This is a genomic window from Bordetella genomosp. 8 (assembly GCF_002119685.1).
GTDB lineage: Bacteria > Pseudomonadota > Gammaproteobacteria > Burkholderiales > Burkholderiaceae_B > Bordetella_C.
On record NZ_CP021108.1, the window covers coordinates 457,325 to 514,367 of the forward strand.

Consider the following 57,043-nt stretch of genomic DNA (forward strand, 5'->3'; position numbering starts at 1 on the left):
CGCAACTGCGCCGGCGTCAGCTTGTACTGCTGGGTGGCGTCGTAGATAGGCAGTTCGACGACGCGCGAGCCAGCCTGTCGGGCGAAGTGCATGGGCCAGGCCCAGCTGGGGTCCGTGGTGACGAAGTCCTTGCCCGGCCGGCACACGTGGCGGCATACGCTGTACAGGGCTTGCACGGCGCCATCGGTGACAAAGGCGCAGGCGTCCGGCACGCCCGCGTCCTGCACGATCAGCCTGCGCAGCGTTTCGAATCCGGCCGGCGGCGCGTACGCGTGGTAATCGCCCCGCGTCAGGGCGTCCGTGACCGCCCGCAGCACGGCGGGATGGGGTTCGAAGTGATTGGTGTTCTGCCCCAGCCACATCAGGCCAGGCGTATTGCACAGCCGATCGAAATAGGCGTTTCTCTGTTCGAAACCGCGCATGCCTGTCTTCCTCAGATGATGGAGCGGCGCGACGCGATGCCACCGTCTATGGTCACGATGGTGCCGGTGATGTAGCCGGCGCGTTCCGACGACAGCCAGACGATCAGGTCGCCGACCTCTTCGGCCGACGCTGGCCGCTTGCCCGGATACTTGTCGAAGAGTTCTTCCCAGCGGCTCTCGTCGTCGTACCAATCCAGGGCGCGCCGCTTCATCAGCTTGACCATGCGGTCCGTCGCGACCGGGCCGGGATTGACGCCGACGACACGTATGCCGTCATCCAGGCTGCGGCCACCCAGCGCGCGGGTGAACGCCATCATCGCGGCGTTGCCCGTGGTGCCGACGATGTAGTCGGCATCGGGGTTTTCACCCGAATTGCCGATGTCGTTGACGATCACGCCGCCGCCGCGACGCTTCATGTGCGCATAGAGCTCGCGCGACAGCGTGACGTAGGAAAAGATCTTCATATCCAGGCTGTCCCGCCAGATCTGGTCCGACAGCTTGTGCAAGGGGCCGGCCGCCGAATCGGCGGCGTTGTTCACCAGGATGTCGACCTCGGCGCAGCGCCGCGCCAGTTCCAGGGCGTTCTCATTCGACGCCAGGTCCATGGGGTGGATATGCACGGTCACGTCATAGGCGGCCGTCAGCGCGGCGCGCGCGGCGGCCAGCCCTTCTTCGGAGCGGGCGGCCAGATGCAGGGTCGCGACGCCCTCGCGAGCGAAGCTGTGCGCCGTCGCCAGCCCGATGCCCTTGGAGCCGCCGGTCACCAGCGCCGATTTGCCTTTCAAGCCCAGTTCCATCTGTCCTTCCCTTCCTGTACTCGTGGAGTGTTGGTGATGCTGGCTTGCATACATTGATGGGGGCCAGCCTTGCCTATGCGGTGTTGGCGGTCCGAGCTTTGTCCGTCCGCCTCTAGCCTAGGCAATGCAACATCCATGCCAGTTTTTCTGCGTGCTCATAGGGAAACGGCGTGGCCGGCATGCTTCAAACCAGTGCACAACATGGCCCATGAACGCCACGAAGTCGTGCATACAAAGTTGTGTTTGTTGTATGCAAGAGAAGTTATAATTCCAGTCGGCGAGTTCGCGATGGCCGGCTTCAGCCCGGCCGCCGGCGGATTCGCCGCCCCGGCCACCACAGCGAAGGATTCCAGTGAACGCAGCACTCCCGGACCAGGAAGCAGTCCAGGCCGCCGACGATGGCGCGCCGGCGCCGGCCAGCCGGTCGGTGCGCATACAGCAGATCCTGGAAAGCGAGATCTTTTCCGGCCACCTGGCCCCCGGGGCCAGGCTGGACGAGGTCGAGCTCGCCGCCCGCTTCCGCGTGTCGCGCACGCCGGTACGCGAGGCCTTGCGACATCTGGCCTCGGCCGGGTTGATCCGGATACGGCCGCGCCAGCCCGCCGTCGTCGTGGAATTGCCCGCGTCGCGCCTGATCGAGATGTTCCAGGTCATGGCCGAACTGGAGTCCCTCTGCGCGCGCATGGCGGCGCGCCGTATCTCAGCGTCGCAGCTGGCAACGCTGAGCGCGCTGCATGATGAATTGATCGAGTTGTCCAAGACCGACCGCGTCGCGGATTTCTATGAAGTGAATCGCCGCTTCCACGAGACCATCTACGAGGCCTCGCAGAACGAGTTTCTCGCCGAGCAGACCCGGGCGCTGCGTAACCGCATCGGTGCGTATCGCCGTCTCGTCACCCAGAAGCCGAGCCGGCGCGCGGCCACGCTGACCGAGCACGACGACGTGCTGCGCGCCATCGCCACCGGCAATGAAGAAGCCGCCGCGGATGCCATGCGCGGACACGTGAATCTGCTCGGCGAAAAGCTGCTGGACTTCATCGCGCTCTTTCCCAAGAGCGGACGCTAGGCGCGCGGCCTGACGCGCAAGCTTGACGCGCGCGTCTGTGCCTTTTTCTCCACAAAGCTGTCGTTTCCCTGCCACGACTGTTACGGGAGGCCGATTTTCGGCCGTCCGTTCGTAGCCGTCGGCGTGCAGCATTTTGGCCGGAGATGTGTGATTTAGCGGCAGATAGGGATCCATCAGCAATAAAGGCCATATTTAGGCCCGAAATTACCGCTTGCTCTTACAACTTAAGGTTCGTTTAAGAATTAAGATTAAATTACCTTAGTTGTTACCAAACCATACGGAAGAGCAGTGGGACACACTAAATCGGGTCGAGCGGGACGGCGTGGGGAATGCAATCAGCGGGTCGCCAACAAGGGCCGTCGTGCCCCGCGTCAGCGTGGCGCCGTCGCAGTGCTGGCATCGTTGGGCATGCTCGCGGGCGCGCCCGCCGGCGCGGACCCGGCGGTCAACATCGTCCGCCATGGCGAAGACGGCCGGGATGGCGAAACGGCGTTCGGCTGGACCGACGCCACGCCCGGGAAGAACGCCGATCCGGTTTCCTGGACCCAGCCCGGCCCCATCCAGGGCGTGAGCGCGCCGGCGCTGGAGATCGGTTCGGTCGGGGGCGCCGGCGGTTCGGTGTACAGCAAGGGCGTCTTCCACAATCTGCCCGGCAAGACCGGCGGCTACGGCGGCTCCGTCTGGGTGACCGCGCCGCAAGGATCCGATGTCTCCGGCACGCTCGGTGCCTCGGCCCAAGCGAAGCCGCTGATCAACGTCTATTCGATCGGCGGCACGGGCGGGATCGGCTACACCTCATGGACCGAAAGCGAAGGCGGCATCGCGCGCGGCGGCGATGGCGGGCCCGTGACGCTGCAGATCGGTTCGCGCGTCACCGCTTCCAGCGACGCCACGCCGCGCACGAGCGCGCTGCCGGCCATCCGGGTGTTTTCGCAAGGCGGCGCGGCCGGCGTCAGCAAGTTTGGAACGCCTTCTTCCGACGGCACGTACGACTATCGGGTCGACACAGACCGCGGCGGCTCGGGCGGCGCGGTCTCGGTGGTCTTCGACGGTAGCGCGGACGTCCGCGTGAGCGGTTCGCTGGCGCCCGCGGTATCCGCCAGTTCGCTGGGCGGAAATGGCGGCAGGGCGATCAATAGCGGCGGCTACCCGTCCAACGCCGGGCCCGGCGGCAACGTGACGTTCACCAACTGGGGGTCGATCTCCGCCGACGGCAGCAACTCCGCCGCGGTGATCCTGCAAAGCGTGGGCGGCGCGGGCGGCAATGGGGCCAACGGCGCCTTCACGTCCGGCACGCCTGGTAGCAAAGGCGGCGCTGGCGGCGTGGTCACCGCCGTCAATTATGGGTCCATCAATGCGCGCGGCGATTATGGCTTCGGCATCATGGCGCAGTCCGTGGGCGGTGTCGGCGGCAGCGGCGGGGGTGCCGCTTTCGTCTCCGGCGGCGACGGCGGCGGCGCGGGCCTCGGCCGCCTGGTCTCCGTCACCAACTACGGGACCATCAGGACCTCGGGCACCGGCGCGACCGGCATCATGGCGCAAAGCATAGGCGGCGGCAGCGCGCTGGACGCCTTCTACGCGACCCGGCCGGCCATCAGCAAGGGCGGCGGTTCGGGCGGCAATAGCGGCATCCTGCCGTTCACCAGTGGCGGCACGGGTGGCCAGGGGGGCGTCGGCGGCGATGTGAAAGTCGAGCATCGCGGCGTCCTCGTGACGGCCGGCGACTACGCCTATGGCGCGCTGTTGCAAAGCGTGGGCGGCGGTGGCGGGACGGGTGGCGCGGCGTCCAGCTCCACGGCCTTCCTGGCGGTGGCGCTCGGCGGCGCCGGCGGTGGAGGCGGCAACGGTGGCACCGTCTCCTTCGAAAGCTTCATGGGCAGCATCGAGACCTCGGGCGACCATGCCACGGCGGTGCTGGCCCAGTCCATCGGCGGCGGCGGTGGCGCGGGTGGCTATGCGACATCGCGCTCGGTCAGTCCCGGCTTGTCGGCGTCGTCCGCCACGGGCGGGTCGGGCGGCAAGGGCGGCTCTGGCGGCCAGGCCAGCATCCGCAACAACTCGGCGATCCGCACGGGCGGCGAAGCGGCGTTCGGGCTGCAGGCGTCCAGCATAGGCGGAGGCGGCGGCACGGGCGGCGGCGCCAGCGCGTTCGCGGTCGCCTTGCCCGCGGTCACGCCGTCGGGCGAGCCCCTGCCTTCAATCACCCTGACCAACGCCATCGGCGGTTCGGGCGGCGACGGCGGGCAGGGCGCGTACGCCCGCGCGGAAAACATCAACGCGGGCATAGAAACCCTGGGCGTCGGCGCGACGGGCATCCTGGCGCAGAGCATAGGCGGTGGTGGCGGCAACGCGGGCAATGCGTACGCTTACGGCCTGGCGATCGCCGCGCCGGGCGCCACGGCATTCAACGTGACGAACACCATAGGCGGCAGCGGTGGCGGTGGCGGTTCGGGCGGGGAAGCGCGCGCGTACAACGACGGCAGCGTCTCCACGCATGGCGAGAGCGCCATCGGCATGCACGTCCAGAGCATCGGTGGCGGTGGTGGCAACGCGGGCGCGGCGTCCGCGGCGGCCGACGCGCTCAGCCTCTACAGGACGATCACCTTCGGGCAGACCATAGGCGGCACCAACAGCAAGGGCGGCGGCAAGGGCGGCACGGTGACGGCCGAGAACCGCGGCACGATCGAGACGCGCGGCACGAGCGCCACCGGCATCCTGCTGCAAAGCGTGGGTGGTGGCGGCGGTAACGGCGGCGCGGTCAATGCTTCGGCGTCGTCCGGCTTGTCGTTCGACAAGACGCTGGACAGCCTGGTGCAGAAGCTGCCGCTGGCCGATTCGGTGGCCATTGTCGATGCCATCGGCGGCAATGGCGGAAACGGCGGCGACGGCGGCCTGGTCAAGGCCGAGCTGGCGTCCACGAGCCTGTTGCGCACCCGGGGCGCACAGGCCGACGGCGTGCTTGCCCAAAGCATAGGCGGCGGTGGCGGGACGGGCGGCGGCGGTTCGGCCGCGGCCAGCGGCACGTTCTCGGTCAACCTGTCGTTCGGCGGCAAGGGCGGCGCCGGCGGTTCGGGCGGCAAGGTCGAGGTCACCAACGGCGGCGCGATCGAGACCTACGGCAATGTTTCGCATGGCGTGCTCGCGCAGTCCATCGGCGGCGGCGGCGGCAACGGCGGCAATCTCGCCGCGCCCGACGACGCGCCGGACACGGTCGGCGAAATCTACGCCACGCTGAAGAAAGCGATCGGCGTGGAGGCCTACCAGAAATGGGCGGGCGACAAGAAGAACGCCGAGACCAAGGAAAACCTGGATGCCCTCATCAAGGACATCCAGAATACCGACACCTACAAGTCGCTCAACGATGCCTTCAAGAACTCCGAGTTCTACAAGGAGATGCAGGCGTCCGGCAAGAAGATCAACGAGTACCTGGACCAGCAGTCCAAGGGTTCGGTCAAGCGGCCGAACGTCTCCCTGACGCTGTCCATGGGCGGCGACGGCGGCAGCGGCAACCGCGGCGGCCAAGTCAACCTGACCAACCAGGGCAGCATCCTGACCACCGGCGACATCTCGTACGGCGTGCTCGGGCAGTCCATCGGCGGCGGTGGCGGCCAGGGCGGCGTCGCGTACTCGTCCGGCACCAACAAGACGAACCTGGGCGGTACGCTGGGCGGCAAGGGCGGCTCCGGCAACGTCGGCGGCGAAGTCGTCGTGAAGAACCTGGGCACCATCCAGACCTACGGCGGTGCGTCGTATGGCGTGTTCGCCGAATCGGTGGGCGGCGGCGGGGGCATAGGCGTCGGCGCCCTGAGCAGCGACAACAAGAACCTCGTCATCAACTTCACCGCGGGCGGCGCCGGCGGCAAGGGCGCCGATGGCGGCGCCGTCACGGTACAGAACACGGGTACCATCCAGACCCGCGGCGACGAGGCGCATGCGATCGTCGCGCAAAGCGTGGGCGGTGGCGGTGGCGCCTTCATGATGACCCCGCCCGCAAGCGACGCCAACGCCCCCGCGGCCACCGACGAGAAGGCCGCTTCGGCCGGCTCGCTCAAGGAACTGCTGAAGGCTGTCGGTATCGAGAAGATCCCCGCGGCGTCGACGGACGCCGCCAAGAAACCTTCGTCGAAATCGGGCAGCTTCACGCTCGGCGGTTCCGGCGGCATGTCAGGCGGGGGCGGCGCGGTCACGGTTACCAATAGCGGTTCCGTCACGACGTCGGGACTGGCCGCATTCGGCATCTTTGCGCAGTCCGTCGGTGGCGGCGGCGGCATCTCGAACGCCGCGGGCAGCCCCGGTGGCGTCAAGTATGCGGCGTCCTATGGCGGCAAGGGCGGCTCTTCCGGCAACGGCGGCGTCGTCAAGGTGGAGCTGGGCAACAATGCCTCCATCCGCACCGCCGGCGACTACTCCACCGCCGTGTACGCGCAGTCCATCGGCGGCGGTGGCGGCTACGGCGGCGCATCGGTGCTGCAAGGCTATACGCTGCCGGTGTTCGGCAACAGCGGCGGCACCAGCGGCGACGGCGGCTACATCGAAGTCCGCACGATCGAAGGCACCACCGCCATCCAGACGCAAGGCGCCAAGGCGCACGGCGTCGTCGCGCAATCGCTGGGCGGTGGTGGCGGCACGGTCAGCGAGCTGCTCAAGACCGACACCACCGCGCGCGCCGCGCTGGAGAAAACCGCTTCGGCACTGACTGCCGTCATCAAAAAGGTGGGCGGCACCGGGACCTTGCTGGACAACATCGACCAGGTGCCTGAAGATCTGCAAGGCGTGGCGCGGTTGTTCGGCAATGACAAGGACACGGTCAACAACGTCCTGAACGCCCTGACGACCAGCCTGAACCAGCGCAGCGCGTCCCAGGGCACCGGCGGCGAGATCTGGGTGAAGCTGAATGGCGACATCAAGACCAACGGCGCCGATTCGTACGGCATCTTCGCGCAGAGCGGCTTCCAGCAAAGCACCGGCGCGCTCGACCCCACCCGTGCCGGCGGCAAGATCAGCGTCGACTACACGGGCGTGCTGCAGGGCGGTTCAGGCGACGGCGCGGCCATTGCCATCGACGGCGGCAAATCCAACGTCATCACCATCGGGGCCGGTTCGTACGTCAGCGCGCTTTCGGGCCACGCCATCGTATCGACCTTCGGCCAGGAATCCGTGCGCAACTATGGCACGGTGGTGGGCGACATCAACCTGGCCCGCAACAACACCACGGAGTGGAACGAGTTCCGCAACGAGGCCGGGGGCACCTATGTGTCCGGCGGCAGCGGCATGGTCAACGTCAGCAATGGCGCGGGCTGGTTCTACAACGCCGGCAACTTCGACGTGGGCGGCGTGGACACGATCGCCACCGCGACGGTCAACAAGGTGGACCTGCTCCTGGGCGGCGCCCTGCTGGTGGACGTCAACAGCCTGGCTGCGCCCGGTACGCCCAACGCCGACGTGCTGAAGGGCGCCAGGATCTTCGTGGACGGCGTGGCGATCCAGCCGCACGCCGTGGAGGGCCTGCTGCCAGGCACCTTCCAGGTGTTGACGGCGGATTCCCTGGTGGTCAGGCAGCCGGCCACGGCCGGGGCCAACGCCGCCAGCCCGATTTCCTGGTCGGCGACGCAGAGCGGCAACACCGTCTCGATCTCGCCGTCGGCGGATTTCGCGGGCAAGGCGCCCAGCGATCTCACCAACACCGAACGCTCTCTGGTCAGCAGCCTGCAAAGCGCCTGGGACGCCAGCAACCCCGGCGTGGCCGGCTTCTTCGCGGCCATGGCGAACGTCGACTCGCCTGACAAGTATGCCAGCGCGCTCAACAGCCTGACGGCCACCGAGGACCTGGCCCAGGTGGCCACGCGCCAGACGCTGGCCGGTCGCAAGTCCCTGAACGCCGCCTTGAGCTGCCCGGTCTTTGACGGCGACGGCGTCACCCTGCGTGAAACGCAATGCGTGTGGTCGCGCATCACCGGCTCGCGCACGACCCAGAGCAGCAGTTCGGCAGGCGACGGCTTCTGGCAGAACGGCATCAGCTATCGCCTGGGCGGGCAATGGGAGATCCGCCCCGACTGGTTCTTCGGGGTCACGGGCGCCTACAACACCAACTCCATGCACACCAACGATCGCATGACGTCGGTACGTGGACAAGGCGGCGACGTGTCGGTTTCGCTGAAGCACCAGAGCGGTCCGTGGCTGCTGGCGGGCGCATTGCACGCCGGCTACGGCAGCTACGACTCCGACTCCCTGTTCGTCATCGGCGACGACATGTGGAAAGCGGAAGCCCGCAACGATGTCTGGACCGCCGGCATGAGGCTGCGCGCGGCCTATGAGGTGGTGGCCGACAACTGGTATGTGCGGCCCTATGCGGACCTGGACGTGCTGCACAGCTACATGCCCGGCTACACGCTGAGCGGCGACGGCGCGACGCTGAAGACCAGCTCGCTCAGGCAATGGACCTTCGCGATCTCGCCGATGATCGAAGTCGGTACACGCGTCGATGCCGGCCGCTTCGGTTGGCTGCGTCCTTTCGTGTCCGTTGGCGGCACCTTCCTGAACAACAGTGGCTCGCGCAGCAAGGTGTCGTTCTCCGAAGGCGAAGGCGACGGCATCACGTTCACATCGAAGTCGTCCCTGCCCGATCGCATGTTGAACCTGGGCGCGGGTGTCCAACTCTATGCCAAGGACAAGTATGAGCTGCGCATGGAGTACCAGGCGCAACTGGCCTCGCATTTCACCAACCAGGAACTTAGCCTGCGCGGGGCGTATCGGTTCTGAGGCGCTTGGGCCGCGTCTGCGGCTGGAGCGGCGTCGGCCGCTCCATGCCGGCCCGCGTCATTCCACCTTCAACAGCCCCGAAGCGATCAGCGCGCGATACGTTTCGACCTGGCGATCCAGGAACTGGTCGAACTTCGCGCCGCTCATCTTGACCGGCACGCCGCCGATGTCCTCGATGCGCTTGCGGACCGCGGGATCGTCCAGCGCGGCATTGCTGGCGTCGACCAGGCGCGCAATTGCCTCGGGCGGTGTGTCCTTCGGGGCCATGGTGGCCGTGAACGGCGCGATATCCACTTCCGGCTGCTTCAGTTCCGCCATGGTGGGAACCTCAGGCAAGGACTCCACGCGCTGGGGGAAGACCACGGACACGGCGCGCAACTGGCCTGCCTTGATCAGCTGCAATGCCGAAGGCAGGTCCGTCGCCACGGCGTCCAGCTGGCCGCCCAACAGATCCTGCACCGCCGGTCCCGCGCCCCTGTAGGCCGCGATCACGAACTGCTGGGACAGCGCCTTCTGCATCTGCAGGATGTTGACGTGACCCGCCGTGCCATTGCCCGGATGGCCGAACTTCAGCGCGCCGGAATGGGCCTTCGCATACGCCACCAGGTCCGCATAGGACTTTATCGACGAGCCGGCCTTGGTCACGATCACGTCGGGCACCTGCGTCAGCAGGGCCACCGGCTTCATATCCTGCAGGCTGTAGCTGGCGGTCTTGCCGGCCAGCTGCCAGCTCGATACGATGGGGCCGGTGGTGCCGATCATGATCGTATAGCCGTCAGGCGTGGCTCGGACCATCTGGGTCGCGCCTATCATGCCGCCCGCGCCGCCCTTGTTTTCCACGATGAACGACTGGCCCAGCTGCTTGCCGTACGCCTCGGCGAAAATGCGCGCGCTGCTGTCGGCATTGCCGCCCGGCACGAAGGGCACGATCACCCTCACGGCGCGGTCGGGATAGTTGGACTTCTGCGCCCAGCCGGCCAGCGGATGCGCGAGCAGGCCGGCGGCGAGGGCCGCGGCGACAAAGCCGCGGCGGTGAGTTTGAAGGTTCATGGCGAGTCTCCCGTTTGATGAGTTTTGAAAGTGGTTGCCTGCATGCCTCGCGCTAGGTTGCGACGAGGTGATCCGTACTGAGTTGGTCGAGATTGCCGACCCCGAGCAAAGCCATGTCGCGATGGATCTCGTCGCGCAGTAGCGTGATGGCATGGGCCACGCCTGCCTGGCCGCCGACCGCGGCGGCATAGGCCATGGGCCGTCCCACGAAGACATGGTCCGCGCCCTGCGCCAACGCCTTCAGCACATCCGTGCCGCGCCGGATCCCGCTATCCAGCATCAGGGCCATGCGGCCCTTGGCCTTGACCGCTTCGGGCAGCACCAGCATCGGCGGCGCGGTGCCGTCGAGCTGGCGGCCGCCGTGGTTGGACAGGATCACCCCATCCGCGCCCGCCTGCTCCGCGCGCATGACGTCGGTGGCGGAGATCAGTCCCTTCACCACCAGCTTGCCGCGCCATTGCCGGCGCACCAGCGCCAGGTGTTCCCAGTTCAGGTGGTCGCGCAGGCCGAACTGGCGCACCACGCTGCGCGAGATGATGGGCACGCCTCTTCCCGCGCCGGCATTCTCGAAATGCGGCATGCCATGGCTGGCCAGCGTGCGCCCCAGTGTGCCCAGCAGCCAACGCGGACGAAGCAGGCCGTCCCAGGCCAGTCGCAGCCCGGGCCGCAAAGGCGTGGTGAAGCCCACCCGCACATTGTTCTCGCGATTCGCCAGCGTCGCCGTGTCCACGGTAATGACCAGGGTCTTGAAGCCGGCCTTCTCGACGCGCTGGATCAAGCCTTCGATATGCGCCTGCTCGCCCGGGATATAAGCCTGGAACCAGCCGCAGGTCGGCGCCGCCTGGGCGACCCTTTCCATGCGGGTCAGCGACGCGCCGCTCAGCACATAGGGGATCCCCGCGGCTTCGGCCGCGCGCGCCATGACGACGTCGCCGTCGAAGGCGAACATCGCGCAAAGCCCCATGGGCGCGATCCCGAACGGCGCCCGGTATGCCTGCCCCATCAGGGTCCGCCCCTGGTCTCGGGCGGACACGTCGACCAGCACATTGGTGCGGAACATCCACTTCCGGAACGCCGCGACGTTGGCCTGCAAGGTGACGTTGTCCTCGACCCCGCCCTGCAGATAGCCGAAGATCGGCCGCGGCAGCACCCGCTTGGCCGCCTCTTCCAGATCGCCCAGGGAAAGAATGCCGCGCAGCCGGGGGGGAATATGGCGCCGGGCGTTGGGCGCGGGCCCGAGCTGTTGGCGCGGTGGGGTCGTCGTCATGGGCGTTCCGTGTGACCTCTGCATAGCCTGCAGAAAGGCCGCATTGGAAATCACGCCGGCCCATGCCGGCAATCCGTTACGCGCTGCGTAACATCACGGGTGCCACGTCGCCCGCAGCGCGGTGGCGGGAACGGCGCCCAAGGCCACGCCCAGCCGCCTGGCGGCGTCCACCGTGGCGGGCGCCAGCTTGCGCAGGACGGCGGGCGTCAACCGCTCCACCGGACCGGAAGTGCTGATGGCGCCGAGCACCGTGCCGTGCGCGCCCCGCACCGCCGCCGCCACCGCGGCCGCGCCGGTGGAGCGCTCGGCGCGCGCCCAGTGATAGCCCTGGCGCCGGATGCGTTCGTAGAGATCGCCCGGCTCGCCCAGCGCGGCGAGGATGGTCCGCCCGGGCGCCCCGAGATCCAGCGGCAGGAGCTCGCCCGATCGGGGATGATCGGGGCGCGCATTCGGGCCGTCGCAGCGCATCAGGCAACTGCGCAGATTACCTTCGTGCACGTAGAACGAGGCGCTCTCGCCCGTCTCCAGGGAGAGCTTGCGCAGGATGGGTTCGATGACCGAGCCGACGTCGAATTGCGCCTGGTAGCGGGAGCCTATCCAGCCGGCGGCCGGCCCGAGCCGCCACGCACCGTCCTCGCGCTGCACCATGAATCGGGACAGCGCCAGGGTGCGAGCCAGCCGCAGCGCGGTAGGCTTGTGCATGCCCGTGCGGCGGGCAAGTTCGGTCAGCGAAAGGAACACCTCGTCGCCGCCGTCGAAGGCCTTGAGCAGGGACATGGCGCGGACGACGGCGTGCACATGTTCCTGGCCGGCGACCGGCGCGATGTCGTCGGGTCCCTTGAGCATCTCGGGCCTGGGCGGCCGCGCCGGCGCCGTGGGTGCGCGCGATTTCGCCATACGGTTTTCCATCCGCGTATCGGTTGTCTCCAAGGCGCGATGTTACGCCAGCCGTAACGCGTTGCGTTGGCGTCCGCGGCTGATCATCATGCGATGCCTGATCGATAACAACAGACCGGAGACGATGCGATGAGCACCCAGGTGAACCATGGCCGACGTCGCCTGCTCGGCGCGGCCGCCATCATTCCCTTCGCCGCCATTGCACAGGAGCGCTACCCGAGCAAGCCCATCCGCATGGTCATCCCCTTCGCGGTGGGCGGGGCGACGGACGTCCTTGGACGGGAACTTGCCCAGGCGATGGGCGCCACGCTGCGGCAATCCTTCGTTGCCGAGAACATGGGCGGCGGCGCTGGCGTCCCGGCGCTGAATACCGTGGCACGCGCCGCCCCCGATGGCTATACCATCCTGTTTTGCGCATCCGGCAACATTACGTCCCAGCCGTTGCTCAGCAAGAATCGCGTGGACATCCTGACCGAGGTGACGCCCGTCGCCATGGTCGACTCGGCGCCGCATGTGCTGGTGGTGAGCGCGAAGACGCCGATCAAGTCCGTGGCTGAACTGATCGCCTACGCCAAGGCCAACCCTGGCGCGTTGAACTTCGCATCCGCCGGCGTCGGTGGCCTCGCCCACCTGGGCACGGAGCTGTTCGCGCGGACCGCCGGCATCGAGGTGACGCACATCCCGTACAAGGGCGCCGGCCAGGTCATGACCGACCTGGCGGCGGGCCGGGTGCAGGCCATCTTCGGCACCATGCCGTCGTTCACGGCGATGATCGGGAGCCGGTCCATACGCGCGCTTGGCATCACGGCACCGAGCAACGCGAGCCCCCTGAAAGGCCTGCCTTTGATCTCCGAGACCGTGCCCGGATTCACCTACAGTTCCTGGAACGCCTTGTTCGCACCCGCGCGTACGCCCGCGCCGGTCATCGACAGGCTGTACGAAGCGGCCGGGCAGGCGCTGCGCGATCCCGGCCTGGCCCGGCATTTCGACGAACAGGGCGTGGACCTGGTGCTGAAGAATGGCGACCAGTTGGCCGAGATAGTCCGCAAGGAAACGGCCGTCTGGGACCGTATCATCAAGGACGCGGGTATCCAGTTGAACTGATCGGGGAACATGCATGGGCCAGGAACATCTCGTCGGCCATGGCTCGGAAACGGGCGCGGTCCTGTTGGCATCCATAGGCCGCCGCCTGGTCCGCTATCGCCTGGGTGACGACGGGTTCGTCGAGCGGGACCGCCTGGAGCTGCCGCTCGCCGTTCAATACGCCTGCTTCCATCCGGCCAGGCCGATCGCCTACGTCGCCTGCAGCAATGGCGGCGTCGCCAGTGCGGGAGACCGTCACTGCCTGGTCCAGGTGTCCCTGGACGATACCGGTATGCAAATGGCGGCGGAACCGGTCGCGCTGCCATACCGCCCGCTGCACGCGTCGGTGAATACCGAAGGCAAGCGCCTCACGCTTGCCTACAACCGTCCGGCGGCGGTGACCCTGCATGATCTCGACGACGATGGCCGCGTGGCGCCGCGGCGTCGGCTGCTGGCGGAAGGTACCGCACTGGTCGGGTACTTCCCGCATCAGGTGATATCGATGCCCGGCAGCCGGGACCTGCTCCTGACCTGTCGTGGCGATGACGCAGGCCAGGCCGGCGAGGAGAACCCAGGGTCCTTGCGAGTACTGCGAGACGAAGGCCAGACGCTTGCATGCGCACAGACGGTCGCGCCGGATGGCGGCTTCGGTTTCGGCCCGCGCAACTGCGCTTTCCACCCGCGGGGGCATATGCTGTATGCGGTGCTGGAACGCCAGAATCGCCTGGCGGCCTTCCCTTATCGGGAAGGCGTCATCGCGCCCCAACCAAGCTGGGATGTGGAGCTGCTGGAGAACGCCGGCAACGTAAGGCGGCCGCAACTGGGCGGCGCCATCGCGATCCACCCCACCGGCCGATACGCCTACGTCGTCAACCGCGCGCACCCGGTCGCGGACGGCTCCGGGCCGTTGCCGGCCAAGGCGATGACTTGCGGAGAGAACAGCGTCGTGGTCTTCGAGCTCGACGCCCAGACCGGCGAGCCGCGGGAAATGCAGCGCCTGGCGCTGGACGGCCTGCACGCCCGCTGTCTTGCGCTGACCGCCGACGGCAAGGTGCTCGTCGCCGCCCCGCGCCAGGCTGGCCGCTTCATGCGCGACGACGGTCGCATCGTCGAATGCACGGCGGGTTTCGCGACTTTTCACGTCGCCGACACGGGTCGGCTGACGTTCATCCGTCAGGACGTCGTCGATGTCGGCAACGATCAGTTGTTCTGGACCGATTTCGCGCCGGTCTGAGCGCGCTGGCCCCCGCGTCGCTTTCAGGCGCTCAACTCCAGCCCATGACGTTTCATCACCGACTTCAGCATGTCGATATCCGGCGGACCGCCGGCGCCCAGCACACCGGCCACTTCACGGAAGTAATCGGGACCGATGTTGGCGGGCGAGAACACCACCAGCGCTCGGGCGGGAACATCGCCGGGATTGGAGAAATGATGGACGCTGCCGCGTGGCGAGAAGCAATGGTCGCCCACGTTCAAGACCTGGACGCGGTCATCGACGCGGTAGGTCAATGATCCTTCCAGGATGTGGATGGTTTCGTCGACATCGACGTGTCGATGCGGCGGCGGGACCTTGGCCTGAGGTTGCACGATCATTTCCGCCATCGCCATATGGCCCGTGGTGTCTCGACCATCGACCAGGAAGCGCATCGATAAAGAGCCTATGGTGATCAGTTCGCGTTGCGCGGTATCCATGTCGGTCGTCCTCTGTGGTAAAGTCACTTTACCGATATGGCTGCCAACCGTCAATCCCCCTCTGCCCGGCGCTTCGCTGGCGATCCTGATCCCGATGACCCGCTCATCGGCGCGCGGTTGCGCTATTGCCTGACCCTGGTGGAGCAGCGGCTGAGCAGCGCGCTGGCCGAATCGGGCTACGCCGATATACAGATTGCGCACTTCAAAGTGTTCCGCTTTCCGCCGCCCGAGAACACCCGTCCGATAGACCTCGCGCAACGCGCGGGCATGTCCAAGCAGGCGATGAACTACCTGCTGCAGCAACTGGAAGAAATGGGCTACGTCCGTCGGATCAACGTAGCGGGGGCGCCGTCGCGCGTCGTTTCCCTGACCGAGAAGGGCTGGAAGGTTGCGGAAATCCAGCGCGCCACCGTGCACGCGATCGAAGACGAATGGGCGCGACGCATCGGCAAGCAGCGCTTCCAGGGGTTTTATGACGTGCTGAAGGAACTGAGCGACGCCTTGTAAGGGCGCCGCCGGCTCAGGCTGATCTGTCCGATGCGTTAATGTACCGGGAAGAGCCCTACATCCATCCCAGCCAGCGCCAGTACGTCATCCCGAACCCCAGCATCAGCACGTATCCGATGACGGTGATGGCGATACCCACCTTGGCGAATTGCCTGGCGGTGAATGTTTCCGTACCCAGGCACACCATATTCTGCGGCGCGTTGATCGGCAGGATGAAACCGTAGCTGACGACGAAGCCGAGCAGCATCGTCATTCCCAGCCGATTGAAGTCGCCTGGCAAGGTCGCCAGGACGGAAATCAAGATCGGCAGCATGGCCGAAGTCAGCGCGGTGGCGCTGGCGAAGCCCAGGTGGATGACGATAAGGAAAGCGGCCAGGATCGCGAAAATCCCCAGCGGGCCGACGTCCGCAAGGCCCGTATGCGCCACCACCAGCGCCCCCAGCCATTGGCCGGCACGCGTCGTCAGCAGCGCGGTCCCCAGGCTGATGCCGACTCCGAACACGATGACCGTGCCCCATGGGATGCGTGATTGGACGTCTTTCCATGTCATCACCCCGATGCGGGGCAACAGCAGCAGCACCAGGCCGAAATAGGTGGTGGACGTGGTGTCGAAGCTGTGGAGCCTGCCTTCCGTGGCCCAGGACAGCAGCAGCAGGACGGAGACGGTCAGCAGGCGCTTCTGGGGCCCGGTCATCGGGCCCAGTTCCCGCAGCGATTCTTCGACCGCTTCCTTGCCGCCGGCAATATCGTCGCGTTCCGGGGGCAACATCTTCAGCACCAGGAAGATCAATATCGCGGACATGATGATGGCCCACGGCGCGCCCGCGATCAGCCAGTCGGACCAGGCCACCCGCGCATGCAGCATCTTCTCCATAAAGCCTATCGTCAACAGGTTCTGGGCCGCCGCGGTCTGGATACCGACGTTCCAGATGCTGGTCGCCTGCGCCACGATGATCATGATGCCGGCGGCGATATTGGAGCGCTTGTCGACGCCGAATGCCGCGATCACGCCCATCATGATCGGCACGACCGCCGCGCTGCGGGCCGTGGCGCTCGGCACGACGAGGCTAAGGACGATGGTGACCGCGATGCTGCCGACCAGGATGCGCCGCGTGCTGGTGCCGACCTTCGACAGTGTCACCAGCGCGATCCGCCGGTCGAGGCCGGTGTAGGTCATGGCGGCGGCGATGAAGAGCGCGCCGGCCACCAGGGCCAACGCCGAATTGGCGAAGCCGGTCAACGCCATGCTGATCGCCGCCGACGTGCCGTAATGCGCGGTGGGATTGCCGACGACGGGCGCCGTACCCAGGAGAAAGGCCATCAGGGTGGTGATCATGATGGCGCTGGCCTCATAGGAAACGGCTTCCGTCACCCAGACCACCACCGCGAATACCAGAATGGCCAGCATGCGATGGCCCGCCACCGGCAAATCAGCCGGCAGGGGCAGCAGCAGCACGACCACCAGCGCCGCGAATCCCGCCATCAGCCCCATGGGCAGTTTGTTTTTCGGCGCGGGCGCGGACGGTTCCGTGGCGCCTGTAGAGGTCATCTCGTACTCCGGTAGGCTGGACTGCCTCGGTTTTAAACCGGGTACGGATGACATTTCAATCGGAACCGAAGGCTTCGATGATATCGATCAAGAAAATTGCGTGCCCAGACCTAGCAGGCTTTGCGTAAGTACCGTCCTGAACTGGCCGACGACCATTCCGTACCAATCGTCTTCCGCGACAAAGAAGCTCCGCTTGAGTTCGTCGCGCACCTTATTGCGCAGGGCGGAATTCTCCGGCTCCTGGCTCATGTAGCACCAGTGGTCCGCCCGTATCGCCTCCAGCATGCGCATCAACGGCACCGTACCGAACTCCAGCGCGATCGTCGCACCTTTTGCGCGGGGACATTCCTCGTTCAATGCCCGCAGCATCGGCCCGTCGATTTCGAACATGACCGAGTCGTTGCGAACCGGCGATATGACGTCCGCTCCCCACCACGCGCTCGCGAACGGGAACTCCTCATTTCGGCCGATGAACACCTTTTCGCAGTTTCCTCTCGGTCCGAGTCCCGTATGAAGGTCGATCCAGGCAACCTGCCGCGCCACGCCCGCGCGCCTGCGAAGGAACTCGCGGATGACCGAATTCGACCAGCTCGCGGAAGTGCCGCCAAAGAAAAGGCCCTTCGGATCATCGTATTGGCCCCTGAAGAGAATCTGGCCGTAGCCATCTTCCCCGAGCGCGGCAATGCGGCCTGCCAGGCGAGCGGCGTGCTCTTCATCCGCCGGCCAGGTTGGCGGAAGCAGGACGTCGGCGAGCGCCCGATAATCCTTGTTCTCCGGCAGCCCGCCATCGAATCGCAGGAAGTTTCGATTCAGGTCGATATTGTCTTCATTGACCCGACGGCCATATGAAAAACCATGCGGATTCACGGCATGGATGATGGCAATCGCGACGCCGAGCTCCTGCGCGCGAGCCAGTAACGCGTCATCCTGCAACAAGGCGATCTGGCACCCGGATCCGCAGTAGCCTTCGACCCCGTGTATGCCGGATGTCACGATCAGCAGCTTAGCTGCGTCTTCGGGGCCCGCCCAGACGATGTCGGTGGCCAGCGTCTCGCCGTGCAGGCCTTTTTTCGCCGGCAAGACATGTTCGGTATGGGCCAGGCCGTGTTGACGTACGGCGTTCAGGAATTTTTCTCTTGCCTCCTGATAGCTGGCCGAAAAACAGTTCGGGATATTCACGTCGGCCATCAGGCTCTCCCCAGCGCGTCGTTGCCGGGCAAGCCGCCCGTGGAATGGCTGGACTCAGCCTCGTCGAGCTTGCCGCCGGTGCGGTCGTCGATCCAGAACATGACGAGCGACGAGATCAGCGTGATCGCCAGCAGATACCAGGCCGGGGCGAACATGTTGCCCGACGCATGGACGAGCCAGGTGAGGACAAAGGGCGAGAACCCACTGAAGACGGCGACGACGGTGCTGTAGACCACCGACAGGCCGGTCGCGCGGACATGGCGGGGAAACATCTCGGTCAACATGACCAGCAGCGCTGGAAATTGCGTGGTCAGGAACACGCTGAGTACGGCGACCGAGACATACAACTTCGTCGCGGACGGCTCGGCGACCAGCCACATGAATGCGGGAAACAGCAGCGCCACCAGGCACAGGCGCGACCATAGGATCATGGGCTTTCTCCCCCATCGATCGGCAAGCCGGCCCGACAGCGGGGCGAAGATGAAATTGACGATGCCGAAGACCACGCCTGCCCAGACTCCCACCTGTACGGGCAGCTTCAATTCCCGGGCCGCGTATGTCGGAAGATAAAAGGCGATGACATAAATGCCGACTGTGCAGGAGACGAACAGCAGGCTGGCCTGGATCAACTCACGCCAATGACTGGCAAACACGATGCGCATCTTGCCGCGTCGTTCGGTCCGGTCGGCCCCGGCGTCGTCTTCCGCATGGGTTTCGTGCAGCTGACGGCGGATGTACATGCCGATCGGCGCGATAGCCATGCCCAACACGAAAGGCACCCGCCAACCCCAGCTATCGAGCGCGTCCGCCGACAGATACGAAATGACCGAGCTGGCGACGATGGCCCCGAACATGACGCCGAGGCCTTGGCTGGCGACCTGCCAACTCGCCATATAGGCCCGGTCATTGCGTCCCGCGTACTCGACGAGGAAAGTGGTGGACGCGCCGACTTCTCCGCCGGCCGAAAAGCCCTGTATCAGCCTGGCCGCGACGATGACGAGCGGCGCGAATACCCCGGCTTGCGCGGGCGTTGGTGAAAACGCCAGCATCGCGCAGCCCAAGGCCATCAGGGTGATCGTCAACCCCATGGCTTTCTTGCGGCCATGCCTGTCCGCATAATTGCCGATCAGGATGCCGCCCAGCGGCCTTGCCACGAATCCCACGCCAAATCCGGCGATGGCGAGCAGGATCTGCGCATAAGGACTCAGCGTCGGAAAGAAAATACGCCCGATGGCGCTCGTCATGAATCCGTAGACCGTGAAATCGTAGAATTCCAGGGCGTTGCCTACGGTTATCGCTGCTATCGCTCGCCGTTTGCCCAGTGGCGTGACTGTCGTCGTCTGGTCCATTTTTTCCCCAAGGAACTTCGTTTTTTGGGCATGCTAGACCTTGATGGGGCAGGCGAGAAGACAAGCACATGTTGGAAGCGATAAGCAACGCCTCTCACCCCTGAAGGCGGTTGGCGTAGTACCGCAGGCAGTCGAGAAAGTTCTGGGCTGCCGGTGTCAGGACGGCGTTTTTTCTCGACACGACGCACACTTCCAGGGGCGCCAACGCTTGCTGGAGAGGCAGTTCGACCAGCCCGTAATGGGAAAACTCGGTCGCCACCATCGTTTTGACAAAAACGCCGATGAGGTCGGAGCGTCCCACCAGTCGCAGGCCCATCGCGGTGGATGTACACGTCACGATGCGACTGGGAGGCTGGATATCGCTGTCGGCGAAGAGCTGATGGAGTATCGTCGGCCCGGTCTCGTTGTCGTACGGCAAGAGCCATTCGGCTGCGCCGAGATCCGCGCCCTCGAAAGACTCGAGGATAGGGTGTCCGACGCGGACCGCGGCAATCATCGACGTTCTGTAGAGAACGCTCACGTCCCAGTCAGGCAATGTGCCGGGCAGCACTTGCGAGACCATGAACTCTATTTCGCCGCTCATGAGCCTGGGCAACGAGAACGGAATCGAGGCTTCGTTCAGCTTCACCTCGACGTGCGGATAGCTGTTCCTGAAAAGCGTGAAGGCCGGGGGAAGTACGTCCAGGGCGGCGGCGGTTGAAATTGCGATGGAAACCACGCCCTTGGAACCGTCGCGTATCTGGTCCAGCTCGCTGCCGGCCCGTTCTATGTCGAAGCAGATAACCCTCGCGCGCTTTTCGAGTGCCTCGCCGAAGATCGTCGGTATGACGCCAGCGACGCCACGTTGAAACAGCGGCACGCCCAGGCTTGTCTCCAGCTCCCTGGTCGCCTGGGTGACGGCAGGTTGGGTCAGATTGAGCGCGCGAGCAGCGCCCCTGACGCTGCGGTGATCGAATACGGCCAGGAAAGCGCGGAGCTGATGGATTTTCACGTTTTGCCTTCACAGTGACGCGCCCGCCCGGTCCCCGGCCTCCAGGCTAGCCTCTGTAGCGTCCCGGCTTGTGCCAGGCGATCAGCATCGCGTTCATCGCGAACGTGCCGAGGGCGGACCAGAGTATCTTGGCCAGGGGAAGATAGGCCGCCGCCACGCAGAACAGGGCCAGGTCGAAGGCCAGTTGGACCTTGCCGGCATTGATACCGGAGCGCCGCTGCACCCACAAGGTCAACGCGCTGGTACCGCCCATGGACGCATTGTGCCGCGCCAGGCAAAGGATGCCCATGCCCAGGAAAGTCCCGCCAGCGATGGCCGCGAAGGCGTTGCTGATGCCGGAAACGTCCAGGGAGCGGCTGATGGCGCTCACGCCCACCCCTATTGCCAGGCTGACCAGGGCGGTCTTGAGCCCGAATGTCCTGCCCATGGCACGGAAGGAGAACAGGATGAAAGGGATGTTGATCAGGGGAACGAGAGGCGCTGGCGCGTAGCCCGTCACGAAGGAGCCCAAAAGGGCCATGCCCGCGATGCCGCCTGTGATCAGGCCGCCCCGGGCGAGCAGCGAGACGCCCATGGCGGCGAACAGGATGCCGATGAAAAGCCCATACGCATCGTCGAAGGCGTTATGCGACGGCGCTGCCTGCGCCTGCAAAGGGTGCTGGTCGGGGTAAGACATGGAAGATTCCCGGAGGGTAAGGGGAAAGGGTTCCCGACGGCGAGCCATGGGCTTTTGACTGAGGCGCACCACCGGAATCAGTCTTATATATTGCCCTGCAGCAATGGCGCAAGCGATTACCCGCGCGGCTTCTGCGCCAGGGGGCCAACGCGATCAAGCCGCGCTGTCATCCAAACGCACGGTTGGCGAGGCGGGCGGGCTGTATGCCCCGCTGGTATATCATCGCCAGAAGCCATTCCCCAATGAGCCCATCGCCGGATTGCCGTTGCCGGCGCTCGTGCTTGCAGCCCGCCCCGCCGGAGCGATATGTCCGATTCTCGACGTCTCGACGATCTACTCGCGGATTGCGCGCGTGGCAGTGAAACGGCCCTGGCCGAACTGTATCGCCTGACATCTCCGCATCTGTTCGCGTTCGCCTCGCGTATATTGCGCAGGAAGGATTGGGCCGAGGAGGTGCTGCAGGAGTGCTACCTGGCCATCTGGCAGAACGCCGCCCGCTTCTCGGCCGAACATAGCCATGCCATGACGTGGATGACGCGGATCGTGCGCAACCGCTGCATCGACCAACTGCGCCGGCCTGGGCTGGAGCGCCCCGATCCGGATGGCGAGCTTGTCGACGCCTGGGCCGACGATGCCGCCGGACCGCTGGGCCGGCTGCAGGACGCGCAGGACAGCCGGCGACTTGCCGAATGCATGAAGCAGCTGGATGCCAAGCAGCGCATGGCCATTGCAATGTCGTTCTTCGACGATCTTAGCCACGGCGAGATCGCGAAGCGCCTGGAGTCGCCGCTGGGAACCATCAAGAGCTGGGTGCGCCGCGGCATGGAGCGCCTGAAGAGGTGCCTGTCATGAATTATCAGGGTGAGGAAATACGCCATCGGCTGGCCGCGGACTATGTGTCCGGCGGCATGCGCGGCGGCGCGCGCCGCCGCTTCGAGGCGCTGGTCGCCGCCGACGCCGGCTGGCGCCGCATCCTGCGGGATTGGGAAAACGAGATCTATCCCCTGGCCTGGTCGCTCAAGCCCGTGGTGCCGCCCGCACGGGTATGGCGGGCCATCCGGACGCGGATCCGGGGCCGTCAGCCGGCGAGTTCATGGGGGTGGAGCGGTTTGTACTCGTGGCGTCTATTAAGCGCCGCGCTGGCGCTCGTCCTGGTCGCGGGCGTCGCCCTGTATCCCCTGCAGGTGAACCGGTCGGCGCGCGCGCAGCTGCTTGCGGTACTGCAGTCGCCGCAGACGCAGGCCATGCTTGTGGTGCGTGCCGATCCCTCGGGCGTGCTGCACGTGCGGACGTTGGGCGATCTGCGGGCGCTTGCGGGCGACAGGGTGCTTGAGCTGTGGGCCCTGCCGCCGGGCGGCCAGCCGCAATCGCTCGGTCTGGTGGCCCCCGGGGGCCTGACCTCGCTGCCGGCGCCAGGGGGGCTGCGGAATGTGCCCAAGCTGGCCGTGTCGCTGGAGCCGCCCGGAGGCGCGCCCAACGGCCAGCCGACCGGCCCCATCATCATGACGGGCGACGTCGTTCCCATCTGATTTCGCCATCCGACCGGCCCTGGGCTCCGCGCCGCCGTCCGTTCACGCGCGATGCGGTGCTCATCCTTAATTTTTTTCGCGTCCGGCGCATCCAGCGCCGCGCCGCGTCCGTATCTCAGTAGGCATGGCTTGCCGCGGGAGCGTGCTGCCGCCCGCAATCCACCGGTTCCGCCCCTCTGTATCGCATGCAGGGCGGAGGCTGCTGGAACGCGACACGGGCAGCTGAACCGTGGCCGAGCCTGCCCGCCTGTCGTGGTTTGCATGGAGAGGGTGGATGTCGCACTGCGGCCAGTATTGGCGTGGTTATGTTCGAAGATTGAGGACCGTGCTGGCCTGGCCCGCGCTTTTCGCGCTGGCGGCATGCTCACCCTTGAAGACACTGAACGCCTTCGTGCCGGAGGATGACGGCGTTCGCGTGTTTGCCGACGTGCAATACGGGACGGACCCGCGCCAGGCCATGGATGTGTATGTGCCTCGGGACGTTGCGGCGCCACCCGTGGTTGTCTTCTTCTACGGCGGAAGCTGGTCCGGCGGATCGCGCGCCCAGTACAGGTTCGTCGGCGACGCCCTGGCCACGCGCGGCATGCTTGCAGTGGTGGCCGACTACCGCGTCTATCCCCAGGTCACCTATCCAGCCTTTGTGGAAGACGCGGCTGCCGCGGTCGCATGGACCCTGCGCAACATCTCCACCTACGGCGGCGACCCGCGCCGTGTATTCCTGGCGGGACACAGCGCGGGCGCCTACAACGCAGCCATGGTGGCGTTGGATCCGCGCTGGCTGGGCAAGGCAGGAGCGACGCCCGCCATGCTGGCCGGCTGGATAGGCATTGCCGGGCCATACGACTTCCTGCCCATCGTCGACGAGGACATCAAGCCGATTTTCGATTTTCCGCATACGCCCCCGGATTCGCAGCCGCTGGCGCACGTATCGCCGTCGGCGCCCCCCACGCTACTGGTCGCGGGGACGTCGGATCGTGTGGTGGACCCGGTCCGCAATAGCGATCGGCTGGCGGACGCCCTGCGGGCGGCGCACGTGCCTGTGGTGCTGAAACGCTACACGCGGGCGGGACACGGATTGGCGGTCGGCGCCTTCGCGTGGTCTCTGCGCTGGACGGCGCCCGTGCTGGAGGACGTCACGGATTTCGTGAAGAGTACGCCGGCCAGCCAAAGGGCTGGTTCCTGACACGCCTCACACAGCGGCGTTCGAAGACCCGCCGGCCGTGCCGCCGGGACCGCAATAATCCTTGATCCAGCCGGACACCTCGGCGGCGATCTCGTCGCTATTGTCGTCCATCATCATCATGTGGGAGTTGCCGCGCACGCCCCGTTCCGCCAGCAGCCAACGGCTGACCTTCCCGCCGTGGCTGGCGAGCCGATCGCCATAGGCGTTACCCGCGGCCACCAGGTCGCGCCATAGCGGGGTTGCATCCAGGAAGTCCCCGTAGACGAACAGGAAAGGCTTGCCGTCCACGGCGACCGCGTCGACCTGCTCCGAAAAGCCGGACGGCTCGATGCCGATCACCGCGTGTACGTGCTGGGGACAACGCTGCAAGGCCCGCCAGGCCACCTCGCCGCCGTGGCTGTGCGCCACCACGATGCACGGTCCGACCCGCTCCAGCACCGCGCAGAAGGCGTCCAGCGCGATGTCGTTGTTGCCCAGCCAGCGTGGCACGGCATGCTGGATGAACGTTTCCATCGCCTGCGTCGGAAAGCGTTGCCCCGGGAACGGCTTGCGCTGCGCATAGTCGGCCGCGGCACCGAAGCGGAACAGGGACCACGATTCCTCCGCATTGCGGATGATCGGCGCCTCCGGCCATACGCTGGCGAACGGCACCCAGCCCGCGCGTCCCCGCTCGACGTTGTCGACCACGTAGACCGCATGTCCCACCCGCAGCAAAGCCTGCAGCCAGCCGGTGCGGCCGTCCGGCGTCTGTTCCCACATCGTGCCCGTCATGCCGCCGCCATGCAGCAGCACCAGCGGCAAGGGTTGGCTCAGTTGCGCGGGAATGAAGTACTGCACGTACGCATGTTCGATGTGATAGTGGCCATTGGGGTCGTAGGAGAGCGATGCGGTGCGTGTAAAAGCGATCGAGCGCACCGGCTCGCCCGTGACTTGCAGCGGCCGGCCGCCGGCATAAAAGCTGCCGAAGTCGCTCAGCGCGATCGTGGGTTTCCCGGTCGCCGCCATCACTTGCGAACCAGCGGACACTGGCTGTCGGCAAGCGGCCATGCCAGCGAGTCGCCGGGAATCCGCCGCACGACGTTGTAGAAGTCCCAGGGCTGCGTGGACTGGGCGGGGGGCTTGACCTGGGCCAGCAGCATGTCGCGCACGACAAGGCCGTCGTCCCGGATATGCGCGTTCATGCTGAAAGCGTCATCGATGGGCAGCTCCTTCATCTTGCGCATCACGGCGTCCGAATCGGTCGTGCCGGCAGCCTTGACGGCTTGCAGGTAGTGCCGGACCGAGCCATAGACGCCCGCCTGCAGGAAAGTCGGGGGATGTCCCACCCGCGCCTGGAACTTGGTGCTGAAGGCGCGCGTGCCGTCGTTCTGGTTCCAGTAGAACGGCATGGTCAGGTACGTTCCCTGCGCGGCCGGCAGGCCCAGGCTGTTGACGTCCGTGTCGAGCAGCAGCATGGCCGCCAGCTTCTGGCCGCCTTGCACGATGCCGAACTCCGCTGCCTGCTTGATCGCGCTGATGGTGTCTCCACCGGCGTTGGCCAATGCGACGACCTGCGCCCGCGATGATTGCGCCTGCAACAGGAACGAAGCGAAATCCGCAGCATTCAGCGGATGGTAGACGGTACCGACCACCTTGCCGCCATTGGCATTCACCACGCTGGCGGTATCGGCCGCCAGCTGTTTCCCGAAGGCGTAGTCGGACGCCAGGATGAACCAGCTCTTCAGGCCTTCCTGCACCACTGCGCTCGCGGTGCCGCGCGCCAGGGCGTAGGTCGTGTAGGTCCACTGCACCGTGTAGGGAGAACACTGGGCCTGGGTGACCGCCGTCGTGCCGGCGCTGGAAATCAGCAAGAGCTTTTTCTTCTGGGCCGCCAGCGCCTGGACGGCCAGCGCCACGGCGGAATTGGGCACGTCCACGATGACGTCCACACCCTGCGTGTCGTACCAGGTGCGGGCAATACTGCTGCCCACGTCCGGCTTGTGCTGATGGTCGGCGTAGACCAGGGCGACGGGTTTGCCGAGCAGCGTGCCGCCGGCTTCCTCGATGGCCATGCGCGCGGCCTCGACCGAGCCCTTGCCGGTGGCGTCGGCCGTGACGCCAGCCATATCCGTGAGCACGCCGATCTTGACGCCCTGGCTGTCATCCGCGCTGGCGGTGCCGACGCACAGCGTCGCGGCGGCCAGCGCGAGCGCGAGCGCGTGCCACAGTTTGCCGGGTTGTCCTTGTTTTCTCCCGATCTTCACGTTTGAGTCTCCTCCTGGTTATTTTCTAGAACGCGCTCCTGACGACGCCGCCATCGACGCGAAGCGCGGCGCCTGTCGTTGCCGATGCGGCAGGCGAGCAGACGTAGGCCACCATGTTCGCGACTTCCTCCGGGGTGATGAAGCGCTTCAACAGGGAACTGGGGCGCGCCTGTTCGAAGAATGTCTTCTGGAAGGATTCGAACGATGCACCGCCGGACAGTTTCTCGACGAACTCGCTGACGCCCTCCGATTTCGTGGGACCAGGCAGCACGGAATTGACGGTGACGCCGGTTCCGGCGCAAGACTCCGCCAAGCCGCGCGAAATCGCAAGTTGGGCCGTCTTGGTCATGCCGTAGTGGATCATCTCGACCGGGATCTGGATGCCGCTCTCGCTGCTGATGAAAACGATACGGCCCCAATCGCGCTGCTTCATGCCGGGAAGGTAGGCGCGACACAGACGAACGCCGGACATGACGTTCACGTCGTAGAAGCGTTGCCAGTCAGCGTCGGGGATCTCTTCAAACGGCTTGGGGTCGAAGATGCCCAGGTTATTCACCAGGATATCGACGTCGGGATGGTTGCTTACCAGTCGCGCGATGTCATCGGGATTGGAGAGGTCGCCGGCGAAGCCGGTGAGCTGGGCCGAGGGCGCATCCGCTTTCAGCCGGCCGATGGCGTCGGCCACCGAAGCCTCGGTGCGGCCATTGACGATGACGTGCGCGCCCTCGCGCGCCAGGGCCGTCGCGATCGCAAAACCAATACCCTTGGTCGACCCGCTGACCAGGGCACGTTTGTCGTTGAGTTGATAGTCCATGTCTGACCTCGGAAGAGTGTCGGCCTGGCTGGGCCGGGAAGTAGCGGCGACGTCATACGCTCGGGGATAGCCCAAGAATATCCGGCACCTTGGGCAGGGAGTGGAGCGAGTTCGGGCTATCCGTAGCGGCCAACCGCAAATTCAGATGGTAGCCGGACATGCAATATTTGCGGTCCGATCTTCAGTACAGAAGGCCGGAGACGCGGCGAGGCTGGGGGCATTGATAGTTCTGTGGAACTTCTGATAGTGCCCGAGACTGGTATCAAACCCACACGCGTTGCGGCACGTATCTACAGATCAGGATCTAGTCAGTTTTAAAAAGCGACCAGTACCAGCCTCTGTGTCTGCTCTGAACCGAATCTATATCTTGTCAGCGCAGCATTTTTTAGCCCATCTACAAAGGACGGCGCTATGCCCCGCCTCGTCGAAGGCTTCAGCGAGTGGGGCGGAGAGCTTTCCGCCTTCCGCTTAGTTGGATGCCTTCATTGGCCCCCACGCTCGGTCATGGACTTTTTTGAATATATAAATAAGCTTTTGATATTTTCGCTCGTCTTCGGCGCTTGTGTGGGAGTGCAAACTGCATTAATAGGAGTACGGACCAGGGGGGCGATTTATGTCGAGTTCAAGTTTTTGAATAATTACATCGAAGCGATGCAAGAATAATTCTTATTATCCAACAGCCTCTTTACTACTGCGCCGAAAGACCGAGGTTGCGGAGTTTTGGGGAATACCCCTGGGGATCCACACGAGTGCAATTAGATTGCTAAAGGTGACGAGGATACGTAGAATTTACATTGGGTTAAGCAAATAAAACGAAGTCAAAGAGGGATGCCAAATGAAGAAATTCGCGTTTCTAGTTCCAGTAGCGACTGCTGCTGCAGCACTCGGCGCTGACGTCTCGGCCAGCGTTCCCCCCCAGACTGCCACGCTCGACCAGCATGCGGAAAAGCTCGCACTCGATCGTTCAGCTTCGACCATCAGCGAGCTCACGTACGTCAAGGGCAATGAGCTGCATGCCCTAACAATGCGACGTTCAGAAGCCGGACAACTTTTCGCTCAGCACAGGTCGCATGCATCGCACAGCAGCCACAGCAGCCACCAGAGTCATCGCTCTGGGAGCTGATTAGCGAGAAAGCCAATAGCGCCCCGGCCATCCCGGGGCGTTTCCCTTTCTGGGTCCAATCTGACTCAGCGCTGTCGTGATGCGCTGGTTCTGGAGATAAACCTTGTCTCGTTCAATGAATCTCAAATTCGACAGCAGAGCCTTCTCGCTATTAGCCGTTCAAAAAGCCTGTCATCGATTTTCCAACGTCGCTTCCTTCGAGGTAGCAATCGAGGAGTCCCCCAGCGCCACAACGATTTCCGTCAGTGTCAGTCCATTGGTCGAGAAATCGGCCGAGGGACTGACATATCTTGAGCGACGGCTTCGGAATGAAGTGTTGGATCAGCAACTGCGCGAGCAGATCCGATCTCAAACCGAAGGTGTGCGCAATCTCATTCTGTCGCACGCCTTTTCCAAGACTGGCCTTATCGCCGGCGCGGACACGCCAGCTTCGTTGTGAGGTTATGGCATGAGCCGATTTCAGCCAATAGCGTTTTTCAACAGGCAGCCTACAGGCGCGACGGCCAGTTACGACCTACTACCGTTCCGCTTCACTGAGCTCGATGAAGAGCGGTATGTCGCCACAAACTTGTCTGGCGAGTACATAGTGCTCTCGCGCGATGCACTTCATCGGTTCGCGAACGGCGAGTTCAACGCATACGACCCTCAATACATAGAGCTACGGTCCCGCCACTTTCTTTCGGACTCCCATTCCAAGATGGGCGCCGACCTGTTAGCTATAAAAGTTCGGTCGCGGTATCAACGGCTGGCAGATTGGACGGGCCTTCACATTTTTGTGCTGACGCTGCGTTGTGAGCATGCTTGCCCGTATTGCCAAGTATCTCGGCAGTCTGATGACAAAGACGCGTTCGACATGTCTCACGAGCACGCAGACAAGGCCATTCAGCTCGCTCTTCGGTCGCCGAACAAGGCAATCAAGATTGAGTTCCAAGGAGGGGAATCTTTCCTGAACTTTGAGCTCATGAAACATGTCGTAGTTGCCGCGAAAGTCGCGAACTCTAAACTAGCTGAGCCGAAAGACCTCGCGTTCGTTGCGGCGACAAACCTAGCCGTCATCACCGATGAAATGCTTGCATTCTGTGCCGAGCATGCGATAACGATCTCGACATCGCTGGATGGCCCGGAAGAGCTTCATAACCAGAACCGGCCACGACCCGGCAAAGATTCCCACCAGCGAGTTATTGAAGGAATCGAGAGGGCCAGGAGATGGCTCGGACGAGACAAGGTCAGCGCACTGATGACGACTACTCAGGCCAGCCTTGGTAGCGTTCGAGAAATCGTCGACGAATATCTTGCGATGGAGTTTCAAGGGATATTCCTTCGACCGCTTTCCCCCTACGGCTTTGCCGTAAAGACCAAGCTCTATCGCGCCTACGACGCAAAGCGTTGGCTGCAGTTCTATGACGAGGGGCTAGACTACATCATTGAACTCAATAGGAGAGGAGTTGCCTTCCGCGAATACTATGCTTGCACAATCTTAGCCAAGATGTTCACCAGTGCCGATCCTGGCTACGTCGACCTGATGTCTCCTGCGGGAATCGGGATCGGAGCTGTGGTCTACAACTATGATGGCGCCGTGTACGCGAGCGATGAAGCGCGGATGCTGGCTGAAATGGGTGACGAGACTTTCAAGCTGGGAACCGTTGATGATTCTTTCGACGCTTTGTTCACAAATGAGACGTTGCTTCGCGCTTTGGACGAAAGTTTTGCTTACTCGTCACCTATGTGCCATGACTGCGCTTTCGAGCCATGGTGTGGCTCCGATCCGGTGTTCCATTGGGCACAGCAAGGAGACGTAGTTGGCCGCAAGCCCGAAAGCGAATTCTGCGAGCGGAACATGCACATATTCCGGGGTTTAGTGCGGCGCATGGAGGCCGACCCATTTGTTCGCAGACTCTTTATGAAGTGGGGAGCCTCATGCTAAAGCTTAGAGAAAAGGCCAGAGTGCATAACGCTTCGCTCGAAACCCCCAGATTAGTGTCGGTGACGAGCAGGGAAGATCTTCCCACTTCCATGAGGAGTAGGTATGCGCTCCTGATTCCGATTGATCATCCGCCCTTCGCCGCGCCCGAAGGTTTCGCTTCTATCTTGGTTCTAGGCGGAAGCGAAGCGGGCGAAGAATTGCCAGTGCTGAGTGACTCAAAGAACGTTTTCCTCCTCTCGGAGGACTTCCAGTACTTGGCTGAAGGAGACATTGTCCGACTCAACCCGGAGAGCGGCAATGTGTCGACGGTTTTCCGCAAGAACACACCGAACAACTCCATTTTACTGACCGAGCGCTGCAACCATTTATGCTTGATGTGTAGTCAACCGCCCAAAGATGTCGATGATACATGGCTGTTAGAAGATGCCTTTGCTTTGGTTCGGATGATTCCAACAGATACCCCGAATATCGGCTTCACGGGTGGCGAGCCAACCACATACGGCAACCGTTTTATTGAACTCATTGAAATAACGAAGCGTAACCTGCCTAAAACGTCGGTCGATGTGCTAACCAACGGACGCGCTTTCAAGAGTGAGAGCTATGCGGCCAAGCTCGGGCGCGTAAAGCACCCAGATTTGCAATTGGGAATCCCGATCTACTCGGACGACCCGGTGAGGCACGACTTTATCGTCCAATCCGAGGGCGCGTTCGATGAAACTTTGCACGGGGTCCTCAATCTGAAACGGCATGGGGTGCGTGTCGAGATAAGAGTAGTCATTCATCAACAGTCGCTCCCGCGTCTTGTGCAAACATGTGAATTCATCGTTCGGAATCTCCTATTTGTCGATCACGTCGCACTTATGGGACTTGAGATTACCGGCTTCACGAGGGCCAATTTAGAACAGCTTTGGATCGATCCCTACGAGTATCGCGACACTCTATCCGAGGCAATCGGGGTGCTTAAAGCTTATGGTCTGTCCTGCTCGATATACAACCATCAGCTATGCCTTATCAATGATGATGTGCATGACGTCTGCCGACAATCGATTTCGGACTGGAAGAATGAGTTCCTGCCCGCGTGTGACGGATGCTCAAAAAGGCAGAGTTGCGGCGGATTTTTCTCGAGTCAAGTCGCGTTTAAGCGTAGCGAGCATATTGCTCCCTATGCGGCGTAAGGCGGTGTGCCTCTAAGATATGCGGCGTTACCGTCGGCGTAGTGTTGGTCCTCGGTGACCCAGACCGGCTGCCTGTAGTCGCTGATCGCGGGATGGGTAGGGGCCGAGCGAACATATATAGAAAATGCGATTTCTTATACATGTCGCCTGCGACGCGTATAAAAATCCGGTTTTTCTGTACACGTACGGCGAAGTCCGAGGGGTGCCCGCAGCTGTGCGGCGGGCAGGACGCATATAGTTGGCTCAGGATAGGCCAGTCGGCATATGGAATCTAATGGTGCCCGGGGCCGGAATCGAACCGGCACGCCTTGCGGCGGGGGATTTTGAGTCCCCTGCGTCTACCAATTTCACCACCCGGGCAGGTCGTGCGCGGGCGTCCTTGACGTTCGACGGACTGGGCAGATCCAGCGGAGGGACCTGCCACGGCCGTACAAACAGACGCCGCGTGGCGGAAAGGTCGGCATTATAGCTGACTTGCCGGCCGCTGCTGCCCGAGGCGGCAGGGCACCCGCAAACCAGTGCCCACCGGCGACTTGAAAAAACCTGCCGCGGCCCCATACTCCAGCCGGTCGGCCGCCTGGCGCTGAGCCGACCTATCCCGGCGGCGTCCAGGACGGCCGCCATCCCACCAACGCAGACACGAAGATTTCGACATGAGCGAAACCGCATCCCATTCCGCATCGGAGACCCTGGGCTTCCAGGCTGAGGTCAAGCAGCTGCTGCACCTCATGATCCACTCCCTGTACAGCAACAAGGAAATTTTCCTGCGCGAGCTGGTTTCGAACGCGTCCGATGCCTGCGACAAGCTGCGCTTCGAGGCGATCGACAACCCCGCGCTGATGGAAGGCGATTCCGAGCTTGGCATCCGGGTCGACTACGACAAGGCTGCTCGCACCATCACGATCTCGGACAACGGCATCGGCCTGTCGCGCGAAGAAGCGGTGGCCAACCTGGGCACCATCGCCCGTTCCGGCACCCGCGAGTTTTTCTCAAAACTAACCGGCGACAAGCAGAAGGACGCCCAGCTGATCGGCCAGTTCGGCGTCGGCTTCTATTCTTCCTTCATTGTGGCCGACAAGGTCACCGTGGTGAGCCGCCGCGCCGGTGCGCCAGCCGACCAGGCGATCCGCTGGGAATCGGACGGCCAGGGTGAGTTCACCATCGCCCAGGCCGAAAAGGCCGGCCGCGGCACCGACGTGACGCTGCACCTGCGCGCCGACGAAGACGAACTGCTGAGCAACTGGAAGCTGCGCGAGATCCTGCGCCGGTATTCCGACCATATCTCCCTGCCCATCAGCATGGCCAAGGAAGAATGGGACGCCGACAAGGGCGAACAGGTCCGCAAGGACGAATGGGAGACGGTCAACCAGGCCAACGCGCTGTGGACCCGGTCCAAGAACGACATCACGGAAGAGCAGTACCGCGAGTTCTACAAGCACGTCGCGCACGACTACGACGACCCGCTGGCCTGGACCCACAACCGCGTGGAAGGCCGCAGCGAATATACGCAGCTGCTGTACATCCCCAAGCACGCGCCCATGGATATGTGGGATCGCGATGCCCGCCGCGGCGTCAAGCTGTACGTCAAGCGCGTCTTCATCATGGACGACGCGGAGCAACTGCTGCCGATGTACCTGCGCTTCGTGCGCGGCGTGATCGACTCGGCGGACCTGCCGCTGAACGTGTCACGCGAAATCCTGCAGGAAAGCCGCGACGTGCGCGCCATCCGCGAAGGCTCGTCCAAGCGCGTGCTGTCGCTGCTGGAAGACCTGGCGGAGAACCGCAAGGACGACTACGCGTTGTTCTGGACGGAGTTCGGCACGGTGTTGAAGGAAGGCACCGGCGAAGACGTCTCCAACCAGGAACGCATCGCCAAGCTGCTGCGCTTCGCCTCCACGCATAACGAAGACGCCGCGCAGAACGTGTCCTTCGCCGACTACGTGTCGCGCATGAAGGAGGGCCAGGACAAGATCTATTACGTCACGGCCGACAGCTACGCGGCGGCCAAGAATAGCCCGCACCTGGAAATCTTCCGCAAGAAAGGCATCGAAGTCCTGCTGCTGTCCGACCGCGTCGACGAATGGATGCTGTCCTATCTGCGCGAGTTCGACGGCAAGTCGCTGGTGTCCGTGGCCAAGGGCGGCCTGGACCTGGACGCGCTGGCGGACGAAGAGGAAAAGAAAAAGCAGGCGGAAGTCCAGGAATCGCTGAAGCCGCTGGTCGAACGCCTGAAGACTGCCCTGGGCGACAAGGTCGCCGACGTGCGCGTCACCCTGCGTCTGGTCGATTCCCCAGCCTGCATCGTCGTCGGCCAGAACGACCTAAGCCCGAACCTGCTGCGCATGTTGAAGGCAGCAGGCCAGGAAGCCCCCACGGTCAAGCCGGCGTTGGAAATCAATCCGGAACACGGCCTGGTGGCCCGCCTGCGCGACGCCGCGGACGCCGATTTCGACGATTGGGCGAACCTGCTGCTCGACCAGGCCATGCTGGCGGAAGGCGCGCAGCTGGCCGACCCGGCGGCTTTTGTGAAGCGGATGAACGCGTTGCTGTTGAAGCAGTGACGAGCGCACGCGTTACCTAAAGGGGCGCTGAATTACCGGCCGGTAATTCGGCGCTTCTTTTTGTCCATTTCCACTTCTGATTACCGCTCGGTAATATTCGTCCGCGTCAGCCCTTTTTTGGCCAGTGAAATTACCGTACGGGAATTTCACCGAGCGACAGCAAGCCCACGCTCCACTTGCAAAAGGTGCTCGATCTAGCGGACCTCATCGGTTTGGAAATCGTGGCCCGACCTAAGCGGGGTGGCTTCTGATGCTCGATCGTGTGCTTGAACGGCTGTCGGATCAGAAGGACCAGGCGATCGGTGGCGATGCCTGAATGCCACGCGACCTACATCTCTATCCGCTCCACCTTCCCCACCAACAGGATGTACGACAGCGCTCCCAGCAGCGCCAGCGTAGCCACGTAGACGATGGCCGGGGCGAAGTTGTCCTGCGTGACCAGATACCCGATCACAATGGGCGTGCAGATCGACGACAGATTCCCGACGAAGTTGAACACGCCGCCGGTCAGGCCCAGTAGCCGCACAGGCGCCAGCGCGGAGACCAGCGACCAGGTGATCGACGCCAGGCCGTTGCCGAAGAAGGCCAGTGCAAGGAAGAAGATCACCCAGCCCGTCGAGTCGGTGTAGTTCGCGCCTATCATCGACGTCGAAATCAGCAGGCCCAGGATGATGGGCAGCTTGCGCGCCATGCCGACCGTGGCGCCGCGCCGGATCAGCCAATCGGACAGCACGCCGGAGCACAGCACGCCGATGAACGCCGCCAGGAAGGGCACGGAGGCCAGGAAGCCTGACTTGATGAAATCCATGCCGCGGTACTTCACCAGATAGGTCGGAAACCACGTCAGGAAGAACCATAGCGTCGAGGTCAGGCAGAACTGCCCCAGGTAGACGCCCCACAGCTTGCGGCGCGACATGACCAGCCCCAGGTCGGCCCAGGCGAAGGGCGTCTTCTTTTCGCTGGCGCGGCGTTCCAGGTCCACCACGCCGCCGCCCTGGCGGATCAGTTCGATTTCCGCCTCGTTGGCGCCGCGAAACTGGCGCGGTTCGCGGTAGACCAGGAACCACAGCACGCCCCACACGATGCCGATCAGGCCGGTGCTGACGAACACCATGTGCCAGCCGTAGTGATGCTGCAGCCAAGCCAGTACCGGTGTCAGGAATGCCAGCCCGACGAATTGGCCGGACGTATAGAAACCGATGGCCGTGGCGCGCTCGCGTTCGGGGAACCAGGTCGTGACGACGCGGTTGTTGATCGGATAGGCCGGCGCTTCCAGCGCGCCGACCGCCAGCCGCAGCACGAACAGCGCGACGAAGCTGCCCGCGAAGCCCATGAAAAAGGTTGCCGCCGACCACAGTATCAGCGCGATGGCATACAGCACGCGCGGCGCGACGCGGTCCACCAGCCAGCCGCCGGGGATCTGCATCGCCGCGTAGGTCCAGCCGAAGGCGGAGAGGATCAGGCCTTCGCGTACCGTATCCAGGCCGAACTCGTCGCGCAGCGCCGGCGCCGCGATGGATAGATTGCTGCGGTCCAGGTAGTTGATCACCACGGTGATGAACAGCATCACCATGATCAGATAACGCGTACGGCTAGGCTGCGCGCCGGGCAGGGCGCCGATGTGTGCGGTCTGCACGCTTGTCTCCTTTATCTATCTATTTACCATTCGGCGAAGCTGCCATCCTTGTGGCGCCACACCGGGTTGCGCCAGCGGTGTCCCACCGCGGCGCGTTCCTTGACGTATTCCTCGTTGACCTCGATGCCCAGCCCCGGCCCCTGGGGTATCGCCACCATGCCGTCGCGGTAGTCGAAGACTTCGCGATTGCTGATGTAATCCAGCAGGTCGTTGGCGGCGTTGTAGTGAATGCCCAGGCTCTGTTCCTGGATGAAGGCGTTGTAGCAGCCGGCATCGATCTGCAGGCAGGTGGCCAGCGCGATCGGGCCCAGCGGGCAGTGCAGGGCGAGGGCGACGTCGTAGGCCTCGGCCATCGCCGCGATCTTGCGCGTTTCGGTGATGCCGCCGGCATGCGACGGATCGGGCTGGATGATGTCCACGTAGCCTTCGGACAGGATGCGCTTGAAGTCCCAGCGGGAAAACAGCCGCTCGCCCAGCGCGATCGGCGTGGACGACAGGGGCGCCAGTTCCTTCAGGGCCTCGTAGTGCTCGCTGAGCACAGGCTCTTCGATGAACATCAGCTTGTAGGGCTCCAGCTCCTTGATCAGGACCTTGGCCATCGGCTTGTGCACCCGGCCGTGGAAGTCCACGCCGATACCGACGTCCGGCCCGACCGCATCGCGTACGGCGGCGACGTTTTCCAGGCACTTGCGCACCTTGTCGTGCGTATCGATGTACTGCAGTTCTTCCGTGCCGTTCATCTTGACCGCGGTGAAGCCGCGCTCCACCGCGGCCTTGGCGGCGGCCGCCGTATCGGCGGGCCGGTCGCCGCCTATCCACGAATACACGCGGATGCGATCGCGCACATTGCCGCCCAGCAGCTGGGAGACGGGCACGCCCAGCGCGCGGCCCTTGATGTCCCACAGCGCCTGGTCGATACCGGCCAGCGCGCTCATGTGGATGGCGCCGCCGCGGTAGAAGCCGCCGCGGTACAGCACGGTCCAGTGGTCTTCGATGTTGCGCGGGTCCTTGCCGACCAGATAGTCCGCCAGTTCCTCGACCGCGGCGGCGACGCTGTGGGCGCGGCCTTCCACGACGGGCTCGCCCCAGCCGACGATGCCTTCATCGGTTTCGATCTTCAGGAAGCACCAGCGCGGCGGAACGATGTAGGTGGTGAGCTTGGTGATTTTCATGCTTGCTGTCTCGTGGATGGATAGGCCTGGCGCCAGGCCGCGATGAAGTCGCGCGCGTTGGCGGCGACCTGGTCGGCGGTCATGCCGGGCTTGTACAAGGCGGAGCCCAGGCCGTAGCCCGATGCGCCGGCCCGGGCGAATTCGGCGATGCTGGCGGGCGTGATGCCGCCCACGGGCACCAGCGCCACCTCGGGTGGGATGACCGCGCGCCAGGCCTTGACGACGGCCGGGCCCAGCTGCTCGGCGGGGAACATCTTCAGCAGGTCGGCGCCGGCCGCCAGCGCGGCGAATGCCTCGGTGGGCGTGGCGACGCCGGGGCAGCAGGCCATCAGGGCCGATTTGGCCGCGCGGATGACCTGCGCGTCGCTGTGCGGCATGACGACGATTTCGCCGCCGGCGCGAACGATTTCCGGGCAGATGGCGGGATCCAGCACCGTGCCCGCGCCGATCATGCAATCCAGCGGCAGGGCCTGGCGCAACTGGCGGATGCTTTCCAGCGGCTCGGGCGAGTTCAGCGGCACTTCGATGATGCGAAAGCCCGCTTCGTAAAGGACGGTGCCGACGGCTTCGGCTTCCGTGGGCTTGATCCCGCGCAGGATGGCGATCAGGCCGCACTGCGTCATGGCGGTCTGCAAGGGCGATTGCGCGGTTTTCAGGACGGGAGGCATGGCGATTCCTCGTTGCGGTTCAGGGCTGGCGGATCAGGCCGGCCGATACGGCAAGCCGCCACAATCCGCGTTCGGCGGCTAGTCCGGCCAGGGTGGGAGCGGCCAGGCCGAAATGCGGCAAGGCGCTCGCGTAGCGGCGACACAGGTCCTCGTCGCCGCACAGGACGATGCGCGACGGCATGCCGCGGGCATCCAATAGCGCGCGCAGCGCGGCGGCTTCGTGCCCGATCAGCAGGCCGGACAGGTAATCCGGCTGGGCCTGGGCGGACAACTGTCCCGTCAGGCCCAATGCGCGCGTGCTGAAAATCGTCGACAGCACGCCGCCCTGGCCCAGCGCCGAACCCGCGACTTCCAGGCCGCGCTGGAAGGCGGCATCGTCCGGCGCGGCGGGATCTTTCATCGTCCGGCCCAGGATCGTGTGGCCGCGCAGCGCGGCGTAGACCTCGCCGGTCATGAAGGTGTCGAACTCGACGATGCGCCCGCCGCGCACCCGCACCCATTTGCAGTGGGTGCCGGGCAGGCCGACCAGCAGGTCGTCGTCCACGGTGCCGCCAGCGCCGGCTTCGCTGTCGATGAGGCCGACGACCTGCGTTTCCTCGCCGCGCATCACGTTGGCCAGGCCCTGCCGTTGGAGCAGGCCGGGAATGATGTGCAGCATGGCGCCGCGATGGGTGTCGACCTTCGCCAACTGCGCGCCGATGCCGCGCGGGTCGGCGGGGACGTCCAGGTAAGGCGCCTGCGCCCAGCCCTGCGCGCTGCCCACCATCCCGCAGGCGATCACGGGCAGGCCCGGCTGCGCGCGCAGCCAGTCGCCGCACGCCTGTTCGAAGGCCAACTCGAAACCCACGGCGGCCGAAGCAGGCATCGGGCCGTCGGTCGAAGGCGCCGGCAGCCGCATGATTCCCCACGGCAGATGCCGCGTGTCCAGCACCCGGCCATCTGGGCCCATACGGTAGGCCCGCAACGAAGAGGTGCCCCAGTCCAGTGCGATGAGCACCGCGGAGTGTGTCGCGTCCGGATTCATGAATTCTTCCTTTTTTGTGTGTTGGTCCTTACTTGCCTCCTGGCCGGATTCTAGTACTCGTCGATGATTTGCTCAAAATATAGAATTTCGTCCCATATATAGGGATACAATGCGAATTCAACGTCACAGCCGGGGCGAGAGAGATCTGATCCGCGCCGTTGGGACGCTGGCCGTGCAGCAAAGGCGAGGCAAATCGGAAACAGCTGGGATGGATTCAACGAAACAGGCGGATCCGGCGTCGCAGACGCTGGGAACGCAGACCTTGATGCGCGGCCTTGCCGTCGTCCAGGCGGTCGCCGGGGGCGCGCGCGAGCTGCGCGACATCTGCGCCCGTATCGGGGTCGCGCGCAGCACCACGCACAGGCTCGCGAGCTGCCTGGTGCAGGAACGCTATTTACGTGTGCTGCCGGGTTACGGTTACATGCTGGGGCCGCGCCTAATCGAACTCGGCTTCCAGGCGCGGGAGGAAATTCCCTTGGCCACCCTGGCCCGGCCCTATCTGGACGAGCTGGCGCGGCTCAGCGGCGACACCATCCATCTGGCCGTGCGCGAAGGCTCGGACGCGCTCTACCTGGACAAGATACCGGGCAAGAAAGGGCTGGAGATGCGATCGCGGGTCGGTCACCGCATGCCGCTGGCCGTGACGGGCGTCGGCAAGGCCTTGCTGCTGGACGGCGACGAAGCGGAGTGGGTGACCATGCTGCGCGCCGGTGCGCCGGTGTCTCCCCAGGCGGCCGGCAATGTGCAGCCGGAAGACCGTTTCCTGGCGCGCATGCGCGAATACGCCCTGTCCGGCTATGCCTTCGATCTGGAGGACAACGAGCCTTCGATCCGCTGCGTGGCCGCGCCGGTGCGCGATGCGGCCCGAAAGATCGTCGCGGCCGTCAGCGTGTCCAGCACCATTCCCTACATGCCGATGGAGCGCATGCGCGAGATGGTGCCGGCCGTGCAATCGGCCGCGCACGGTATTTCCAGTGAATTGGGATGGCGGCCGCCGGAGACGGCGCGGGCCGCCTGATGGACGTGGCCCGCGCGCCGGCGCGGGTGTGACGCCTCGTGCTCCAGCCGGCCTCAAGCCTCAAGGCTTGAGGTTCAATCCTTGGCCCCGGGCAGCGCCCGCCTGGGGAAGCCGCACAGGTGGCCGAAGCGCGTCCATTCGAAGGCGGGACCGGGGTCCGTCTTGCGTACGGGCGCGATATCCGAATGGCCGCGCACCGCGCGCAGCGGATGGCGCACCGCGAGCGCGGGCGCCAGGCGCGCCAGGGCCGCGTACTGCGCATCGGTATAGGGCAGTACGTCCGTGCCCTCCAGTTCGATGCCGATGGAAAAATCGTTGCAGCGCTCGCGGCCGTCGAACCACGAGACGCCGGCGTGCCAGGCGCGCGCGTCCGTGCTGACGAACTGCACGACGTCGCCGTCGCGCCTGACGAAGAAATGCGCCGACACGCGCAGGCCGCGCAGCCGCTCCAGCCAGGGATGGGCGCCATAGTCCAGCGTGTTCAGGAACAGCCCGTGTACATGCGGGCCGCCGAATTCGCCCGGCGGCAGGCTGATGTTGTGGATCACCAGCAGCGATATCGTCGTCCCGTCCGGCCTCGCGTCATGATTGGGCGAAGGCGCGTGCGTCACGCCGCGCGCGGGTTTCAACCATCCATGCCGATCGAGTTGCAGCGCCATGCCGTACCGTGGTCCTTTTCCTGCGTTGCCGTAGTGGGTTGCGTTGGCCTGGGTTGCCGCGGTTCGGGCTGCCCTAGTATTTGGCCTCCAGCCTGGCGTGCTCCTGGCACCACGTGCGCCCATCGACCAGGGCGGCGTCCGAGCGGGGCAGGTGGATGCCGCAATGCGCGCAGCGCACCATCTGTTCGGCCGGCACGGCCCGGCGCGCGGCGCCCGATCGGCCCCGCGCGCGCTGCGCCCCGTTGCCGGCGGTGCTGTTCCTCGTGCCGCCAGCAGCATCGCGCGCCGCGTTGCGGGCGTTGGCGCGGGCGGCGATGCGCGCGATGGTTAGTGCCACCAGCACGACGATGATCCAGAAAAGTACCTTGCCCACTTCAACCCCGATGCAATAGAACTTCCAGCACGAACCGGCTGCCGGTGTACGCCAGCAGCAGCAAGGCAAACCCCGACAGGGTCCAGCGCAATGCCACGCGGCCGCGCCAGCCCTTGCGGTAACGCCCGAGCAGCAGCACGCCGAAGGTCAACCACGACAGCAGCGTAAAGACCGTCTTGTGGTCGAACGGAAGCAGGCGCTGCGTCAGCATATACGAGGCCACCGATCCCGTGATGACGGTCAGCGTCAGCACGGCGAAACCGATGGAGATGATGCGGAACAGCAAGCGCTCCTGCATCAGCAGCGGCGGCTGTACGTCCAGCACCTTGCCCATCAGGCTGGCGCCTTCGGCCTGTTCGAGCGGGCGATGCAGGTGGCGGTCCAGCAGGGCCATCAACATGGCTTGGACCGCGGCCACCGTCATCAGGCCGTAGGCCATCAACGCGATCACCAGATGGACGCGCAGCCAGGAATTGTTGGCGTGGGGCACGACCTGCCCCTGCGGGAAAGCGGCCGCCAGGGCGCAGACGAAGGCCGCCGCCGGCAACAGCAGCAGCAGCAGGCCATCGATGCGGATGACCAGGCTTTCCAGCCAGAAGATCAACATGCCCAGCCAGATGGCCGCCGACAGGGCCAGGGCCCAGCCGATGAACAGATAGGGACCGCCCAACAGGGACTGGTAGAGCGCCACGCCCTGCAGGAAGAGGGCGCCCATCAGGCAGGTCCTGGCGACCCGCCCCGCGTGCTGGATGCCATCCGTCCCGCCCAGGCGACGCCAAAGGGACGCGCCGAGCACCGCGTACGCCAGCGCGGCGACCGCGTGAAATACAATGCCAAATGACATAGGAACCGTTGTTGTTCTCGATGGGGCCCGCGCGCGGGCAATCCGGCGGGTTTTGCCGGTACCACGTGCGTCGGCGCGATACGCGCCGTGCCGGGCCCCTGCCAGCCGAATAGTTTAAGCGGAAACGCATCTCATGCTCGACAACCTTACTCAACGCCTGTCGCGCGTCGTCAAGACGCTGCGCGGCGAAGCTCGCCTGACCGAAGCCAATACCCAGGAGATGCTGCGCGAAGTTCGCATGGCCCTGCTGGAAGCCGACGTCGCCCTGCCCGTGGTGCGCGAATTCGTCGCCCGCGTGAAGGAAAAAGCCCTCGGCGAAGAAGTCGCCTCCAGCCTCAGCCCCGGCCAGGCGCTGGTCGGCATCGTCCACAAGGAACTCACCGCCTTGATGGGGGGCGACCTGGGGGCGGAAGCCGGCGAACTCTCGCTGGCGGTGCAGCCGCCCGCGGTCATCCTGATGGCCGGCCTCCAGGGCGCGGGTAAAACCACGACCACCGGCAAGCTGGCGCGCTGGTTGTCCGAAGGCAACCACGTTCAGAACGGCCGCAAGACGGGCAAGAAGAAGGTGCTGGTGGTCAGCGCCGACGTCTACCGTCCCGCCGCCATCGAGCAGTTGAAAACCGTGGCCGCCCAGGTGGGCGTCGATTTCCTGCCCTCCGACCCCAGCCAGAAGCCGGAAGACATCGCCCGCAACGCCGTCGACCACGCGCGCCGCTATCACTACGATGTGCTGATCGTCGATACCGCGGGTCGCCTGGGCGTGGACGAGGCCATGATGCGCGAGATCCGCGCCTTGTATGACCTGGTCAATCCCGTCGAAACCCTGTTCGTGGTCGACGCCATGCAGGGCCAGGACGCGGTCAATACCGCGCGGGCGTTCGCCGACGCGCTGCCCTTGACGGGCGTGGTCCTGACCAAGCTGGACGGCGACGCGCGCGGCGGCGCGGCTCTGTCGGTGCGACATGTCACCGGCAAGCCGTTGAAATTCGTCGGCGTATCGGAAAAGCTGGATGGCCTGGAAGCCTTCTATCCTGACCGCATGGCCCAGCGCGTGCTGGGCATGGGCGACATCGTGTCGCTGGTGGAGCAGGCGCAGCGCAACATCGACATCGCGGAAGCGCAGAAGCTGGCGACCAAGCTCAAGTCCGGCAATCGCTTCGACCTGAACGACTTCCGCGAACAGTTGGGCCAGGTCAAGAAAATGGGCGACATGAGCTCATTGCTGGAGAAGCTTCCCGCGCAATTCCAGCAGGCCGCCGGCCAGCTGCAGAGCGGTCAGGCGGACAAGCAGCTGCGCCGCACGGAAGGCATCCTGAATTCCATGACGCCGGCCGAACGTGCCAAGCCCGAGCTCATCAAGGCCGCGCGCAAGCGGCGCATCGCCGCAGGCGCTGGCGTACCGGTGCAGGAGGTCAATCGCCTGCTGGCCCAGTTCGAGCAGATGCAGGGCATGATGAAGCAGATGAAAAAGGGCGGCATGGCCAAGATGATGCGCGCCATGGGCGGGATCAAGGGCCTGGGCCGTTTCGGCGGCATGCGCTGATCGACCAAAAAAAACGGCCAGGATCGCCTGGCCGATGTGCCGGAGCGGGAGGGGAAAAGTCCGCGCCGGTGATCCCATCGAACCCGCTGCGGAAGTTCAATGGCGAGTCCATTATGCGTAAGGCTTAGGCCTTCGACCGTCAATCAGTTGTAACTGGTTGCGAGTCCACTGTGCGGGATTGCGCTGTGCCGTAACAGCGCGCCGCATCAGCCGCCGCCCACTGCCACAACGATCTCCAGCTTGTCGTTTTGTTGCAGACGTGTCTCAGCGTGCTGACTTTTGGGAACAATTTCGCCATTTTTTTCGACGGCGACACGTTTGCCTACATAGCCCAGCAGTTCGAGGAGGCCGAGTACCGTCGTGTCGGGAGCGACCTGCCGGGGCTCGCCATTCAGTTGAATATTCATCATGGTGGTTATGTCGGCGGGGGACGCCTGTTCAGGGACGTCCCGTCGCCGCGTAGCGATTGGTGGCTTCGATCAGATGGGCAAGAATGCCGGGCTCGTCGAACGCGTGGCCGGCATCCGGAACGATGTGCAGCCGGGCTTGCGGCCAGGCGCGGTGCAGGTCCCAGGCCGTGCGTACGGGCGTGCAGGCGTCGTAGCGTCCCTGGACGATCACGCCAGGGACGTCGCGCAGCTTGTGCGCGTCGCGGATCAGCTGGCCTTCGGCCATGAAGCCGTCGTTCACGAAATAATGGTTCTCGATGCGAGCGAAGGCCAGCGCTGCCTGGTCGCCAGCGTGGCTTTGCTGGTGGCGCGCGCTGGGCAGCATGGTGATGGTGCTGTCTTCCCAGCGGCTCCAGGCCTTGGCGGCGGCCAGCTGGGCTTCCGGGTCGTTGCCGGTCAGACGCCGGCGGTAGGCCTGCACCATGTCGTGCCGCTCTTCCGGCGGTATGGGCGCCAGGTACTCTTCCCAGAGATCGGGGAACAACTCCGAGGCGCCGTGCTGGTAATACCACTGCACCTCCGACCGCCGTACCGTGAAAATGCCGCGCAGGATCAGCGCGGCCACATGATCGGTATGCGTCTGGGCATAGGCCAGCGCCAGCGTCGAGCCCCAGGAGCCGCCGAACACCAGCCAGCGGTCCGCGCCCATGATTTCGGTGCGCAGGCGCTCCATGTCGGCGACCAGATGCCAGGTGGTGTTGTTGTCCAGGCCGGCGTGCGGACGCGATCGCCCGCAGCCGCGCTGATCGAACAACAGCACGTTGTACCGGGCCGGATCGAATAATTGCCGATGCACGGGCGAACAACCGCTGCCGGGGCCGCCATGCAGGAAAACAGCCGGCTTGCCGTCGGGATTCCCGCACAGCTCCCAGTACACCTGGTGGCCGTCGCCGGTATCCAGCATGCCGTGACGATAGGGTTCGATGGCGCGAAATAGCATTCAGGCGGCTCGCTTGAACATGAGGTCCCAGACCCCGTGGCCCAGGCGCAGGCCGCGGGTCTCGAACTTGGTCTGCGGACGGAATTCAGGACGTGGCGCGTAGCCGTCCGCGGTATTGCGCAACTGCGGCTCGGCGCCCAGCACTTCGAGCATCTGTTGCGCGTAGTGTTCCCAGTCCGTGGCGCAATGGACGTAACCGCCCGGTTTCACCCGGCTGGCCAGCAAGGCGACGAAGGGCGGCTGGATCAGGCGCCGTTTGTGGTGGCGCTTCTTGGGCCAGGGGTCGGGAAAGTAGATGTGCACGCCGTCCAGCGAGCTGGGCGCGATCATGTCGCGCAGCACTTCCACCGCGTCGTGCTGGACGATGCGCACGTTTTGCAGGCCGGAGGCCTCGATGCGCTTGAGCATGGAGCCGACACCGGCGTTGAAGACCTCCACGCCCAGGAAGTTGTCCCCCGGCCGATCCAGGGCAATGCGTTCGGTGGTCTCACCCATGCCGAAGCCGATTTCCAGGATGGTGGGCGCGGTCCGGCCGAAAACGCTGGCGGGATCCAGGATGCGTGCGGCGTAGGGGATGGACCACTGCGCCAGCAGGCGTTCCAGGGCATCGCGCTGGCCTTGCGTGATGTGGCCGCGGCGATGGACGAAACTGCGGATATGGGTGGCGCCGGGGCTATCGGGCGCATGCTGGCCGGATGCCGGCGCAGCCTCGGTCGCCGACGACAGGGCAGACGGTGAAACAGGAGACGGAGCGGGAGGCTCGCCGTCTTCGGGGATCGTATCGGTATTCATAGCGCGCCATTGTAGTAGGGCGGGGAACCAGCCCGCGGCGGGGTCCAGGATACGGGAGCGATTCGTATCGCGCCATTGAAGCGCGGCCAGGCTCCTGAAGAAGGCTAGCGCTGTTGCTTGAGCTTGGCGGCCTGCTCTTGATTCAGGCGCGCCGCCTCATCCCTGGCGTAATCCGCCTCGCCGGCATCGTAGGAGCCCTCGTACGAGCAGCTGTTCCACCAGTGGCAGGAACTGGCGCGTTTGGGCGCGGCCGGGCCGCAGGCGGACAGCAGTATCAGGAGGGAGGAAGCCAGTATGAAGCGAGTGAGCATATTGCGGAATTACCGGTTTGCGTTGAGTCGAACCGCAAAGATTGTCAGCTATCGCCCCTAGGGTCAACGCGTGCTGCGTCACTGGATCCTGGTCGGCGCCGAGCCTCGATACGCAGGCACGCTACAGGCCCCATGGGCCAGGAAGCGTTCTGAGCGACCACAATCGGCCAATGTATAATCGCGCTTCCTGCTGGCCGGCAAGCTATGCCGGCACGGCACCCGGGCGGGTGTAGTTCAATGGTAGAACGGCGGCTTCCCAAGCCTCAAGCGTGGGTTCGATTCCCATCACCCGCTCCACAGTTTCCATGCCTCAGCGCTGTAGCCCCCACCGCTGTATCGTGACCCGCTCCAAGGCATGGAAGACGCCATTTTCGACCAGCAGGCCGATGATCACGACCAGTATCAATCCCGCGAATACGCGATCCGTATAAAGCTCGTTGCGGTTCTGGAAGATGTACCACCCGAGACCGCCCTTGCCCGACGACGCGCCAAAGACCAATTCCGCGGCAATGAGCGTGCGCCAGGCAAAAGCCCAGCCGATTTTCAGCCCGGACAGGATGGACGGTAACGCGGCCGGGACCAGGATCTGGATCACGTAGCGCAGGCCGCGCAGGCCGTAGTTGCGACCTGCCATGCGCAGCGTATCGGGTACGGCCTGGAAGCCGGCATACGTGTTCAATGCCAACGGCCACAAAACCGAATGGACGAGGACGAAGATCAAGCTGCCAGCGCCCAGGCCGAACCACAGCAAGGCCAGCGGCAGCAGGGCAATCGCCGGCAGCGGATTGAACATCGACGTCAACGTGGTCAGGATGTCGCGGCCCAGTCGGCTCGAGACGGCGACCATCGTCAGGGCAAAGGACAGCACGATGCCCAGTATGTAGCCTTGCAACAGCACCTGCAGCGACAACCACGTCTTCTGCACCAGTTGCCCGTTCAGCAGGCCTTCGGCCAATGCCTGCATGGTCGCGCTGAACGTCGGTAGCAACAGGTCGTTGTTCTGCCAGCGCGCGACAGCTTCCCACAGTGCCGCCAGCACAACCAGGATGCACGTCTTGCGCACCCAGGGACGGTCCCAGACGCGCATGCCCAGGGGTACGTCCTGTGTCAGCTGCGTAGGCGGCAGCGCTGGCAGATCGACTTCGTATTCAGGTCGGACGGGCGGTGCAAGACTGCTCATGGGAAGAAAAATTCAAGCGGCGAGATGCGCCGGGCGTATATGGGCGTCGGCGTGGCCGACGGGCTCTTCGAACAGCATGCCGTGGATCCGTCGGGTGGCCGCCTGGAAGGCTGCGCTGCCCATGCTGTGCAGCCCCCATTCATGGCTGTTCAATTCGGCGCGCACGCGGCCGGGATGCGGCGACAACAGGGCGATCCGGCTGCCGACGACCAAGGCCTCCTCGATCGAATGCGTCACGAACAGCACCGTCATCCGCAGTTCCTTCCACAGCGCCAGCAATTCTTCCTGCATCTTCCGGCGCGTCAACGCGTCCAGTGCGGCGAACGGCTCGTCCATCAACAGTACGCTAGGCTGCATCGCCAGCGCGCGGGCGATCGCGACGCGCTGCTTCATTCCGCCCGACAGCTCGTGCGGATACGAAGAAGCGAACCGCGCCAGCCCGACCGTTTCCAGGCAATGGCGCGCCCGCTCGCGCGCCGTTTTGCGATCCGCGGTGCGTGATGCCAACAGCGGGAACATGACGTTCTGCTCCACTGTCTTCCAAGGCGGCAGTTGATCGAACTCCTGGAACACGACCACACGGTCCGGCGAGGGGCCATGCACGACCTGCCCACGCAGCCGGATCTCGCCGGCCGCCGGCTCGATGAAACCTGCTGCCGCCTTGAGCAGTGTCGACTTGCCACAGCCCGAAGGCCCCAATAAAACGAAGCTGTCGCCTTCATGGATGTCCAGGCTGACTTCGTGCGTGGCACGCACGATTCGCTCGGGCGTCCGATATTCGAGACTGACGCGGTCGAGCTGCAACAGCGGCGCGTTCGCGATCGCCGTTGCCACGGACCCGCGGCGCTTGCCGCGCAAATCAGCTGCCGCTGGAAACTCGTGGGTCATCGAAGAAGTACTCCTTGAGCGAAGCCGGCTGATTCTTGATGGCGCCGATCCGATGCATGAACTGGCCGAGCCCCAGGGTGTTCCGCGGCTCGACCTGGATCGAGACCTCGGGGTCCTTGACGATCCTGATCAGCAGATCGCGATCGGTTTTCGACTTCTCCACCCGGATGTAGGTATCCACCGCCTCTTCGGGATGCGCCTTGATGAACTTGGCGGCATCGTCCAGCGCATCGATGAACGCCTTGTAAGTCTTTGGGTTGTCGTTGCGGAACTTCTCCGTCGCGTACAAAACCGTCGACGACGCCGGTCCACCCTGCACGTCGTAGGAGTTCAGCACGATGTGCGCCGCCGGATTGCCTGCCAGCTCCTGCTGCTGAAACGGCGGATTGCCGAAATGGGCGTTGACCTGGTTCTGGCCCTTGATGATCGCCGCCGTTGCGTCGGGGTGCGGCACCGCCACTGTCAGCGGCTCCAGTTTGTCGAATGACTTGTCGCCCCACTGCTTCGCCGCCGCCATCTGCAGGATGCGCGACTGCACCGACACCGTCGTCGCCGGCACGGCGATCCGGTCCTTGTCCGTGAAGTCGGCGATCGTCTTCACCGCGGGATTGTTGGAAACCAGGGAATAGGGGAAGTTGCCCAGTGAGGCGACGCCCTTCACGTTCTGGCGGCCGCGCGTGCGATCCCAGATGGTGAACAGCGGGCCTACGCCGGCACCCGCGATATCGATGCTGTTGGACAGCAGCGCATCGTTGACCGCCGAGCCGCCGGACAGTTGGACGAAGTCGACCTTGATGTCGACACCGGCTTCCTTGCCGCGTTTCTCGATCAGCTTCTGGTCCTGGACCACGTCCAGCAACAGGTAGACGATGCCGAATTGCTGGGCGATCCGGATCTGCCCTTCGGCATGAACGGCGCCGGCGGACGACAACAAGGCGACGCCGGCGAAGGCGCTGAGGACTTTCTTATGGAGTGATTGCATGGTCAGGAGGGAATGTCGCCTTCGATGGTGGTGCGGTACAGCTTGCGGCGCAGGAAGTCCGGCGTGCCCGCGGCCAGGTGCATGACCGAGCGGTTGTCCCAGAACACCATGTCGCCGGGTTGCCAGTAGTGCGTGTACAGATACTCGGGCCGCACGCTCAGCGCGAACAGCTCGTCGAGCAAGGAGCGGCTCTCGTCCTCGGGCAGGCCGAGGATACGTGTCGTAAAGTGCTCGTTGACGAACAGCGCCTTGCGGCCCGTCTCCGGATGCGTGCGCACCACCGGATGCACCGCGGGCTTCACTTCCTCGATCTGCTTGGCCGTCAATGGCGGCCGCCACGGGCTGCGAGCGCGCAGTTCCTCGTACTTGGCCAGGTAGTTGTGCTCCGCGCGCTTGCCGTCCAGCGCGCGCTTCAGCGCCGCTGGCAGGTCTTCGTATGCCGCATGCTGGTTCGAGAACAGCGTGTCGCCGCCTTGCGGCGGCAGTTCCTGGGCGTGCAGCAGCGACCCCAGGCTGGGTCTGTCCTTGTACGACAGGTCCGAATGCCAGAACGCCCCGGCATCGCCGAGTCCGATCGGCTGGCCGTTCTCCTTGATGTTCGACACCACCAGCACTTCCGGATGCCCCGCCAGCTGGAAGTTGCGCAAGACGTGGATCTGCAACTGTCCGAAGCGCCGGCTGAAGTCGATCTGCTGTTGCGGGGTGATGCGCTGGTCGCGGAACACCAGTACGTGATGATCCAGGTGCGCGCGATGTATACGGCGAAAGTCCTCGTCGTTCAAAGGCCGGGACAAATCCAGCCCCAGCACCTCGGCGCCCAAGGGGCCGGACAGGGGGCGGATGTCGATCGACTGCGAGGGGTAATCGGTGAGAATCGGATTGGCGCTCATGGACGGCGTGGGTGCGTGGGCAACGAACGCACCTTAGCCCTTAGGCATCCAACCCCGAACGATTAATTGCTTGGAAGTTCGTGGCTTCCGGTGTTAAAGACCGGCCGTTATTAATTCATTACCGACGATCATGTGCGAAATGACTGCCTGACGGGACCGCGGAAAAAAATCGGCCCCCTGGGGTACAGGGGGCCGACCTTACTGCGCACCACACCGAGAGGACTGCCACTACAGCATCCCCGCCTCTCGCCGGGGAAACCGTTCATCCGTGCGGGCATGAACGGCCGGACTTCCTGGCGATCCGACCGGCGTCGGTCGGATCACCGATTGGTCTTGGATCAGCCTTCGAAGGGCTGGTTGTCGATGTCGCCGAAAGCGAGGTCGCCATGCACGCCGCCGCCTTGGGCAACCGCCGGGACCGAAGCCACGTCAGCTTGCGCGGTGAAAGGCGCGTTGTCGCTGTCGGCATTGGCGGTCAGGCCGGCGGCGCGCGCTTGTTCCAGTTGCGCGACGACCTGGTCGCGGCTGGTGCTGCTGGCTTGCTGGCCGTAGACGCCTTGGAACGGCGCGTTGTCCGAATCGCCACGGGGGGTCGCGGCTTGCGCGGCGCCGATGGCGGCGAACGAAAGAACAAAAGCGGAAACGATGGTCTTGGCATTCATGGCAGTACTCCTAGTCCTGGTTAAGTGATCCGGGCCGTCCATCGCGATCTGCTGTGAGAACTTCGCGATGTCCGTTGCTGTTCCCGATGAAACGTATTCTGTGCTTCCAAGGCCTAGGGATAAACCCTCGTTCGCGCAAATTACTTTTCCATGCAGCAGGCCAATCTCTTGCGATTGCCGCGTGGTTCAAGCCCGTGGGATCAACGGATATCGGTTTCGGGAATGACGAGCGTCGGCACGGTAATCGTCGCCAGACTCGCGCGCCGGTCTCCCGGTTCGACGCCGTTGACCTTTGCGATATTCGCGGCTGTCATGCCCGGGCGGCCGTAGGTAGCAGCCTTTCCGATAGCGGCAAAAGCCGGGAGTCCCGCACCGCCGCCGTACGATGGCCGAGCCCTGCCAGATAATCCGCGTGGCTGGCGAAGGAGAGGAAGGAGGACACGCTGGCCTGCTGGATCAGCATTGCCAGGTCCCACCGTTCGTCGGTGGGACCGATCAGAAAGGGGCCGCCTTCTCCAAGAAACAGGACATCGCCTCCGCTTGCTCGCAAAAAGGGCAGCGTATGTTCGATGTACCGATCGAAGGCCTGTGCCCCGCTGATCGCTGTGGCAGGCGCCAGTTCGGGGCAGTTCGAATAGTCGGCAACATCCCTGAACCTGAGCAGATTGAGCATGACGATCGCGCCGGCGAAGCCGCGGTGCATGAACATCTTGCCGGCCTCTTGCGTCGGTTCGAGATAGGGCGGGTAATCGGTTGGGCTCATGGTCGTCTCATCGATGGAATGCAGCAATGCCGTCCCTCGTCCGGTCTGAAGGCGAGATACGGCGCATGAACCGCAAGCGCCCAGGCATCAATGTACAAAATAATACCCGGATAAAAATAATTGTCAATTTTTTCCGGGTAAAATTCGTGACTGTGCGCGCGCAGCCCGGGGGCGTCCCACCGGACGCGAAGGTCCCGGCCATTACGCGGATACGGCGTAGCCACGCAGGGTTCGCAGGCCTAGCAGCAGCGCGAACGCGGCCGCGCTCAAGCCAGCCAATAGCGCGAAGGTCGTTGCCGCGCCGAGGCTCTCCATGGAGGTGGCCAATGCTGGCGGCGCCAGCGCATTGATCACGTTCATCGGAAGTGCAATGCTCGCCATGGCGGCCGCATAGTCGGCCTTGTCATAGAAAACCAGCGGCATGGTGGCGCGCGCCACCGCGAACGCGCCGCTGCCCACACCGAACAGCAGCAGGAAAACGCCGACCGGCCACAGCGCGCCGCCGCCCAGCCACAGCGCGGCCAAGCCAAGCGGCATCATCGCGCCGGCCACGACACCGGTGGACAGGCCGTCCCAGCGCGGGCCTCCGGTCAGGTCGAGCATGCGCCCCGCGACCTTGAATATCCCCAGCAGCGAGGCGACCAGGACCGCCCGGCCGAAGCCCACACCCATGGCCTGCAACAGCGGCACGCATACGGCCTGGATCCCGAAGGTGACGAAGCTATTGAGCGCAATCGCGCCGACCAACAGCGCGAACACGCGCCGCGGCCGCCGACGGTAGCCCACAGCCGCCGGCTTGGGTGAGCTGACGGTCGATGGAAGGCCGAACCGCAGCAGAGGGCAGACGAGCAGCATGACCGCCACATAGACCAGGAGCGACGCACGCCAGCCGATCAGGTGTTCGAGCCAAGCCGTGACGGGCAGGAAGATGCTGCCGGCCAGCCCGGTCACGAGCATCAAGGTGCCGATCTGGCTTCGTGCCCGGTCCGGCGCGTACTCCGCGATGTAGGCGTATGCCGCCGTGGTAAGGAAGGTGGCGCCCGCCACGCCGATCAGCGCCCAGGCGGCCCAGTAGGCCAGGATGCCAGGCGCCAGGACCAGTGCGCCGAGCCCCGCGCCAATCCCGGCGGCACCCAGCACCATGGCCGAGCGCGTGCCCAGGTGTCGAAACACACGGATGGCCAGGGGCGTGGCGGCGCCCATTGCCATATACATCACCGAGGTACCCAGGAAGACCGAGGGCAGCGAAGTCCGCAGGTCCAGCGCGATCGGTCTGGCCAAGACCGGCAGCATGCTCACCACGCCCCAGCCGATGATTTGAGTGAGTGCAATGAGCGGCAGGGCCAAGGCCTGGCGGGGCATATTGTTCTTCCGTGTGGAAGTGGTTGCGGTCAGGGTACGCCGGGTCACCGCGCTATGAGTGTACGCCTCACCGTCCGGCGTGTCGGCTGGCGCGCGCCGATGGCGGCAAGGGAAAGATCAAGTACCCTTTAGCCTGACTCCGTGCCGGCATGACAAGTATGCAAGACGATCTTTTCGGAGACGCGGTGATCCCGCCTCCGGCCGATTCCTCGAACGATGGGGCCTCTCGTACGATTCCGGAAATTTCCGCTCTCCGGGGCATGGCCAAGGTGCTGCCGGCTCCTGCCGCGCTGGAATGGAGCTCGCTCGCGCGGCAGCTTCCGCCACAACTGCGCTTTGGGGTCTCTACCTGGTCATACCCGGGCTGGGAGGGGCTGGTCTGGGATGGCGAATACGATTCGAGCACGCTGTCCAAGCATGGCCTTGGCGCCTACCATCAGCATCCTCTTTTGCGCACGGTTTGCGTCGACCGTACTTTCTGGCGCCCGTTGACGGCAAGCCAGTATGGCGCTTATGCCGGGCAGGTCGATGACGACTTCCGTTTCGTCGTCAAATGTCCCGCCAGCATTACCGACGCCCAGGTGCGTGGCGAAGAGGGCAGGACGCGCGAGGCCAACCCGGTTTTTCTCGATCCGTCGCTGGCCGTCCATGACTTTGTGCGACCGGCCCTTGAAGGCCTGGGGGCCAAGCTCGGCGTTCTGGTGTTTCAGCTGAGTCCCCTGCCTTTGGGGTGGCTGAGCCGCCGCGCGGCGCTGTTCGAGAAACTGGGCCGCATGCTGGCCGCTGTCCAGGAGGCCTTGTCCGCGCATGCCGTCGTGATCGTTGCGGTGGAAGTGCGGGACCCTGAACTGCTGGGCCAGGCGCTGGTCGATACGCTCAAGGCGCATGGGGCTACTTTCTGCCTGGGCTTGCATGGCAAGATGCCGCCCATCGAAGCGCAACTGCCGATGCTGCGCGCGCTATGGCCGGGTCCGCTGGTCTGCCGGTGGAATCTGAACCGCATCTTCGGCCCGTATGGTTATGCCGACGCGCAGAAAAAGCACGATCCCTTCAATGCCCTGCCCAGCGAGGATATCCCTACGCGCACGGTGCTGGCACGGACGATCCGCGGGATCACAGGCGCGGGCCAGCCGGCCTACGTGACGGTCAGCAACGACGCCGAGGGCTGCTCGCCGCTGTCCATCCAGAAGCTGGCCCAGGCGATTGCGGCCCCGCCCTGCTAAACCTCGATGTCCGGCCCGGATATCAGATGACGCGCGAAGAATTTCTCCATGGCTTCGTAGAACTCAAGGCTGTTTTCTTCGTTCCGAAAACCATGTCCTTCGTCGTCTTTCACCATGTAGTCGACTTCGACGCCGCGTTTACGCAGCGCCTGTACGACCTGGTCGCTTTCCGCCTTGTTCACGCGCGGGTCCTTGGCGCCCTGGGCGATGAACAATGGCGTCTTGATGCGGTCGACATGCAGCGCGGGCGATGTCCGGACCAGGCGGTCCTTATCCTTTTCGGGGTGGCCCACCATGTCGTACAGCCTTTCGAGCATGGGCTTCCAATAGGGCGGCGTGCTCGCCATGAACGTGAACATATTCGATATGCCGACATAGTCGACCGCCGCCGCATACAGGTCGGGAGTGAAGGTGACGCCGGCCAACGTGGCATATCCGCCGTAGCTGGCGCCATAGATGCCGATGCGCTTAGGATCCGCGATGCCCTGCGCGATCAGCCAGCGCACGCCATCGGTGATGTCGTCCTGCATGGACAGGCCCCATTGGCCGAAGCCGGCTTCCCAGAACTTCCGCCCGTATCCGGTCGAGCCTCGGAAATTGACCTGCAGTACGGCAAAGCCCCGGTTGGCCAGGAACTGCACCTGCGAGTCGTAGCCCCAGCTGTCGCGCGACCACGGGCCGCCGTGTGGGTGGACGATCACCGGCAGGTCCTGCTCCCGCCGTCCCAGGGGCAAGGTCAGGTAACCGTGCAACGCCAGGCCATCCCGGCTTTGGAAGCGGATCGGCCGCATGGGGGCCATATCCGATTCGGGCAAGCCGGGCTTGATGTCCGCGAGCTTCCGCAGTTCGTCAGTCGTGACGTCGTACAGGTAGCGCGTGCCGGGTGTGCGATCGTTGTACGTGCTGACGATGAACTTGGTTTCGTCGCGCGTGTCGCTATGCAGCGCGAGCTGATAGCCATGCAGGCGGTCAGCCAGCCTTCGGTAGAGGTCTTCCGTCTGTGCATCCAGGAACCTGCGCTGCAGTTTGTCCGTCTCATAGGTCACCGATGTGAGGACCCGACGAAGACGTGAATAGCCGACGTTCGACACATCCACCTCGTGCGGATTGAACAGTATTTCTTCCGTGTCGGGATTGGCGGGGTCAATACACACCAGCGCCTTGGTGTCGCGGCCGCGATTGCTGATGGCGTAGAGCTGCCTGTTGTCGAAAGTGAACAGCACGGGTTTGATGCTGGTGCGGTAATCGGTGGCGATGATCGTACGGAAGGGCTGTTCTTCCGCATCGCGATACAGCACGGCACAGTTCAACCCATCGAGCGTGAGGGCCACGCGCAGCTTGCCGGCGTGATCGGTCTGCCAGCTGATGACATTACCCGGGTTCAGCCCCACCAGATGGGATACGCCGCTATGCGGATTGACGCGGTAGATGTCGAAGATTTTCGGGTCGCGATTGTTGTGCGCAAGCAGGATGTGATCAGGGTCATCCGCCAATGGGTCGCTGATGTATGCGCGGCAGTTTTCGTAAGGGGTCAAGTCCACGGTGCTGCCGCTGCGCATGTCCACGGCCAGGATGTGGAAATTTTCATCGCCGCCGAAATCCTTCGCGTACAGGATGGTGCTTGAGCCCTTCCAGACGTAGCTGCTGATGTCGCGTGCGGTTTCGCGGGTGATGCTGCGTGCCTCGCCCATCGGTGCGGCCCCTTCCAGTCGCTGTACGAAGATGTTCATGCGCGGCGGCTGGCCGTCCACGCTGACCGGACGCATGAACGCGAGCCAGCTTCCGTCCTCGGACAGGCTGAAACGCGTCTGGTCGGGATGGCGGAAAAAATCCTTCAAGGGATATTGCGGAGGAATTGTTGCCGGCGCCGCGAGAGCGGGGCGTCGCGGTGCCGCGAGCGGCGGTGTGTGCGTGATGACGGCGTTTGGCGAAACCCGTTTCCTGTCGGTACGGACATGGGCGACCAGCGAGAGCGCGCCGTCGGATAACGTCCGCCGCATGTGGTCGGTGTGGACGCGGTGGCCTTGCGCACGGTTCGCTTCATTCGCCTCGCTCCGGAATGGCAGGCCGCCGCCGAACGCCGGCCCGCATGGCGTCGCCAACGCGGCTGCGATATCCGGAAGGGAGGACGATGAGTAGTTGATGGCCGGCATGAGTCGTGTCTCCGATGGAATCCGCCTCCTTCGATTTCAAGCGCCCTGTAAGGGGAGGGCGTGAGGCGAACGCTGTAGTACCTGACCGGGCCGGCCGGTTCACTCGCGCCTGGGTCACGACGTTCAAATGAAACGGCCCCCTGGAAGGGGGCCGTTCGTACTTCTACCAGCGGTCTTGGCGATCAGCCGCGGCGATCAGCCTTGGAAGGGCTGGTTGTCGATGTCGCCGAAGGCGAGGTCGGCATGCACGCCGCCGCCTTGGGCAACCGCCGGGACCGAAGCCACGTCAGCTTGCGCGGTGAAGGGCGCGTTGTCGCTGTCGGCGTTGGCGGTCAGGCCGGCGGCGCGGGCTTGTTCCAGTTGCGCGACGACCTGGTCGCGGCTCACGCTGCTGGCTTGTTGGCCGTAAACGCCTTGGAACGGCGTGTTGTCCGAATCGCCACGGGGAGTCGCGGCTTGCGCGGCGCCGATGGCGGCGAACGAAAGAACAAAAGCGGAAACGATGGTCTTGGCATTCATGGCAGTACTCCTAGTCCTGGTTAAGTGATCCGGGCCGTGCATCGCGATCTGCTGTGAGAACTTCGCGATGTCCGTTGCTGTTCCCGATGAAACGTATTCTGTGCTTCCAGGGACTAGGGATAAACCCGTATTTGCGGGAATGATTTTTCCACTGAGACGGTAAATAGTGGATCACTCGGGTCCGAACGGATCCGGCGACGGCGGAGAAGGCGGTATAAATACTCGAATAAGCTAAAAAAAGCGGCTTTGAAGTTCATATATGAGCATATGTACGACTCAAGTGGATATTGCATTTGATATATGTTCATATATGAACATATAACCCATTGTGAAAATCATATCTGAGCGCCTAGCTATGGCACCCGCCCGACTACCCACCGCAAGTACGCGTGTTGCCCTGCCGCGCCCCGTAAATCGAGCCTTGCTCAGACTCGGCGAGGAGATCTCCACTGCGCGTCGTCTACGGCGATTGAGCCAGAAAGACCTGGCCGAGCGCATCGGCACCTCGCTCAGCACCGTCAGACGCATGGAAGAGGGCAATCCCGGTACCGCGCTGGGTACCTTTCTGCGTGCTTTGCATGTACTCGGCCGACTTGATGATCTAGTGGAGGCAATGGCGACCACGAATGACGCCACGGGGATGCAGCTGATGCGGGAGCAGTTGCCCCAAAGGGTGCGTTCCGCTCGGATTGGCAGGTCGAGAGTGGCGCGCTCGGATGCTGTTGAAGACAGCAGCCCTGATGAGCCCGATGAGCTGGAGGGCTTCTAATGGCCGCCAAGGCGCTGCGACGGCGGGATCTGGAGGTCCATCTGGGATCGAGCGGCCAGGTGATAGGGCACCTGCATCTGGGAAGTGGCAAACGCAGCGCCTTCAGCTATGACGAGCGCTGGCTGCGGGATCCGAAGTTCTTCACCCTGTCGCCAGACCTGCTGCCCGTCTTGGGTGTTCAGCATCCGCAGCGGGTGTTCTTCGACGCGCTGGCGGATACCGTCCCAGACTCATGGGGCGAACGTGTCATCCGGCGCGCCCATGCAAAGCTTCGGCAGCATGATCGCGACACCCCGCCGCTGGAGCCTGTGGACTTTTTGCTATGGGTCGATGACGAGGCTCGCGTCGGTGCGCTGCGTCTCTTTGACCCTCAGGTCA

General features: G+C 64.3%; 52 protein-coding genes and 2 tRNA genes (2 of these 54 cut by a window edge). 19 read left to right on the plus strand and 35 right to left on the minus strand.

Features of this window, described 5'->3' with window-relative positions; genetic code table 11:
* Positions 1–422, minus strand: partial view of a pyridoxal phosphate-dependent aminotransferase gene (locus CAL12_RS02075; RefSeq protein WP_086062962.1) — the 5' portion only. 712 nt of this gene lie to the left of the window's left edge; the window shows 422 of its 1,134 coding nt (coding positions 1–422); the start codon lies at positions 420–422; its stop codon lies beyond the left edge, outside the window.
* An 11-nt stretch (positions 423–433) separates the two neighbouring features.
* The gene (locus tag CAL12_RS02080; protein WP_086062963.1) at positions 434–1,219 is read right to left on the minus strand and encodes a short-chain dehydrogenase/reductase; all 786 of its coding nucleotides are present in this window, start codon (positions 1,217–1,219) and stop codon (positions 434–436) included.
* Between the two features lie 352 nt (positions 1,220–1,571).
* Here CAL12_RS02080 and CAL12_RS02085 point away from each other — a divergent pair, with 352 nt between their 5' ends.
* Positions 1,572–2,285, plus strand: a complete 714-nt coding sequence (locus CAL12_RS02085) for a GntR family transcriptional regulator (RefSeq protein WP_086062964.1) — start codon at positions 1,572–1,574, stop codon at positions 2,283–2,285.
* A 390-nt stretch (positions 2,286–2,675) separates the two neighbouring features.
* Entirely contained in the window at positions 2,676–9,044 is a 6,369-nt protein-coding gene (locus CAL12_RS02090) for an autotransporter outer membrane beta-barrel domain-containing protein (protein WP_157792858.1), read from the plus strand.
* 57 nt (positions 9,045–9,101) lie between these two features.
* Here CAL12_RS02090 and CAL12_RS02095 read toward each other — a convergent pair whose 3' ends face one another.
* The 3 genes from CAL12_RS02095 to CAL12_RS02105 form a co-directional block, all read right to left on the minus strand.
* Complete coding sequence (locus CAL12_RS02095; protein WP_157792859.1) at positions 9,102–10,094, minus strand: tripartite tricarboxylate transporter substrate binding protein; 993 nt, start codon at positions 10,092–10,094, stop codon at positions 9,102–9,104.
* A 52-nt stretch (positions 10,095–10,146) separates the two neighbouring features.
* Positions 10,147–11,361: an alpha-hydroxy acid oxidase gene (locus tag CAL12_RS02100; RefSeq protein WP_086062967.1), complete on the minus strand. Its 1,215-nt coding sequence runs from the start codon at positions 11,359–11,361 to the stop codon at positions 10,147–10,149.
* 93 nt (positions 11,362–11,454) lie between these two features.
* Positions 11,455–12,258, minus strand: a complete 804-nt coding sequence (locus CAL12_RS02105; RefSeq protein ID WP_332458972.1) for an IclR family transcriptional regulator — start codon at positions 12,256–12,258, stop codon at positions 11,455–11,457.
* A 129-nt stretch (positions 12,259–12,387) separates the two neighbouring features.
* Between CAL12_RS02105 and CAL12_RS02110 the strand changes: the two genes are divergently transcribed.
* Both CAL12_RS02110 and CAL12_RS02115 read left to right on the plus strand, forming a co-directional pair.
* Positions 12,388–13,362 (plus strand): Bug family tripartite tricarboxylate transporter substrate binding protein, encoded by a 975-nt coding sequence (locus CAL12_RS02110; protein WP_086062968.1) that lies wholly within the window; start codon positions 12,388–12,390, stop codon positions 13,360–13,362.
* Between the two features lie 13 nt (positions 13,363–13,375).
* A complete protein-coding gene (locus CAL12_RS02115; protein WP_086062969.1) occupies positions 13,376–14,575 on the plus strand; it encodes a lactonase family protein in 1,200 nt (399 codons plus the stop codon).
* A gap of 23 nt (positions 14,576–14,598) precedes the next feature.
* Here the strand turns inward: CAL12_RS02115 and CAL12_RS02120 are convergent, their stop codons facing one another.
* Positions 14,599–15,033: a cupin domain-containing protein gene (locus tag CAL12_RS02120; protein WP_086062970.1), complete on the minus strand. Its 435-nt coding sequence runs from the start codon at positions 15,031–15,033 to the stop codon at positions 14,599–14,601.
* 36 nt (positions 15,034–15,069) lie between these two features.
* On the opposite strand from CAL12_RS02120, the gene CAL12_RS02125 reads away from it, so the two are divergent.
* The gene (locus tag CAL12_RS02125; protein ID WP_157792860.1) at positions 15,070–15,540 is read left to right on the plus strand and encodes a MarR family winged helix-turn-helix transcriptional regulator; all 471 of its coding nucleotides are present in this window, start codon (positions 15,070–15,072) and stop codon (positions 15,538–15,540) included.
* A gap of 55 nt (positions 15,541–15,595) precedes the next feature.
* Here the strand turns inward: CAL12_RS02125 and CAL12_RS02130 are convergent, their stop codons facing one another.
* The 5 genes from CAL12_RS02130 to CAL12_RS02150 form a co-directional block, all read right to left on the minus strand.
* Entirely contained in the window at positions 15,596–17,089 is a 1,494-nt protein-coding gene (locus tag CAL12_RS02130) for a DASS family sodium-coupled anion symporter (RefSeq protein WP_086062972.1), read from the minus strand.
* Positions 17,090–17,176: 87 nt separating this feature from the next.
* Complete coding sequence (locus CAL12_RS02135; protein ID WP_086062973.1) at positions 17,177–18,277, minus strand: M14 family metallopeptidase; 1,101 nt, start codon at positions 18,275–18,277, stop codon at positions 17,177–17,179.
* Positions 18,277–19,626 (minus strand): MFS transporter, encoded by a 1,350-nt coding sequence (locus tag CAL12_RS02140; RefSeq protein WP_086062974.1) that lies wholly within the window; start codon positions 19,624–19,626, stop codon positions 18,277–18,279. Before CAL12_RS02140 ends, CAL12_RS02135 begins: the two co-directional genes overlap by 1 nt.
* A gap of 94 nt (positions 19,627–19,720) precedes the next feature.
* On the minus strand, positions 19,721–20,617 hold the full coding sequence (locus tag CAL12_RS02145; RefSeq protein ID WP_086062975.1) for a LysR family transcriptional regulator: 897 nt from the start codon (positions 20,615–20,617) through the stop codon (positions 19,721–19,723).
* 46 nt (positions 20,618–20,663) lie between these two features.
* Complete coding sequence (locus CAL12_RS02150) at positions 20,664–21,293, minus strand: YitT family protein (RefSeq protein WP_086062976.1); 630 nt, start codon at positions 21,291–21,293, stop codon at positions 20,664–20,666.
* 306 nt (positions 21,294–21,599) lie between these two features.
* Between CAL12_RS02150 and CAL12_RS02155 the strand changes: the two genes are divergently transcribed.
* The 3 genes from CAL12_RS02155 (at position 21,600) to CAL12_RS02165 (ending at position 24,005) form a co-directional block, all read left to right on the plus strand.
* The gene (locus CAL12_RS02155; protein ID WP_086062977.1) at positions 21,600–22,145 is read left to right on the plus strand and encodes an RNA polymerase sigma factor; all 546 of its coding nucleotides are present in this window, start codon (positions 21,600–21,602) and stop codon (positions 22,143–22,145) included.
* On the plus strand, positions 22,142–22,822 hold the full coding sequence (locus CAL12_RS02160; RefSeq protein ID WP_086062978.1) for an anti-sigma factor: 681 nt from the start codon (positions 22,142–22,144) through the stop codon (positions 22,820–22,822). The genes CAL12_RS02155 and CAL12_RS02160 overlap by 4 nt, the downstream gene beginning before the upstream one ends.
* A gap of 370 nt (positions 22,823–23,192) precedes the next feature.
* The gene (locus CAL12_RS02165) at positions 23,193–24,005 is read left to right on the plus strand and encodes an alpha/beta hydrolase (protein ID WP_232464675.1); all 813 of its coding nucleotides are present in this window, start codon (positions 23,193–23,195) and stop codon (positions 24,003–24,005) included.
* A gap of 6 nt (positions 24,006–24,011) precedes the next feature.
* Here CAL12_RS02165 and CAL12_RS02170 read toward each other — a convergent pair whose 3' ends face one another.
* The 3 genes from CAL12_RS02170 to CAL12_RS02180 are packed head-to-tail and all read right to left on the minus strand — an operon-like array spanning position 24,012 to position 27,062.
* Positions 24,012–25,010 (minus strand): alpha/beta fold hydrolase, encoded by a 999-nt coding sequence (locus CAL12_RS02170; protein WP_086062980.1) that lies wholly within the window; start codon positions 25,008–25,010, stop codon positions 24,012–24,014.
* Positions 25,010–26,248, minus strand: a complete 1,239-nt coding sequence (locus CAL12_RS02175) for an ABC transporter substrate-binding protein (protein ID WP_420042746.1) — start codon at positions 26,246–26,248, stop codon at positions 25,010–25,012. Before CAL12_RS02175 ends, CAL12_RS02170 begins: the two co-directional genes overlap by 1 nt.
* Before the next feature lie 25 nt (positions 26,249–26,273).
* Positions 26,274–27,062 (minus strand): SDR family NAD(P)-dependent oxidoreductase, encoded by a 789-nt coding sequence (locus CAL12_RS02180; protein ID WP_086062981.1) that lies wholly within the window; start codon positions 27,060–27,062, stop codon positions 26,274–26,276.
* An 835-nt stretch (positions 27,063–27,897) separates the two neighbouring features.
* Here CAL12_RS02180 and hxsA2 point away from each other — a divergent pair.
* The 4 genes from hxsA2 (at position 27,898) to hxsC (ending at position 31,284) form a co-directional block, all read left to right on the plus strand.
* Positions 27,898–28,185: a His-Xaa-Ser repeat protein HxsA2 gene (hxsA2, locus tag CAL12_RS28375; protein ID WP_086062982.1), complete on the plus strand. Its 288-nt coding sequence runs from the start codon at positions 27,898–27,900 to the stop codon at positions 28,183–28,185.
* A gap of 103 nt (positions 28,186–28,288) precedes the next feature.
* Complete coding sequence (hxsD, locus tag CAL12_RS02190; RefSeq protein ID WP_157792861.1) at positions 28,289–28,624, plus strand: His-Xaa-Ser system protein HxsD; 336 nt, start codon at positions 28,289–28,291, stop codon at positions 28,622–28,624.
* A gap of 9 nt (positions 28,625–28,633) precedes the next feature.
* Positions 28,634–30,109 (plus strand): His-Xaa-Ser system radical SAM maturase HxsB, encoded by a 1,476-nt coding sequence (gene hxsB / locus CAL12_RS02195; protein ID WP_086062984.1) that lies wholly within the window; start codon positions 28,634–28,636, stop codon positions 30,107–30,109.
* Complete coding sequence (gene hxsC / locus CAL12_RS02200; RefSeq protein WP_086067629.1) at positions 30,103–31,284, plus strand: His-Xaa-Ser system radical SAM maturase HxsC; 1,182 nt, start codon at positions 30,103–30,105, stop codon at positions 31,282–31,284. Before hxsB ends, hxsC begins: the two co-directional genes overlap by 7 nt.
* A 275-nt stretch (positions 31,285–31,559) precedes the next feature.
* On the opposite strand, the gene CAL12_RS02205 is transcribed toward hxsC, so the two are convergent.
* Positions 31,560–31,644 (minus strand) — tRNA-Leu (locus CAL12_RS02205).
* 293 nt (positions 31,645–31,937) lie between these two features.
* Here CAL12_RS02205 and htpG point away from each other — a divergent pair.
* Positions 31,938–33,845 (plus strand): molecular chaperone HtpG, encoded by a 1,908-nt coding sequence (htpG, locus tag CAL12_RS02210; protein ID WP_086062985.1) that lies wholly within the window; start codon positions 31,938–31,940, stop codon positions 33,843–33,845.
* Between the two features lie 328 nt (positions 33,846–34,173).
* Here the strand turns inward: htpG and CAL12_RS02215 are convergent, their stop codons facing one another.
* The 4 genes from CAL12_RS02215 to CAL12_RS02230 are packed head-to-tail and all read right to left on the minus strand — an operon-like array spanning position 34,174 to position 38,345.
* Positions 34,174–35,481, minus strand: coding sequence for an MFS transporter (locus CAL12_RS02215; RefSeq protein WP_086062986.1), 1,308 nt, complete (start codon positions 35,479–35,481; stop codon positions 34,174–34,176).
* A 23-nt stretch (positions 35,482–35,504) separates the two neighbouring features.
* Positions 35,505–36,653 (minus strand): galactonate dehydratase, encoded by a 1,149-nt coding sequence (gene dgoD, locus CAL12_RS02220; RefSeq protein WP_086062987.1) that lies wholly within the window; start codon positions 36,651–36,653, stop codon positions 35,505–35,507.
* Positions 36,650–37,321: a 2-dehydro-3-deoxy-6-phosphogalactonate aldolase gene (locus CAL12_RS02225; protein ID WP_086062988.1), complete on the minus strand. Its 672-nt coding sequence runs from the start codon at positions 37,319–37,321 to the stop codon at positions 36,650–36,652. Before CAL12_RS02225 ends, dgoD begins: the two co-directional genes overlap by 4 nt.
* Before the next feature lie 19 nt (positions 37,322–37,340).
* Entirely contained in the window at positions 37,341–38,345 is a 1,005-nt protein-coding gene (locus CAL12_RS02230) for a 2-dehydro-3-deoxygalactonokinase (protein ID WP_086062989.1), read from the minus strand.
* Positions 38,346–38,490: 145 nt separating this feature from the next.
* Here CAL12_RS02230 and CAL12_RS02235 point away from each other — a divergent pair, with 145 nt between their 5' ends.
* A complete protein-coding gene (locus CAL12_RS02235; protein ID WP_442857329.1) occupies positions 38,491–39,363 on the plus strand; it encodes an IclR family transcriptional regulator in 873 nt (290 codons plus the stop codon).
* Between the two features lie 74 nt (positions 39,364–39,437).
* Here the strand turns inward: CAL12_RS02235 and ampD are convergent, their stop codons facing one another.
* The 3 genes from ampD to CAL12_RS02250 form a co-directional block, all read right to left on the minus strand.
* Positions 39,438–40,022, minus strand: coding sequence for a 1,6-anhydro-N-acetylmuramyl-L-alanine amidase AmpD (gene ampD, locus CAL12_RS02240; RefSeq protein ID WP_086062991.1), 585 nt, complete (start codon positions 40,020–40,022; stop codon positions 39,438–39,440).
* A gap of 73 nt (positions 40,023–40,095) precedes the next feature.
* Positions 40,096–40,395, minus strand: a complete 300-nt coding sequence (locus tag CAL12_RS02245; RefSeq protein ID WP_086062992.1) for a PP0621 family protein — start codon at positions 40,393–40,395, stop codon at positions 40,096–40,098.
* Between the two features lies 1 nt (position 40,396).
* Positions 40,397–41,239 carry a cytochrome C assembly family protein gene (locus CAL12_RS02250; RefSeq protein ID WP_086062993.1) on the minus strand — a complete coding sequence of 281 codons (843 nt, stop codon included), beginning with the start codon at positions 41,237–41,239 and terminating at the stop codon, positions 40,397–40,399.
* 133 nt (positions 41,240–41,372) lie between these two features.
* On the opposite strand from CAL12_RS02250, the gene ffh reads away from it, so the two are divergent.
* Positions 41,373–42,782, plus strand: coding sequence for a signal recognition particle protein (ffh, locus tag CAL12_RS02255; protein ID WP_086062994.1), 1,410 nt, complete (start codon positions 41,373–41,375; stop codon positions 42,780–42,782).
* Positions 42,783–42,988: 206 nt separating this feature from the next.
* Here the strand turns inward: ffh and thiS are convergent, their stop codons facing one another.
* The 4 genes from thiS to CAL12_RS02275 all read right to left on the minus strand — a co-directional run bounded on the left by thiS (position 42,989) and on the right by CAL12_RS02275 (position 45,274).
* Complete coding sequence (gene thiS, locus CAL12_RS02260) at positions 42,989–43,189, minus strand: sulfur carrier protein ThiS (RefSeq protein ID WP_179283271.1); 201 nt, start codon at positions 43,187–43,189, stop codon at positions 42,989–42,991.
* Between the two features lie 31 nt (positions 43,190–43,220).
* Positions 43,221–44,171 (minus strand): prolyl aminopeptidase, encoded by a 951-nt coding sequence (gene pip, locus CAL12_RS02265; protein WP_086062996.1) that lies wholly within the window; start codon positions 44,169–44,171, stop codon positions 43,221–43,223.
* On the minus strand, positions 44,172–44,963 hold the full coding sequence (gene trmB / locus CAL12_RS02270; RefSeq protein ID WP_086062997.1) for a tRNA (guanosine(46)-N7)-methyltransferase TrmB: 792 nt from the start codon (positions 44,961–44,963) through the stop codon (positions 44,172–44,174). It abuts the gene before it with no gap.
* 104 nt (positions 44,964–45,067) lie between these two features.
* Positions 45,068–45,274 carry a hypothetical protein gene (locus CAL12_RS02275; RefSeq protein WP_086062998.1) on the minus strand — a complete coding sequence of 69 codons (207 nt, stop codon included), beginning with the start codon at positions 45,272–45,274 and terminating at the stop codon, positions 45,068–45,070.
* A gap of 223 nt (positions 45,275–45,497) precedes the next feature.
* Here CAL12_RS02275 and CAL12_RS02280 point away from each other — a divergent pair.
* Positions 45,498–45,571 (plus strand) — tRNA-Gly (locus CAL12_RS02280).
* A gap of 13 nt (positions 45,572–45,584) precedes the next feature.
* Here CAL12_RS02280 and CAL12_RS02285 read toward each other — a convergent pair.
* The 7 genes from CAL12_RS02285 to CAL12_RS02315 all read right to left on the minus strand — a co-directional run bounded on the left by CAL12_RS02285 (position 45,585) and on the right by CAL12_RS02315 (position 52,001).
* On the minus strand, positions 45,585–46,454 hold the full coding sequence (locus CAL12_RS02285; RefSeq protein WP_086062999.1) for an ABC transporter permease: 870 nt from the start codon (positions 46,452–46,454) through the stop codon (positions 45,585–45,587).
* 12 nt (positions 46,455–46,466) lie between these two features.
* Positions 46,467–47,342: an ABC transporter ATP-binding protein gene (locus CAL12_RS02290; RefSeq protein ID WP_086063000.1), complete on the minus strand. Its 876-nt coding sequence runs from the start codon at positions 47,340–47,342 to the stop codon at positions 46,467–46,469.
* Positions 47,314–48,324, minus strand: a complete 1,011-nt coding sequence (locus tag CAL12_RS02295; RefSeq protein ID WP_086063001.1) for an ABC transporter substrate-binding protein — start codon at positions 48,322–48,324, stop codon at positions 47,314–47,316. Before CAL12_RS02295 ends, CAL12_RS02290 begins: the two co-directional genes overlap by 29 nt.
* 2 nt (positions 48,325–48,326) lie before the next feature.
* Positions 48,327–49,214 (minus strand): TauD/TfdA dioxygenase family protein, encoded by an 888-nt coding sequence (locus CAL12_RS02300; RefSeq protein ID WP_086063002.1) that lies wholly within the window; start codon positions 49,212–49,214, stop codon positions 48,327–48,329.
* A gap of 338 nt (positions 49,215–49,552) precedes the next feature.
* On the minus strand, positions 49,553–49,876 hold the full coding sequence (locus tag CAL12_RS02305; RefSeq protein ID WP_157792850.1) for a DUF4148 domain-containing protein: 324 nt from the start codon (positions 49,874–49,876) through the stop codon (positions 49,553–49,555).
* Between the two features lie 310 nt (positions 49,877–50,186).
* Complete coding sequence (locus tag CAL12_RS02310) at positions 50,187–50,639, minus strand: DUF1330 domain-containing protein (protein WP_157792862.1); 453 nt, start codon at positions 50,637–50,639, stop codon at positions 50,187–50,189.
* A gap of 201 nt (positions 50,640–50,840) precedes the next feature.
* Positions 50,841–52,001: an MFS transporter gene (locus CAL12_RS02315; RefSeq protein WP_086063005.1), complete on the minus strand. Its 1,161-nt coding sequence runs from the start codon at positions 51,999–52,001 to the stop codon at positions 50,841–50,843.
* A gap of 260 nt (positions 52,002–52,261) precedes the next feature.
* Here CAL12_RS02315 and CAL12_RS02320 point away from each other — a divergent pair, with 260 nt between their 5' ends.
* Complete coding sequence (locus tag CAL12_RS02320; protein WP_420042747.1) at positions 52,262–53,224, plus strand: DUF72 domain-containing protein; 963 nt, start codon at positions 52,262–52,264, stop codon at positions 53,222–53,224.
* On the opposite strand, the gene CAL12_RS02325 is transcribed toward CAL12_RS02320, so the two are convergent.
* On the minus strand, positions 53,221–55,140 hold the full coding sequence (locus tag CAL12_RS02325; RefSeq protein WP_420042781.1) for an alpha/beta hydrolase family protein: 1,920 nt from the start codon (positions 55,138–55,140) through the stop codon (positions 53,221–53,223). The two genes, CAL12_RS02320 and CAL12_RS02325, sit on opposite strands and share 4 nt — an antisense overlap.
* A 432-nt stretch (positions 55,141–55,572) precedes the next feature.
* Positions 55,573–55,896 (minus strand): DUF4148 domain-containing protein, encoded by a 324-nt coding sequence (locus tag CAL12_RS02330; protein WP_157792863.1) that lies wholly within the window; start codon positions 55,894–55,896, stop codon positions 55,573–55,575.
* 355 nt (positions 55,897–56,251) lie between these two features.
* Here CAL12_RS02330 and CAL12_RS02335 point away from each other — a divergent pair, with 355 nt between their 5' ends.
* A complete protein-coding gene (locus CAL12_RS02335; RefSeq protein WP_086063008.1) occupies positions 56,252–56,665 on the plus strand; it encodes a helix-turn-helix domain-containing protein in 414 nt (137 codons plus the stop codon).
* A protein-coding gene (locus CAL12_RS02340) for a type II toxin-antitoxin system HipA family toxin (protein ID WP_086063009.1) crosses the window boundary here: on the plus strand, positions 56,665–57,043 show its beginning. 851 nt of this gene lie beyond the right edge of the window; 379 of the gene's 1,230 nt are visible here — the first part of the coding sequence; its start codon is at positions 56,665–56,667; its stop codon lies off the right edge, out of view. The genes CAL12_RS02335 and CAL12_RS02340 overlap by 1 nt, the downstream gene beginning before the upstream one ends.

Coding starts and splice junctions, on each gene's coding strand:
- CAL12_RS02080 (WP_086062963.1), bottom strand. CDS start 1,219: ATGGAACTGGGCTTGAAAGGCAAATCGGCGCTGGTGACCGGCGGCTCC.
- CAL12_RS02095 (WP_157792859.1), bottom strand. CDS start 10,094: ATGAACCTTCAAACTCACCGCCGCGGCTTTGTCGCCGCGGCCCTCGCC.
- CAL12_RS02100 (WP_086062967.1), bottom strand. CDS start 11,361: ATGACGACGACCCCACCGCGCCAACAGCTCGGGCCCGCGCCCAACGCC.
- CAL12_RS02105 (WP_332458972.1), bottom strand. CDS start 12,258: ATGGCGAAATCGCGCGCACCCACGGCGCCGGCGCGGCCGCCCAGGCCC.
- CAL12_RS02110 (WP_086062968.1), top strand. CDS start 12,388: ATGAGCACCCAGGTGAACCATGGCCGACGTCGCCTGCTCGGCGCGGCC.
- CAL12_RS02115 (WP_086062969.1), top strand. CDS start 13,376: ATGGGCCAGGAACATCTCGTCGGCCATGGCTCGGAAACGGGCGCGGTC.
- CAL12_RS02120 (WP_086062970.1), bottom strand. CDS start 15,033: ATGGATACCGCGCAACGCGAACTGATCACCATAGGCTCTTTATCGATG.
- CAL12_RS02125 (WP_157792860.1), top strand. CDS start 15,070: ATGGCTGCCAACCGTCAATCCCCCTCTGCCCGGCGCTTCGCTGGCGAT.
- CAL12_RS02130 (WP_086062972.1), bottom strand. CDS start 17,089: ATGACCTCTACAGGCGCCACGGAACCGTCCGCGCCCGCGCCGAAAAAC.
- CAL12_RS02135 (WP_086062973.1), bottom strand. CDS start 18,277: ATGGCCGACGTGAATATCCCGAACTGTTTTTCGGCCAGCTATCAGGAG.
- CAL12_RS02140 (WP_086062974.1), bottom strand. CDS start 19,626: ATGGACCAGACGACGACAGTCACGCCACTGGGCAAACGGCGAGCGATA.
- CAL12_RS02150 (WP_086062976.1), bottom strand. CDS start 21,293: ATGTCTTACCCCGACCAGCACCCTTTGCAGGCGCAGGCAGCGCCGTCG.
- CAL12_RS02155 (WP_086062977.1), top strand. CDS start 21,600: ATGTCCGATTCTCGACGTCTCGACGATCTACTCGCGGATTGCGCGCGT.
- CAL12_RS02160 (WP_086062978.1), top strand. CDS start 22,142: ATGAATTATCAGGGTGAGGAAATACGCCATCGGCTGGCCGCGGACTAT.
- CAL12_RS02170 (WP_086062980.1), bottom strand. CDS start 25,010: ATGGCGGCGACCGGGAAACCCACGATCGCGCTGAGCGACTTCGGCAGC.
- CAL12_RS02180 (WP_086062981.1), bottom strand. CDS start 27,062: ATGGACTATCAACTCAACGACAAACGTGCCCTGGTCAGCGGGTCGACC.
- hxsA2 (WP_086062982.1), top strand. CDS start 27,898: ATGAAGAAATTCGCGTTTCTAGTTCCAGTAGCGACTGCTGCTGCAGCA.
- hxsB (WP_086062984.1), top strand. CDS start 28,634: ATGAGCCGATTTCAGCCAATAGCGTTTTTCAACAGGCAGCCTACAGGC.
- hxsC (WP_086067629.1), top strand. CDS start 30,103: ATGCTAAAGCTTAGAGAAAAGGCCAGAGTGCATAACGCTTCGCTCGAA.
- htpG (WP_086062985.1), top strand. CDS start 31,938: ATGAGCGAAACCGCATCCCATTCCGCATCGGAGACCCTGGGCTTCCAG.
- dgoD (WP_086062987.1), bottom strand. CDS start 36,653: ATGAAAATCACCAAGCTCACCACCTACATCGTTCCGCCGCGCTGGTGC.
- CAL12_RS02225 (WP_086062988.1), bottom strand. CDS start 37,321: ATGCCTCCCGTCCTGAAAACCGCGCAATCGCCCTTGCAGACCGCCATG.
- CAL12_RS02230 (WP_086062989.1), bottom strand. CDS start 38,345: ATGAATCCGGACGCGACACACTCCGCGGTGCTCATCGCACTGGACTGG.
- ampD (WP_086062991.1), bottom strand. CDS start 40,022: ATGGCGCTGCAACTCGATCGGCATGGATGGTTGAAACCCGCGCGCGGC.
- CAL12_RS02250 (WP_086062993.1), bottom strand. CDS start 41,239: ATGTCATTTGGCATTGTATTTCACGCGGTCGCCGCGCTGGCGTACGCG.
- ffh (WP_086062994.1), top strand. CDS start 41,373: ATGCTCGACAACCTTACTCAACGCCTGTCGCGCGTCGTCAAGACGCTG.
- thiS (WP_179283271.1), bottom strand. CDS start 43,189: ATGAATATTCAACTGAATGGCGAGCCCCGGCAGGTCGCTCCCGACACG.
- pip (WP_086062996.1), bottom strand. CDS start 44,171: ATGCTATTTCGCGCCATCGAACCCTATCGTCACGGCATGCTGGATACC.
- trmB (WP_086062997.1), bottom strand. CDS start 44,963: ATGAATACCGATACGATCCCCGAAGACGGCGAGCCTCCCGCTCCGTCT.
- CAL12_RS02275 (WP_086062998.1), bottom strand. CDS start 45,274: ATGCTCACTCGCTTCATACTGGCTTCCTCCCTCCTGATACTGCTGTCC.
- CAL12_RS02285 (WP_086062999.1), bottom strand. CDS start 46,454: ATGAGCAGTCTTGCACCGCCCGTCCGACCTGAATACGAAGTCGATCTG.
- CAL12_RS02290 (WP_086063000.1), bottom strand. CDS start 47,342: ATGACCCACGAGTTTCCAGCGGCAGCTGATTTGCGCGGCAAGCGCCGC.
- CAL12_RS02295 (WP_086063001.1), bottom strand. CDS start 48,324: ATGCAATCACTCCATAAGAAAGTCCTCAGCGCCTTCGCCGGCGTCGCC.
- CAL12_RS02300 (WP_086063002.1), bottom strand. CDS start 49,214: ATGAGCGCCAATCCGATTCTCACCGATTACCCCTCGCAGTCGATCGAC.
- CAL12_RS02305 (WP_157792850.1), bottom strand. CDS start 49,876: ATGAATGCCAAGACCATCGTTTCCGCTTTTGTTCTTTCGTTCGCCGCC.
- CAL12_RS02310 (WP_157792862.1), bottom strand. CDS start 50,639: ATGAGCCCAACCGATTACCCGCCCTATCTCGAACCGACGCAAGAGGCC.
- CAL12_RS02315 (WP_086063005.1), bottom strand. CDS start 52,001: ATGCCCCGCCAGGCCTTGGCCCTGCCGCTCATTGCACTCACTCAAATC.
- CAL12_RS02320 (WP_420042747.1), top strand. CDS start 52,262: ATGGCCAAGGTGCTGCCGGCTCCTGCCGCGCTGGAATGGAGCTCGCTC.
- CAL12_RS02330 (WP_157792863.1), bottom strand. CDS start 55,896: ATGAATGCCAAGACCATCGTTTCCGCTTTTGTTCTTTCGTTCGCCGCC.
- CAL12_RS02335 (WP_086063008.1), top strand. CDS start 56,252: ATGGCACCCGCCCGACTACCCACCGCAAGTACGCGTGTTGCCCTGCCG.